Raw genomic sequence first — 45,426 nt, 5'->3', positions numbered from 1 at the left:
TCAACACTCTTCCCCCCACTTCTTCACGGTGGGGAAAGTCCGGACATGATCAACCAAACTGTCCATGGGTGTCCGGCCGAGTCCACTGGCATCCAGACCGGTTGATGTCAGGACTGATGTCAGTCTCCGGCTGATGTGACACAACGTAATAATCGCACGTGAGGCCCCCGGAAACCGGGGGCCTCTTGCATGCCCGAAGAGGGGTGACATGGAACTGCCCGACATCAGCAGACCCTGGCGGCGGCACCCCTGGAGGGCCTGCCGCTCTGAGCCCACGGACCTCTTCTTCCCGCCGATCCCCGGCGAGCCGGTCACGGTCACGACCGCCAGAGCCAAGGCAGTCTGTGAGGGCTGCCCCGTCCTGGAGCAGTGCCGCAGGGACACGCTTGGGGAGCCGTATGGCATCTGGGGAGGGCGGGATGAGGAGGAGCGTCGTACGGCCCGCAGGCGCCTCGCGGGCCGCGTCTCGAAGGCGGACGCGGCGGAGCGTCTGGCCTGGGGCCGACTGGCCTATGAGTCCTATCAGATAGACCCGTCCTGGACCCGCACCCAGCATCGGCTGGGTCTGGGAGCATCCACGGCCAAGAAGCTGGCCGGAGAGTACGAGCAGACCCTGCCGACCGAAGAGGCGGAAGCTCCCCCGCCCGGCGGACCGAAGCTGCTCAAGCCCAATTGGCCACGGCGACGTGGCCAAAAACACGCCTGGGCTTTTTACCTCGGCCACATGAATGACGTCTTTCTCCTCGCCCAGGACGTGAGCGGGGAATTCTTCCGCGTGCAGATAGACACGAAGCGCTCTGGTGCGCAGCCGTGGATACCGGTGAGTGACCTCAGGATCTACAGCCCCCAGGTGCTGCCCGTGCAGCCGAGAAAGGAGAAGCACCGCTATGGCCAGCGGCGGCCCGCCGTATGAGGTGACGCACCTCAGCTACTCATCCCAGTCCACCTGGCTCAAGTGCGGTAAGAGCTACGAGCTCGGGAGAATCCAGGGGGTCAAGGGCCCCCCAGCCTGGTGGAACATCGGCGGCAACGCCGTGCACGCCACGCTGGAGACGTGGGATACCTGTATCGCACTTGGCGGACCACGGGATCCCAAGGGGAACTTGCACACTATGGATACAGCCGGCACTTTTCACTCAAAGCTGAATATCCAGATTGATGATGCGATACGGATAGAGCCCGATCGGTCAAAGTGGCGCGTCAAGCGCATGTCCAAGGAAGACGAATCCTGGTGGAGGGCCAATGGCCCCATCATGTGCCAGTCCTACATTGACTGGCGTCTCCGCTCTCCGAGCTGGGAGATATGGACCACGCCAGATGGCGAGCCCGCCATTGAGCTGGACGTCTCCGGCTATCTGCCGGGCTGTGACATGGAGATCAAGGCGTATCTGGACCGGGTCTTCCGTGACACGATCAACGATGTCCTGTGGATCGTGGATTTCAAGTCCGGCTCCGGGATGGCTACGGATCTCCAACTTGGCACCTACAGTGCTCTCTTGGTCCAGAAGTACGGTCCGGCTGCGGAAGCGGACCACGGGGCCACATTCCGGACTCGGGACAACACAGGGAGGCGAAACGGCAAGCCCCCCGGCCTCTACGCCCACCCGCAGTCACTCGCCAAGTGGACTCCGGCGCACGCCGGCCGGATCTACGGCCAGATGCGGAGCGCCGTGGTCGGCGGACTGTTCATCCCGAACACGGCCGATGAGGGCTGGTGCAGCGGCGTCTGCGATGTCAGACACGCCTGCTATGCAATGGGTGGAGCCGAGGCCGAGAGGTATGACCCGGACCACCCGAGACACAAGGCCCTTTTCCGATGATCCCGAGACGTGAGATCAAGGTACTCCTCCCCATACTGGAGGATCCGGACAACACGGAGAAGGACGCGGAGACCCTGGCGGAGGAGTTGATCCACGCCCTGGACGAGGAGCGAGGCAAGAGCAATCGTCTGGCGGTTATAGCCAATTACCGCTGGCAGATGGACGACAAGCCTACGCTCGCGGTCTTCGGTCCTTTCTCTACCCGTGGTCTCTCCGCCGCCAGGGCGGTCGGAGAACGCATGGCGGGTGGCCTTCAGGGCGGCTCGGGCAAATGGATGGCAGTGTCCTGCTATGCCACAGCCAAGGACGCCTGGGAGGCTATCAAACCCCCCAGCGAGCGGGATATCCGGATGCAGGAAATAACTGACCGGATACATCGCTTCCTCGCCTGGCAATCTCAGGCACCGCGCAGCCTCTTTGATCAGTGGTATGACTCCGGTCCGTCCTGTGCGTGCGGACGGCGAGATGCCGTCTGGTGCCTGGTGCACAAGAAGGCGGTCCACGGGCGAGGTGACGGACGTGGATAAAGCCACGCGCCTCCTCATGGAGGGCCTGGGCGCCACGATCATCGACACATACCCTAACAAGCGAGGCCCCCGGAAAACCGGGGGCCATTCTGTTTCCCCAAGGAGAACACAGCAGATGACCACTCCGCAGCAGGAAGTGTCCGACGAGGAGATGTGGGGTGGCGACGAGGCCGCCCCACCGGCAACTCAGGGCCACGCCAATCCCGCCTTCCAGCAGGCGCTGGCCAATGCGGCGGGCGTGACCTATCCGGAGCCCACGGCCAACCCGCACAACCACAAGCTGACGTGGTCTCCCAAGCTCCCAGACGGCTCCATGCTGGCCCTCCGTGCGGAGACCCCAGCGGAACTGCTGGAGCTGACAGAGGCTGTCGCGGCTGTCGCCCAGAATCTTCAGATGGCCTGGGAGAGGGCGAAGGTTTCCGCGTACGGCGTCCAGCGGGACATGCAGAAGTTCCAGCAGAGCGGCTTTGGCCAGCCTCAGCAGGCTCCCCAGCAGCCGAACGCGGGCTACCAGGGCCAGCCCGCCTGGCAGACGGCGGGAGCCCCGCAGGGCGCCTACCAGCAGCCCCCGCAGGGACAGCAGGGCGCGGGCGCGCCCGGCGCGAAGGTCGCGCCGCAGGGTTGGATGAAGCTGAACGTGCCCTTCCAGCAGAAGGATTCCTTCCTGGCTCAGGCGGCGGCCATGGGCCTGACGAAGGGCAACCCTGGTTACGGCCAGTTCGCCTTCTATTCCTCGCCGGCCAAGGGCTGGTACTGCGCCCCGGAGGCGGCGCAGGCGCTGGGGCAGTACAACCCCATCCCTGTGTAACGGACGGGAGTCCGAGTGCAGACCCTGTGGCGCTCGGTCGGACGGGGAGGGGTGTCTGCGGACCCCCTCCCCGCTCCGTTCCCGAGCTGGAGAAGAGAGGGCATCCGCCTTCACCGGGCATCTCTCTCAATGCTTTTCGGTGTCAGCGGTTCCTTCAAGACCATGATCGCGCTCAACGCGATGGTCAACATGAGAGTTCCGACGCTGGCTTTCAGCACGGACTCAGACCAGAACACCGTCATGGGCCGCCTCGCAGCCCTGGCCTCCGGCCAGCCGTACGAGATCACCCGGCAGTGGCGCAAGGACGACCCGCAGCGCATGCGCCAGGCCCTGGCCAGCACCGACTTCGTCAAGTGGGACTTCCTTCCGGGTCCGGACCTGAATCACATCTGGAATTCCTGCTACGCCTACGCCGAAGCGGAGGGCGTGTATCCGGAGCAGATCACGGTGGACATTCTCTCGGACGTCTGGCACAGCCAGGGCGACGGCGAATGGGGAATGCAGAAGGCAGTTCTGCGGGAGCTGAAGTCCCTTGCGAGGGAGACCGGGGCCCACGTCCTGGTGGTCACACATGCCACGGCAGACAAGGCCAAGGCGCCTTGCCCAAGGAAGGGCGATATCCAGGGAAAGTTGGACCTCCTCCCGGAGGTCATCGTTTCCTGCGGTGTGGATTGGGCCGGGGATCTGCACGTGACCTGCGTGAAGAACAGGCATGGCCGGAGTGATCCGAATGCCGACCGGCATTTCCGGATGGGCATAGACCCGGCAAGAGCCTGGGTGGGTGACTACGTGCCGAAGCCTCCGGCTTACGCCGGCGGGTATTACGAACAGGAGGAAGAAGACTGATGACAATGCGGATTGTGGGCTCCTGGCAGGAGCCAAGTGATTACGGATACCAGGCGCAGCGGACACTGATTCTGGCAAGTCGCGGCGACATGGGATGGTTGCGGGAGATCCTGCGGGCAGCGGCCGGGGGGTTCGCTTTTTCTCAGGACGGGGACCTTCGTTCGGCGGCCGCGAGGCTGGTCGGGGAAATGGGGTTCGAGTCGGGAGAGGAGGAAGAGTGAAGCGTATATACGTGTACTACGACGCTGGCTCAGGTGGGCCAGCGTCCGCCAGCGTGAGCGTGACTGACCTTCGACTGCCGAAGGAGATTGACAGGATCAGCCAGGCCATCAGCGTTGGCGGGCTACTTACCATTTCGGACTCCAACGGCATCCGCGTGGGTGTCCCCGCCTCAAGGATTTTCTGGGTAGAGGTGAAGAGCAAGTGAGCAAGGAGACATGGGCGAAGATCGCCCCCTGGATCATCGTGAGCAGCGCCCTTTGGGTGGTCATCGGCATAGCCACATGGCTGGGGTGGAGATGAGGTACCACAGATCCGTAACCGAGTACGGCCAGACAGCCTGGAGTGTGGTCTCCGATCGCATCCTTCAGGAGTGCATGGGTGAAGCCGCTCGCCTTGGCTGGCCGGTGGTTGAGTACGACACTCCGGATTGGCACGAGATAGCAGTTCAGCACGGCCCCACCGTGTTCCATTTCATCCCCGTGGAGGGGCGATGACCGGACCTGAGCACTACCTGGAGGGTGAGAGGCTCTTGCGTATGGCCAGAGATGCGGCCCCGTCGGATGCGGGCGTTCTTGCGGGGATGGCTCAAGCGCACTTCACCGCTGCCCTTGCCGCCGCCACGGCGCTAACGCCGATCGCGGCAGTGCCCGACACGCGCCAACTGGAAATCTCCACTTATGAGAGATGGCAGGAGGTGGCCGGATGAGCCCCGAGGACAGACCCATCCCGTACGAGCTGACGGAGAAGGCTCTGACCCTGGACGAGAGGTTCAGCTTCTCCAGGGAGGAGTGGGATGCGGTGAAGGTGCTCCTTGGTTCTATCGACCCTTCCTCCGCTGGGCCCCTTCAGGTCACGTTCTGGAGCGCTGAAAGTGAAGGGCGGGACGAATGAGGTGCTTCCTCGGGCTCCACAAGTGGGGTGCCTGGCTGCCCTTCTCGGACGACTCCGTCAATCCCAGGTCAGAATTCCGCACCTGTCTGCGATGCAGACATGGCGAAGTGAGGCCCATGTGAGGGTCCTGGTTACCGGGAGCAGGGACTGGCCTGCTCCAGAAGTGGTCTATATGGCCCTCTGGGAGCTTTCCGCAGGGGCGAGCAGGCCTTTGACCGTGGTCCATGGCGCATGCCCTACAGGGGCCGATTCTGCGGCTTCCCACTGGGCTCGGTACCACTCCACCATGGCGATTGAAGAGAAGCATCCGGCGGACTGGGAGAAGCATGGCAAGAAGGCCGGGCCCATCCGTAATCAGGAGATGGTCAACCTCGGGGCGGATGTCTGCTTCGCCTTCATCAAGGACAACAGCCAGGGTGCGTCTCACTGCGCTCAGCTCGCCCTGGCTGCGGGAATCGACACTCAGATATAGGGGATGTGAATGTTCGCTGAAGATGATGACGAATTCCAGCACTGGCTGGATGTGGCGTCGGCCATCGAGGAGGACGTGGATCACGCCATGGACAGTCTCCACTTCGTGGAGAGAGTGGTGACCCTCGCCAGACAGGAGAACCTGTCCCGAGGGATTGTCCTTGCGAGAGTGGTCCGCAGATCCTGCTGCCCCAAGCAGCATGCGGTCTTGTTCGCCATGATGTGGCCGCTGGAGGCGTGATGGGGCCGAAATTCACGAGGGACAACGTGAAGGCTGGGGATGAGCTTCTACTCATCGACCGGAACTCCAGGGGGGAACCGAGGAAGGTGGCCGTCGCCGGCGTCGGCCGGAAGCTGATCCGTATCGAGATGTATGGCCAGACGCGCTCATTCCGGATGAGCGACGGCATCGTGAACAACAAATACGGGCATAGCTGTCTGGAGTGGCCCGCAGTTCACGCGGAGAACAAGCGCAGAAGTGTGTTGCTGGATCGCCTCCGGCAGTTCGGGCTCGAATTCCGCTTCGGGTTTGGCACGCCCTCCGTCTCCAGGCTGGAGGCGCTGGTGAAGGTCATGGAGGCCGAGGACCCGCCCGGCGGAGGCGTGATGGAGGGCGCCAAATGGAAGATCGCCTGCGCCCTTCGGGTTTCGCAGTTCACTGCGGACCAGGCCGATGCCCTAGCCGATGAGCTATACGGCTCCGTCGCCCACGAGCTGGCGGAAAAGATCAGGGCAGACATCATCCCCGAGCTAGATGAGTACGGCACGCGAGAGCAACAAGCCGAGATCGACGGGCGGCGAAGCGCCGCCGATCTCATCGACCCGGAGGTGACCGAATGAGTTACGAAGAGACCACTGACGAGGAATTCCTGCGAGTGCTGCAAGGGGTCGTGGCGGAGCAGCCGGACAGGGTGTATGAGAGGCCAGGTCTCATGGAGTCCTGCCTTTACCTCCACGGCGATGAACCTGGGTGCTTGATCGGACATGTCCTTCTGCGTCTTGGTGTACACGCGGACAAGGTCCGCGCGCGTGAAGGGGACGCCGCCGGCGATGTCATGAGAGATCTCCTCCCCCTGGTCTCCCCGGATCTCAGGAGCGACATGGACTGTGTCCAGCAATGGCAGGACGGGGGGACGCCCTGGGGCCAGGCACTGGAGTGGATCCTTGGGGGTGAGGGATGAGCGGCGGGAGCTACAACTACCTGTACTGCCATGTCGGCGGCCTGGAGGCCCAGTCGGGAGACATCGAGGCCATGGCCAAACGGCTGGAGGAGATGGACTTCCCTGGTCGGCACATAGCCGCCGAGCACACAAGGCTCATCCTCTCCCTGTTCGCCGCCGCCGAGGCGCTTGGGCAGCGCCTCTCGGATGTCTGGCACGCCGTGGAGTGGCGCGACTCCGGAGACGTGGGGGATGACGAAGTCCGCCACGCGCTGGAGAAGTACAGGGATGAGGCGCGATGAGCGAGAGTTTCCGCCATGCGGCCTTCTCTTCGCCCGTGTGGGGAATGAAAGAGGCGCTGCGACAGCGGCAGATGCGTTACAGAGAGCTTGTCGGGGATCGCCCGGCCAGTAGTCGCGTGCGCGTCTTTCGCGACCGCTCCGGGCGCTGGTGCTATTCCCATGTCTGCCCTTCTGCCCATCCGGGCTGGTTCGCATGGAACTTCGCAGCGAGTTGGCGAGAGACACTTTTCCTCGCCTGCGAACACGCCAAGGAGTGTCACTGATGAGCGAGGAACTCCCCACGGTCATCCACGTGACCCGTGGGGAGCTGATCCAGCAGCGTGCCGAGCTGATCGCCCGGACGGGCATGGACGAGGAAACTCTCCGCTCTCGTGCCGAAAGCTGGCAGCTTTACCCGGAGCACTTGATGATCTGGGACACAATCGAGGGTATCGACTACCTCTTGGGGGACGAGTGAGCAAAGAGAACGCCCGCCCGGAGCCGACCGCGATGGAGTTGGCCCCCCTGATATATGCGGACTGGGTGGAGGAGCAGTCACCCTGGCGCGATGAACAGCTCTTTTGGCTCCGCAGGAGATTCCTCGCCCAGCAGCTGTCCCACGGATGCCCCCCCGACGTGCCGGAAACCTTCCGTGGCCCCCGCTGGGGGCGGGCATGAGCACCAAGAGCAAGGCGAAGGGAACTGCCGCCGAAAGAGAGGTCGTCCGATACCTCCAGCAGTGGTGGCCGGCGGCGGAGCGCCGGGCCCTGTCCGGCAACAAGGACCGTGGCGATGTGGCCGGGATCCCCGGCCTTGTCGTGGAGGTCAAGGCGGCAGCGGCGCAGCAGATAGCTGCCTGGCAGCGTGAGACTGAGATTGAGAGGCAGAACGCGGGCGCGGACCGCTGCATCCTGGTGGTCAAGCGTCCGTACAAGTCCACTGCCCAGTGGGACGCCTACATTCCGGTCTCCCGCCTGGCGGGCGGGCTGGATTGGGAGATGCATGACGCGAAGGGCGGTGGTCCATCGTGGGTACGCATGGATCTGGCTCTGGCCGTGGCGATAGTCCGCGCTCTGCCCCTGTAATCCCTCTTGGTCCCGTACTTGAACACTATGGAGTAGAACTCCGGGGCTCACGCTGGGGTGAGCAGATGACCTGCTGCCCCATCCATGGAGAAAGGCGCCCTTCCATGCGTGTGAACGTGAAGAAGGGCGTCTTCTTCTGTCATAGCTGCGAAGCCAAAGGCTCCGCAATCCATCTCATCATGGCAATGGAGAGCTGCTCACGTGAAGACGCTCTCAGCAGAGCAGAGACAATTCTTGGAGACCTCGGTCTCCAGGTACCAGACCGCACTCGCGGCCGATACCAGCGCCCAGGAGTATCTGAAGGGGAGGGGGATAGGTCCGGCCGTGGCCGCCCAGTTCAGGCTGGGCGTCGTTACGTCCCCCCTGGCAGGGCATGAGGGGTACCAGGGGCGTTTGGCCATCCCATACCTCACGCCCTCCGGGCCGGTGAGTTTCAACTTCCGCTGCACGCGGCCCCACGACTGCAAGGAGGCGGGCTGCAAGAAGTACCTGAAGCCCGCCGGGGAAGAAGGCCATCTCTACAACGTGGCCGCCCTCAAGGCGGACAGTGATTTCGCTGTGGTCACCGAGGGCGAGATAGACGCCATTTCGTGGACTATGGCCGGAGTTCCCGCTGTCAGTCTCGCCGGGGTTAAGGCATGGAAAACCTACTACAAGTTCTGCCTTGACGACTTCCCGGTTATCTACGTCGCCGCCGACGCGGACAAGGCGGGTGACACGCTTGTTGCCTTTCTGGCCAAGGAGATCAACGCCAGACCGATCCACTACCCGGAAGGAATGGACGCGAATGACATCTGGAGAACTGGAGGGGCAGGAGCCCTCCGAGCCCTCATCCCCGGCTGAGGAGCTGCGCTCTGCGGCTGGGATCCTGACCGCCTCGGGCGGCGGGAGCCGCACTGGATTCCGGGGCGCACTGGCCGATCTACTGGAAGGCTATGCGGAGCTTATAGACGAAGAGGTCCAGGAGCACGAAATGGTCGTCGCGGGAGATCACTGGGAGTGCTCGGACGAGTGCCGTTCCTGCCTCATGGAGGGCCTTTTTCTCGCCCTCGCCCGAGCCGTCAACGGAACCACCGATGACTGATTTCGACGTTGCCGCCACGAAGGCGGCCCTGGCTTCGGCGGGTATTGAACTTCACCGGTTCACACGTGCTGATGGAAGTGTGGACTGGGGTTTCGACCGGGCCGGGCTGGAGCGGATGCAAGTCCTCCTCCGCCTGGCGGGCGAGAACGACCGGGCCGACATTATCGGCCGACTCCTGAACAACGGAACCCTGGAGGACTGATGGAGAACGAACCGACACAGACGCCCACCGAGATCACCGCCGAGCAGCTTGTCACGCTGGCCGTGAAGCTCCTCAGGGAGGAGTGGGACGACATGTCCTGGCTGGACTTTCAGAGATGGCTCCAGGCCCGCTTGGACAACGCTTGGAGCATGTGATGAGCATCCGATTCGAGAACCCGCCGACGGGACAGAGAAAGAAGCCGGGCGTCAGGAGCATCTACATGGATGCAGCTCGGGAGCTGCGTCAGAGAAGGGGCGAGTGGGCCATCATCACCACCGCTTCCACCCTGGCTGACGCCAGGGTCAGGGCGTCCTACCTGAAGCGGGAATCTCCCGCTTTTCTTCCAAGGGAGGAGTGGGAGCTGAAGGCGGCCACGAACCATGAGGGCGAGCACTGCGTGTACGCCCGCTACATCGGGGGCGAGGAGAAGTGAGTGCGAGAGACAGTCTGATCTTCCTGTCCGGACTCAACGACCAGTCAACCCGGGGAATCTCTTTCCTCAAGCAACTGGACGCCTATCGCGCCGAAGTGCTGCGGGAGGCGGCTGAGGCTGTGCTCGCCCTGCGCTACGACGATCAGGTCGAGAACGACACCGATATCGGCAGCATCCGTGAGGCGTGGGACCTCGGCACGATCCACGGGATGGAGCTGCTGCGCCGCACGGCCGACGCCGCCGAGGCGGGTGAGGGCCGGTGAGCTTCAAGTGGGGGGACCCGATGGAAGAAGCGTACGCCGAGCGCATTATGGCTCTTGAGGACCAGATCTCCAGCGTCTACCGGGAGAGGGCTCACCTGGTGGCGCTCCTGGCCGCTCTCAGCAAGGGAGCAGTCCTCGTCATGCCCGAGGAGGACTCCATAGACTGGTGGCCCATCCTCTATATGACTATCGGCGGCAAGCAGGCGAGCTGGCACATAGCCCCTGACGACCTTCCTCTCTTCGACGGCATCCCTAGGTACCCGGCAGGCCATGTGACCTGGGACGGCCACACGACCGAGGAGAAGTACCAAAACATCCATCGCGTTACGCGAATGCTTCTGGGGCTGTCTGATGACTGAGCACCTGTGTCCCGCGCCGGAGCGCCCATGACGTGCGCCTGCGACAAGCGGTCTTACGTCTCCAAAAGGGAGGCCAAGGCGATGCTCCGGCACATCAAGGCCAGCGGCCTGCCGAACCGGCGCGAGCAGCGCGTCTATCGCTGCCCCGCCGGAGGTGGCTGGCACCTGACCAGCTCGCCCACGCCCGGTGTAGTCATGGATATGGAATAGATGAGGGGACTCCAGTGAGGTGGAGGTTCTGGAGGAAGAAGAGACGGGCTCATGCGAGCCCGTCTCTTCGTTTGCTGCTGGTCGAACGCGACCGGCTGCGACGAGAGGTCGCGTATCTCAACAAGGAACTCAGGGAGGCCGTACGGGGATGTGAAGAGGCGTGGAATGAGGTGGAGTTCCAGAAGCTACAGGTCGCCCAACTCAGAAATTCCCAGTCCTATCACGTGCCTGCACCCGCATGGCGCGATGCCCCAATGACGAAGGCGGACGCCTCCGAACTATGGTTCCCGCCCAGGGGGAACGTCATACCACTGCATCGCTCGCCCATGGCCTTCGCTGGGAGGCGGGAGTGAGCTACGAAATCGTCCAGAGTGTGGAGATAGATGGCGGCTCTGTTGAGCCGGCCGGGAGAAGGGGAGCGATGTCTGACCTGACCATGAAGCCCGGGAGGAGTGAGGTCACGTTCCTCATCCAGGATGAGGACACGGAGACCAAGATCGTCCTCTCTGTGGAGGACGGCAAGGAAGCTCTGCTGCGGAAGCTGCACAGGGTCGGTATGCTGGCGGATCCTGGATCGGAGACGGCAGTCAAGGCCGCGACGCTTGGAGCCGTTGCCCCAGGAGACTTCCGTTCGCCTCCGCCCCAGACGGGCAACGGCTGGGCAGTCTTTGCCCAGCCGGAGCTGCCGGACCGCCTGGCTGGCGAGGTCGAGCTGATCGACCCTGAGGAGGTGGGCGATGAGTGACATAGACGCCAAGGTCAACGCCTGGCTCCTGAAGAAGTATCGGGCGGAAGCGCGATCGCGCGGATGGCAAGCGCACCTTGCGGCCTGTCCGACCACGGTCGTCAAGGTGGCGGACATGGGATGGGAGTGCGACTGCTACTCGGATTACACCCGGGATGACCGCTTCACCTTCACGGCTAAGCTTCGCTGCGAGCACGGCGAAGAGGCCGGGTGGTCGTATGGCTCCTGGAGCAACCTGCCGGACTTCATAGACGAACTGGGCAGCTACGCTGACTCGGACTGCCCCTACCGGGAGGATGACGAGTGAGCGCGAGGGATGACCTGCTTGACTGGCTGGAGTCCCATCCGGATTTTCTAGAGCATCACGCAACCATGGAAGAGGTGGCGGATGACATCTTGAACCGCCACGCCCACGAGCTGGCGGAGGAGATCAGAGATTACCACTTCTCCCCAGATGGTGAGGGTCCGTGTTGCGAAGACGCCCGAGGGGCATTCGACGCTGTCGATCTGATTGACCCGGAGGCGGGGTGACAGCCAGGGCATGCCACTACGCCCGGATGGGCCAGGAACTGCATGACACGGTCGGGTGTGACCCCCTTGGTCACCGGATAGTCCTGGCCCTCCTGAAGTGGTGGGACATCAGGACCGTAGGGGACCTGCGGACCGAACTGGAGATCGACCACCGCTTCATCCTGAGGACCAGGAACCTGGGGCTGGCCGCCGACAGGCGCGTGAAGGAGTCCCTGGGCCTGTCCGAAGAAGCGAAGCCCTGAGCCTCACTGCCTCAGGACATCACACAACAAAATCCCCCCGCCTTCCGGCGGGGGGATTTTCTGTGTTTCAGGCTCCGAGAAGCTGCCAGAGGCTGACCCCGCCGGACGTGCCGGCGGCCACGGTGAATCCGGCAACCATCAGGATTTTCTTCTCCAGGGCGGTGACCCTGGCCTTGAGGTCAGAGATCTCCCGCTCGGCATTGTCTGTGCGCTGAAGGGCCCCATCCAGCATCCCCTTGACGGTGGCGAAGCCGGTGTTGACCTCGCCCTTCAGTTCGGCCAGGGCAATCGCCACCCCGAATTCAGTCTCACCCATGACTTCTTGCCGCCCACCAGATGTTCTCGTCCTCAGCAAACCTGTTCATCTCTGCTCCTACAGGGCTAGCGCCACGGCGCTGACAGTCACGCCCTCGGCAATGGCGGTGACGTTGATCCGCATGGCGGACACGGGCATATCCACGATTCGATGAGCCCTGACGTTGGCCGTCAGGGACAGATTCGGGGGAACCGGAGTAACGGCGAAGAAGGTCTCGCCATCGATACTGAACTCCGGCTGAATGGTGGCCGTGCCGCCAGACCAGGTGATCTGGAGGACATAGCAGCGGCTCTCCGGCATGACAACCGGGGCCGTCTGCCCCACGGTGGTCACGTCAGTGGCCAGGGGAATGGCGGGCATTTCCTAGTCCCTCAATCCTGGTGGTCTCAGGCGCTCCAGAGCGCCTGCTGTGGCCCGGTCCAGAACTCCTGTGACCGGGAGGTTCAGAAGCCTTTGAATGCCCCGCAGGGACGCTTTCGTGGCGTCGTCCAGCTCTCCTGTCTCCGCCACTCCAAGGGCCCTCTGGGCCGTCTTCACGGCCTCTCTTTCAGCCTCTGTGACGGGTCTCAGGATGTGCTCCCGGGGCATCCAGTCGGTCATTACTCCTCCGGGTCATCCCAGATGATCCGAGTCGCCCCACCGTGGCCGTGCACGATCTCAGCATCTTCGATGCGATCCCAGTGGACCGTGCTGGGCCAGGGGCCCCGCCAGCGAACAGAGGCCGTCCCGTCCGGCCATCGCACGCCATCGGCCACTCTGCCCGTGCCGGACACTCCGGTGACATCTATCAGCCGCTGAAGGTGGAAGCGGCGAGGCTGGGTCATTTCTCCCCTAACTCGAAACCACGTCTGCGATGGTCCGCAGGCGGACGTACAGATAGCCGCCATAGGCGGCGTTGTTGTCCCCCGGAGGGGATGTCTGGCGGAACTCGTACTCGTCCACGAGTACGAGATAGCTGTAGCCCGAGGCGAGATCCTGATAGGTGACCCCATCGCCTCGCTGGGCCATGGTCTCAAACTGCTCTAGGCGAGCAAGGGTCCTGCCCTCGTACCCCACCTGCTGTCCGCTCCTGTCCTGCTCGAAGTCGAAGCAGCTCAGCGGAAGCTGGAAGATCCGCTGTCTCAGCTCTCCGGGGAGGGCCTTGAATTGCCAGCCGTTGACCTCCGGTCCGAGGGCGGCATTACTGCCGTCCCGGGTAAAGGTCAGCTTGAGCTGGAGCCATTCGGCGGCAGTGGCCGGCGACTGGAGAAGAACGTTCTCCGCCTCAGCTCCACCGGTCACGGTGATGACCGTGGTCTCACCCCCGCCGGGATCAATCACGGATGCCGTGAGGGACCCGGAGAGGGAGGCCGGTGTCCTCAAGGTCAAAAACTTGAACAATTTCCCTGTCAAGGTGTTGTACCTGACGCGGCCCGTGACGAACGTGCCGGTGGATTCCAGGCTGGTGGCGTGCTCCAGGTAGGAACCCTGCCCCCGGACCGTGAAGACCATCCTTGAGGAATTCCCCAACAGGGTCACGGAGTCTACAGTACCCGTGACGTGGGCCTGGAGGTCTGTGGCGTAGGCATAGCGTAGGGAGGGCGTGACGCCCTCATTGGCTATCGGTTGGCCCAGGTCTACCCGGTACAGCCCGGACCGGGAAGAAATGGCATTCGTCGCGGCGACGAAGAAGAACCGGTCATAACCCGCGACACTTCTCACTCCCGAAGAGTTCTCGAACAGCAGGGGCCCGTAGGCGATATCCCCGTTGTCATCGATTTCCCCGACCCTGAATCCCCGGCTCGTGCCAATACCGACATACGAGCCGAGGTACGTGGTCATGCTCAGTACGGTCTCGCCCAGCGGGAGCTGGGCCGTCTGGATGCCGCCGCTGGCGAGCGTCGGGACGGCTCCGTCCGTGTCCAAGATGAACTTGTAGATAGCGCTTTGGCTTCCGGCGTACCCGGCCACATAGATGGCGTTGGTGCCCTCGGCAACGGCGCTCCAGCGCCAGGAGCTATTCAGGTGAGTGAACTTGGCGGATGGCAGGGTGGGCCCAGTGCCTACCAGTTCGTAGACGCTGGCCCCTATGCCGGCAATGAGCCGTCCCTTCACCCATCCCATGGAGACATTGCTGGAGCCGGTGTTCCACAGAAGGGACCCGGCGCCCGTACCGGTGCCGGAGTAGACCCCAGTGGAGTCGGCAGCGAAGTACCTTGTGCCGTCGCTCGCGAGGGCCAGAATGGTCCCTGAGCCGCCCCACGTGATGGTGGTGGAGGCAGAGCCTGTGGAGGACTTGAGAGCCGTTCCTACGGCGCTCCAGTACCTGTCTGTGCCGTCATTCCAGCCCAGTACGTAGTGAGCGTTGGCGGACCCGTCAGCAATGTCCTGAGAGGTGGCCTTGAGCAGAGTCAGCTTGCCGTTGACCCACGGGTTGAGACCCGTGGAAGTGCCGTACTGGATGGCGTACTGGTTGGAGGCGTCCGGGTCCTGATAAAGGAGCCCGGCGCCTCCAATGAAAGTGGACTGGCTTCGCAGCCACCAGTCAGCGAGAGACTGCTCACCCGGGATCTCCTGCTGGTCAATCTGTTCTTTGCGGATCTGCGCCAGTTCACGCGTGAGCGGGCGATCCGGGGTGATTGCCAGGAGGAACGGCATCCCGCCGATCGCCACGTCATAGGCAATCCCCTCAGGGGTGTACGTCTCCGAAGCCCGCCCGGTTCGGGCGGATAGCGGGAGCGGCAGGTGACTGGGCAGGATGGACATCAGCCCACCCAGGCGGCAGAGCAGGTGACGTTGGAGCCTATGCCGATCGTGGAGCTGGCGGAGCTGGTCCGCAGGGTGATGACGCCATCGGTGCCAATGCGGGCCTCGCCGGACTCAGTCCCGGTAGACCAGGAGGCGCTGACATTGAAGGGTGGCCGCCAGGTGCTGGGCAGAGTTGCCATTGAGGTGTCGGTGATATTGCCGGTGGAGCTGGCGGCAATGCTGGAGCTGACCGTCATGATGACCGTCACGGCCGTGACGCCGCAGGTCCGCTTACCGGAGTAGTCATTCACGCTGAATCCCGACGATGCCGTGGGGGCGGTCATCGTCTCGATCTGGGCACTGAAAACGTCATCGGTTTTCAGGGTATTGGCCGCAGAGCGGTAGAGGTTGGTGTCTGCCGACCCGGCCCCGGTAGACCAGTTGAGAGAGCCGTCCGCGTTGATGAAAAGACGCCCGGCAGTGTCGCCCGTGACACGAATGCTGAGGGCCGTAATGGAGGAGGACGACTCATAGAGCCGTAGCGTTCCGGTCGCCGCCAGAACGGCGGCTGCCTCCCGCTGAAGGAAGGTGTCTGCCGAGCCTGCGCCGGATCCCCAGGCCAGCAGCCCGTCAGGCCCCACCTGTAGGCGGGGAATGGCGTCCCCGGTGACCCGTATGGCGGCCACCAATTCGCCGGTACCGGCCTGGAAAACCGGGATTGTGGCCACAGTCGCGCCCCCGGTAAACACGGCGGCGCCAGGGAATGTCGGGGTCCCGGCGAAGTCCGGGTTCCCGGAGAAAGCGGGGTTGCCTGAGAATGTACCGGCTGACACGGCCGGGGAGGTCAGGGTCTTGTTGGTCAGGGTCTGGGTGTCCGTAGTCCCGACCACGGAGCCGGTCAGTCCGTGGACGCCGCTGGAAGCGGCCTCATGGGTACGGAAATCGGTAGCGTCAACGGCGTTGTAGACGTGCCTGACAACGGCCCCGGTCGAATGTGACTGGGCCGAGGTCCCGCCAAATGCCCGCTCGACAGTGAGCGTGGTAGTCGCGGCACTGGTGACCTTCACCAGCTCCTCCGTCGCAGCCCCGTAATCCAGGGCCAGGATGTATGGGAAGGAGCCCGGCAGGCCGGCGACAGAGGTCACAACAAGGGTCGTGGCCCCTGCCGTGATTGACCCATTGAGGGTAGTAGCGAGGGCCGTGTTGCTGTAGAAATATGCGTTGGCCATCAGGACCCCTGATAACTGGCGAAGGTGGGCACCTCAGCGAACTGGCGTCGCTTCTCTCTGAGAAGCGCCTGCTCGTACAACCCCTGGTAATAGGCGGCCGTCCTGAGGGCGCTCTGCGGCTGCACAATGGTGCTGCGCTCTGCGGCTTCAACGGCTCTCTGCTGGAGGCGCCCCGCCTCATAGGCGGGCGCCAGACGGGCGCACGCCCCATAGAGAACCACATCCTCCACGGAGGCCGGATAGCCGGTAGTCGTCAGCTCCGCAGAACCACTGGAGAGGGCGGTCGGGGTCTTGGCGTACACGACCCGGTACTTCTGTCCGGGGACAATCTCGTCCAGGAGCTGAATGCTCTTGCCGCTGGCGAAGTCCGTGGTGTTCGCCTTGGGGTTGAACCTGTAGTTCTGGAGCGGTTGCCACACCTTGGTGGGGCCGACCGTCTCTCCGGTCACGTACCAGACGTCCATGGCCTCCGCCGGCATCTCGTACTCGAAGACCACGGAGACCCTGGTGATCTCCGTCGTTCCGAACGCCACGAGATCCGGGTAAAGGCCGGTGATGGCCTGATTGATGGCTTCCTTGACCCTGGCGCGGGGAAAGGCGGGAGCGCTGGTGATCAGCGCGTTGGCGCTGTGGCTGGCGGCCGTGGTGCCCTGGTAGCCACGGCCATTGACTCCACCCATGACGGTGACTGCACCAGTGGTGGAGTCGTAGGACCGCACGAGAACCAGCTCGTCGTCAATCTCCACCACCCCACGGCCGATGTTGCGGACATCGGCCGTGTCCACGGTGAACGTCGCTGCGGAGGCGGTCATGTCAGCGCTCAGAGCGCTGACGGTCTCCTGCGTCAGGGCGTAGCCCAGGAGCTGCTGCCGGACCTGGGCCGCCAGGGCGTTGAGAGTCGGCATCCCTACTCCAGTAGCTCGCCAACAGCGCTGGCGCTGCCGGAGTAGGTGGTCCCCAGGGAATTGACCAGGTTCAGCGTGACCGCGTTGCCCGCAGGCGCGGTCACGCTGACCGGACCAAGGGTAGAGACCGTGGCCGCCGTGTCCCGGAAGGACACCGCGACGGCCAGGATCGTGTCAGCGGCCGGAACCGCGTTCGTTCCTGCCGTCACCACTCGGGTGTCTCCATGCGCTGCCGTGGTGCGGTTGTTGGCCGCACAGACGCTGATGGTCCCCCGCCAGGTGCGCCCGGCGGGAATTGTCAGGAATGCCGTAGAGGTAGTGCTGTTCTGCACGACCACCCCGCCGCACAGATTGTTGCTCGGGTGGGTCTTTGCCGGGACCGCCCCGACTATCCCGTCAGGCATCGCCCACCTCCATGGGTGTGGCCTTGCTGAAATCGCGGCCGTATGCCATGCCGTGCTCGTCGCTGAGGCGACGGGCCTCCTCTATTCCCGCCATGCGTGTGGAATCGGGCTGTATGCCCTCTGCGCGGGCCGCCCGGTAGGCGGCAAGCTCCCTGTCCCACGCCTTCTGCGTGGTCCCGTCAAGCCCCCTGGAGGGGCTTGCCAAATAGGTAGTAGTAGCCTTGGCCTGAAGGCATTCCCCGTAGCTCCGGTGATTCTGGGTGCTGCACCCGCTTGTGCACCTGCTCATCAGTGGAACTCGCCCTCCTGGGCGCCCTCAGTGCGCGCGAGGGTGTTCGCATGCTCAGCAGTGCGGTTCAGGATCTGCTGCTCATCCTGGTTGATGAGGGTGCCGTTGCCGCCATTGCCGGTCGGCTCGCAGTGATTCGCGTCCATGATCAGACCGCCGTAAAATTCGCCTCGGTGACGCCCACGCCTGCCGCTATCAGAGCGGCCCTTACGGCGTCCGTTACTTCATACTCATGGCCACCCATGTAGACCATGGTGGCCGCAGCCATTTCATCCTGAGTAGGGAACCGGACGGCCGAGTAAACCCCGGCCGTCTCAAGGATCGTGATTCCCCTGGCCAGCTTGACCCGGAGGAAAAGCCGGTTCTCCCAGGACGCCGGACCCTCATCAACTGATGGGGTCCGGAACGTCCATGGCATCGTCAGCTCGCGTCAATGGTGCTGGTGGTTTCCACCCGGAGAAGGGCCTCTTCCCGGTAGCGGGCCCAGCCCGCGACGCCGTACCAGCCCAGGGGCCGGAATCGGGCCAGCTTGTCCACGATGGGCCCGGCCACGATGTGGAATTCCTCGGCCACGGCCTCCGCCAGCGCCTGCTGGCCGAAGTAGTAGCTCCGGAAACGGCGGACCGTGTTGTCCCCGGTACCGGCGTCCACCGCGTTGTAGCAACGCGGGGATTCCACGTAATAGGCACCCTCGTAGGTGCCCATCTCCCCGGCCCAGATGTTGCCCACGGCGCTGTACTCGTGCGGCTGGCGCCAGCCGCCCGCACCGGTCTCCGCCCGGAAGTCGTGAGCAACCTCAGGGTGCATCAGCCCGTGATACAGGCCGCCACGGCGCGGGACAGCGAGCGAGGTGCGGAGCTTCGCCACGGCCATGCGGGCGATGGCGGAATTGAAGCTGTCCGTCGCCGTCATGGTGGTGGCGACATTCGAAGAGGTCGCGTTGGTCACGTAGGAAAGGACGCCAGCCTTGCGCTGGATGAGGCGCGAACCGCCGCGAACCACCGTCTGAACAACGGTGTCGATGCTCGCTGCCGCGTTGTAGGAGATCATCGACGCGATAGCGGGATCGACATCGGAAAGCGAGAACAGCTTGAGCTTCCGGGTCCGAAGGACCGGGGTGCCGTACTCATTCAGCGTCAGCGTCTTCGTGGACGGATTGCCGACCGCGACCGAATCCGGGTCGGTCGTCTCAGTAAGAGTGCTCGTCGCCTCAGCGAGGTCCGACCACAGTTCCAGCGTGATGCTGGAACCGGGGGCGGTGAGCTGGGAGGGCCGCTTGTCCGCAAAAGCGCGGAAAAGAGGCTGAGAGCGGAGCTGAAACTCAAACAGCCTGTCATACGCGGTCTGAACCGCGTTGCTCAGGGCTGAAGTGTCGGTATATGCGTTGGCCATGACCTGTCCTGGCGAAGAGAGTCGGGGGAGGTCAGAACCAGTGCCGGGCTACCAGGAGAAGGGAGACCCATTCGCCTGCATGATCTGGGCGAATTCCTCGGGAGAGGCGTTCGCAAGCCGGTTCACCAGCTCTGCTTCCGCGCCCTGGGGCGGCGCCACACCTGTGGCGCCGGCCTCACTGATCAGCCTCATCTGGTCCTGCTGGTCAGCCGGGACCGTGCTGGGCGGGGGGCCCGCCGGGGCCTGGGGCAAACGCGCGAGCGCGTCACCGTTGGCCGTCAGCCAGTCATCCAGCTTCTCGGGCTCACCCGTGAAGAGCTTGGCTCCGCTCGGGCTGTAGCCCTTCGCCCTGAGCGTTTCGGCCACCTGGGACTGTCGCCGCTCTGCCTGAAGGCGCTCGTTCTCCGCCCGCAGTTCAGAGACTTCACCAGCGAGCTTGTCCATGCGGTCCCGGAACCACTTCGGTTCCTGTGACCCCTGACCCTGCTCCTGGCCGCCATCGGCGTAGTCATTGAAGCCGTATTCGCTCATTGCGTTGTTCTCCCGTCATCTCTTCGCGGCCTGCTCGCCCTCCGGGGGAAGGGTCTGCGCTCCGCTACCGGGCTCAGTCCAAGTGGGGCCGGTCGATCCACTCATCGGAAGAATACTTCCGCAATGCGGAATAGTGCAACTGCGCTTTAGGTCTGGCGATAGCCAGCCGAAAGGCCAGCCCTGGCTCCGCCAGCACGAGAAGCAAACAGGGCGCGCTCCTGCGAACGCAGGCGCCTGCCTGCGTTACTCGCTGAGCCTCCGGGCTCGAACACCTCTTCCTGGCCCATGCTCTGCGTCCACTCAACACCGAAACGGCGGGCAATGGCCCGCATGGGGTCCAGCGCCTCCGCAACCTGGGCAAAACCCTCCTCGGCGGCAGCACCGGAAATTCCCATCGAGACATACCGCTCGAAGGTGTCCCGGTCAGTCAAAAGACCGCGCCTCAAGGCCGCTGCGCCGATGCGCGCAGCCTCCGCCTGGCGCTGGAGAACCGGCGCAGCCCTGGCCTGGTCAAGGAAATAGGCGACAATGCCACCTTCGTCCACACCAAACATCTGCTTCAGCGCCTGGCGCTGGGCCGGATCGGCACTTTGTGCGAGGGCAGCCGCGTCATCCACGCGGCTCTTGATCTCCGTGGGGCTGACGTCCCCGGCTATCCACTTCTCGAAATCCGTGGGCGAATCATAAAAACCCTTGGGGAGTCCCGCGTCCGCCAGCACCTGGCGGTACGCGGACTCCGTTGCCAGGTACTCCGCAGGGCTCAGAACAGGGAGGCCCGCCTTCTGCCGGGCCTCATTCCCGGCGAACCGGGTCTTGTACTCCTTCGTGTCCTGAAGGAGGATCGCCACCGTATCGGCGCTGTAGCCGGCCTTGGTGTACTCGTAGATCTTCCCCGCGAGGGAACCCAGGCCATAGCTGTTGAACATGGCCGTGAGGGCGCTGAAGGCATCTCTGGAGGCCCCGGTGAGGAGCTTGTCATATTGCCCCTGAAGTTCGTATACGCGTCCCTGAGCGGCGTTCTGGCGGGCCTGTGTGGCCGCCAGCCCCTTCTGGGCTGCGGTCAGCCTCTTCTGGTATTCCTCGGCCTTCGCGCCCTTGGCGGTCTTCAGCTTGGCCGTGTAGTAGTTGACCTGGCTGTGCCACTTCCCGGCCCAGGCACTCTGCTCCGCCTGGATCTTCTTCTGCCGGGCAATCTCCTTGGGGTTGCTCGCCGGGGCGGCAAAGCCCAGCGAGCGCTGGAACTCCGGCGGGATGTACTGCGCGGGTGTCGTCACCGGAGCCTCCTAGTAGGCGAATCCGAAATCCTTCAGCACTTGATGGGCTATGCCCATGGCGCTGTCCTGGGCGTTCTGAGTCTTCCGCCACATCGGGTCAGCCCGAAGCTGCTGCTCGAATTTCCACAGTGGAGTTGCCTCGCCGGTCGGCAGGCCCTCCATGGCCTTTCGGACATACTTGTTGCTCAGGGTGTCCACGTCCGTGTCAGGCACTTCCAGTATCCGGGATACCGCTTCCACGTAAGGGGCGGCGAGATCCTGCACGGACATGCCGGCGCGGATCTGCGTGGCATAGGCCCGGTAGCGCGTGGCGGCCTGGTTCCGGATGTAGGTCTCGTGTTCCTGGATGGTGGATTTGCCTGCGGCGATCTTCCGTGTGGCGTTCTGGTACCAGGTCGTGGAGTAAGTCATCCCCATCTGGTAGGCCAGGTCATGCAGGTCATCCCATGTGGCCGCAGCCTCCCCTTGCGGGAGGCCGTCCTTGAATGACAGCTTGCTTCCCAGCCACGCCTGAAGGCGTGCATCACTCCACCCCTGGGCCAGCTTCGCATATACCGCGTCATTGAGCTGATCGGCCGTGAGGCTCGCGCCGACCTTTTCCGCCATGAGCTTGATGGCGGCAGCCGCGTTGTTGCGATCCTGCTTCCATGTGGCGGGGTCGGTGTACTTCAGGGTCAGGTATTCCCTGGCGGTGTTCGACTGCCCGCGCCACCACTTCGTGGCCTTCAGCGCCGCCTGGAAGCGGGTGGCTGACCAGGACTGGCTGACTGCCTTGTCAAAGAGCTTTTTCAGCTCTTTGCTGGAGTTGATCAGCCGGAGGCTGAGGCCGAACGATTCGGCTTGCTCGGGGATGCTCATGGGTGTCACCGTGGCCACATCGAAAGAGCCCGACGAAGAAGAGGAACCACCACCGGGCATGCCAGCGGCGATGTCAAGGACGGAGTCCACGTAAGACTTGATGGACGGCCCGCCCTGCTGGGCGGCCGTGGACATGTGCAGATCCGGATTTCCGGAGTACCAAGCCGAGGCGGCGCCACGGGCGCCGTACAGGTCCCAATACTCCTTGAGCTTCCCCCGAGCCACCGCTTCCTGAGCCTCAGGATTGGTGAGGAATTCCCCCGGGGTGAGACGGCGGCCGTAATACTGCTGAGTCCACGGCCCAATGTTCGTCTCCAGAACCTGGTACTTGCCGAGGGCCCGGCCGTAGCGAGTCGGAGGGCCCTTCGCCGTGTAATTGTTGCCGCTCTCCTGCTGGGCTATCGCGGCGAAGAATTGCTCGAAGGTAACGGCCATGGCTACGCCAGGAGGCCCATATCCGCCAGCACCTGGCGGCCGACGTTCATCGCACTGTTCTGGGCGGCCTGAGTCTGTCCCCAGCGCGGATCGTCCCGCAGGGACGCCTGGAAATCCGTGAGGCTCATCGGGGCCGGATTCCCGGCCGCGTCCAGCTTGTTGAGCGCCGACCTGATCTTCGGCGTGTAGAGATCCAGGTCTGTATCCGGAAGCTCCAGCTCCTGCGCCATCATCTGGATATAGGGACTGGCGATGTCCCTGACGGACTCGCCGGCCTCAATCTGCGCGGCGAATCCGGGATACGCCCCCGCCGCCTGCTGGCGTAGGTTGACCTGCACTTCCTCCATGCTGGCCACGCCGCGCACGATGTACGCCGCGTAGTTCTTCACCTGCTGCTCGGAGATCCGGATTCCGAGGTCATACGCCTGCCGGGTGATCTCCTTTGCGGCGGCACCTGCCATGCCGCCCAGGGTGTGGTTCTCCTGGAAGTCGATGTACTTCCCCAGGAAGTTCTGGATCTGCTCGTCACTCCATGCGAAGTGAATGGAGTCCCGGGCCAGCCTGTCCAGTTGGCTCTTGGTGAGGATGGCGCCCATCTTCACGGCCGCCTGCTGGAGCGCTATGCGCTGCGCCTCCATATTTGCCCGATAGGTGGCCGGGTCGGATGCCGCCAGCACCTGCGCCTCACGGGCGCTGCTGGAAGTCTCCTTCCACCAATTCGTATTCTTCACGGACGCCTGGAAGCGAGAGGCAGTCCACTGCCCCTCCACGGCCTGCCTCAGCAGTCGCTGAAGCTCCGGCTGGCTCTGGAAAAAGGCGAACGACATCCCGTATCGCTCGGCCAACTCGGGGCCCTCCAGGGCCTCTGTGAGGGCCGCAGAGGCGTTACCCGTTACCGGGCCACCCGGAGCCCCTGAAACGCCGGGAACGCGGCGTCCAGCCATGAATCTATCGGCGTAGTAAGAATCCCCGAGAGATGAAATCTTGACCACGTCACCGGTCCTCGGCGCGTGGATGAACTTCCCTCCACCGAGATAGATGCCCACGTGATCGGGACCGCCCTTGGAGCGGTCCGTGTCGAAAAAGACCAGGTCTCCAGCGTGAAGATTGTCAATGCCAACCGAGGCGCCAACGTTGATCTGTTCGTATGTGACTCTCGGCAGGTTGATGCCATGGGCGGCGAATGCCTGCTGAACCAAGCCGGAGCAGTCCACGCCGGAGGAGAGGCTGTTGCCTCCCCAGACGTACTGCACGCCCAGCGCCTGGCGGGCGGTGGCGATGATCTGCTCTGCGGAGATGGCCATGGCTACGCCCCGAGGCTCGGGGAGCCGAAGACCATCTGCTCAAGAGCATTCTCGTAGGTCGTCCCTGCCTGGACGACCGCGTACTCCTTGGTGTTCTTGACCTTCTGCTCCGCCAGGTACTGCTTGCCGGCCGAATCCAGGCCGCCGGAGGCGACGGAATTGGTTCCGATGATTTCCCCTGTGACCGGGTCATGTTCTGTGGTGGTGGTCTGGGTGACTGGCGCTGCGGTCTCAGCAGCCCGAAGCGCTTCCGCGAACGCGGATAGCTCACCCGTACCGGGGTCACGACCCATGAGCTGCTGGAAAGCGGACGTCGCCAACGCCTTTGCGGTGGCCGGGTCAGTCAGGTTGACGGCCGTGTCAGTTTGCGTCTTGAAGCGGGGACCAACATACCGGCGCTCGCCCGTGAGGCGGTTGATCTCAAAATCCGGATTACTCGGGTCCCGGGCCCAGCCACCCTCGGAGACGCCGCTCTGGCGGACATAGGAGGAGAGAATGTCCCACGGGGAAATCTTCCGCCGATCCGAGGATCCAACAGGGTTGTAGTAGCTCGCCTCCTCCACCAGCGTCCGCCACAGGCGAGCTGCCTCTATCTGCCCACCATCGGCGGGGATGAGACCAGACAATTTCGCCTGAGCGATAAAGTCCGCCCGGCGGCGGGCGGACCACTGGTTGAACTCGTAAACGGCCGTTTCGCCAGTAACGAACCGGTCGCCGGTTGACCACCCGGAGACACTGGGATCCAAACCCTGGGCCCGGAGCTGCCGGGCGTGGGCGTCCGTGGGGGCCACGGGGCCGCGCCCCAGGTATACAAGACCGGGGTAATTGGTCTCCGTCTGGCTCTGAGCCTGTCCGGCGCTGCCATAAAACTGCGCCAGGGCGTCCTGCTGTGCCTGCATATCAGGGCTCAGGACTCCAACGCTCCCGCCCCCGGAGCCCCCGGACGACTCACCGCGTATCGCCATCAGGGCAGCGCTCCTTCCTGCGCCATCCGCGCCGACTCTTCCTCGGTGTCCACGCCGAGGTCTCTGCTCAGGTACCGGCTGTAGAGGTCACCGAAACCCGTATCGGATTCCACGAGCTGGCCCGTGAACGCTGTCCAGCGACGACGAAGGTCGGCGTTAGCCCTGGCCCCCAGGGTCGTGAACTCGCGGGCTGACAGCTCCTGTTGGATGGCCCTGCGACCCTCCAGGTAAACCTGGAGGGTCCGGAGGTCAACCCTGTCCGGATCTCTCGCCAGCACCTCAGATGCCACGCGCTCAAGGGCGGGGATCAGGCGTTCATACTTCCTCGCATCAAAGGAGAACCAGTCCTCGGACCACTGCTCGTTGTAGTACGGATTCGCGCTGCCGTCCGGCAGCATTGGCTCTCCGAGCATGTGCACGAACGCCTGGCGCTGCGCCAGAAGATCTTCCGCGCCGGGGTCTTCCGGACTCACCAGCCCGCGCTGGACGAGCTGGGCCGTAAGGCCATTCATGGTCGCCGTGTACTGCGCCCAACCGCGACGACGGTTGTTCTCCTCCATCGCCTCGCGCGCGGTCAGCCTGCGTCGCTGCGCCTCCGGGTCGCCCGGCTCAATCGGGTGGTTGAGCTGATAGGCGTACGCCTCGGGACTGAAAGGCCCATTGCCCTCCGGGCCGATGATGAGGCTGCCCAGCTCGGGCAGCTCTCCCAGGAGGTCGGCATACTGCTGAGACAGCTCAACGGCCTGATTCGTGGCCTGCACGCCGGCCACATTCTTGCTCATGCTCTGGGCGAAAACAAAATAGTCGTCCCCGAAACGGGACAAGAATTCCATGTCTGCCGTCTCGGGGTCAGCGTCCCGGAGAATGCGATACTGCTGACGATAGAATTCGTACGCGTCCTTGCGCTGCGTGGCTGCTGGCTGGGTGAAGGCTGACGCGGCGGAGAACAGCCAGTAGTTCCGGGTCTGATCCGCTATCTGCTGCTCGGTGGGCATCGGGGCGCCCTGTGTCTCATGCAAGAAGATCGCCCTCTGCATGATCTGCATCTTGACCTGCTGGTAGCGGTAGTCGCTGGCGTCGAACGCAATGAGGAAGTTGCGCAGGGTGCCCGGGGCGGCACCCTGAAGGGCCCTGGAGGCCACCGTGCCGCCCGTTGGGGCACCGAAGGGGAGAATCCCCAGATGCTTCGCCAGCTCCGCCTGAGAGGGCTTGTCCTTGACAAACTCACCCACGGGGATGGCGACAATGGGGCCGGTCCCTGGGTTGTACCAGGGGTCTCCCTGGGTCACCAAGTTGATACTGTTCTGGCTCAGCATGAAATTCCCGCTGGTGCGCTCCGCACCCATGGCTATACCGACCGGGGAGTCCACCAGCCAATCCGGCAACCGGCCCACGATGAAGCGGTCATTCTTCCTGGCTCGCTTCCGCTCGCCCGTGGCCGGGTCAACATAGGTGCCATCCGCGAAAATCGGGTCACCATTGGCCGTCTGGAGTGACCCCATGTACGCCGGGGCGTTGTACCACTTGGCGGCATACCCCAGGACTTCGGGCTTCTCTGCAATGATCCGCGCCCAGCGCTGAAAACTCTCCGCCGTGGCGGAAAAGAAGGGCGAGATGAAACGCAGGGCCGCTGCCGCGTCGGAGCGATGCGAGATGTCAAAAACGAGCCGCTTCATGTCCCGCTCCGCCAGGCGGCGGGAAACCTCCGCTACGCGCTCCACCTCATCAACCGTGCGCGGCTTCGCGCCCTGTCTTGCGCGCTGACTCACCACCGTTTTCAGGTGGCCCTCATAGAGCTGGTTGAAGAGGGGATGCCGGGAGAGCGTCTTACTCGGCAAATTGACCGCAAAGTTGTACCACATCTGCATGATGCGGTTCATGCCGGAGAACTGAGTCACCCCAGCCTGGCCCACATTGGCCATATGGACCGTAGGCCGGTGCAGCGGGTTCTGGATGGCATCCTTCAGGAATTCGGGCGTCACACCCTCCGGGGTAAGGGCCTGGGCCCGGATCTCCGGAAGGGGGAGGTACTCGTCCACCTCCGTACGGGCGCGCAGGACGATTTCCTCCGGGGTGGTCATGGATTCCACACCGAGCCTGCGCCAATAGTCACGCCCCTCCGGGGCGCGCTTGAGCCACTGGACTATCTCCTGGTCAGAGCGGCCGGCAACGACCATGCGCTCCATGGCGTCACCTGCGATCTGCGCATTGATCGCGTGCGCCCACGCTTCAGCGTGCTTCACTTCATCATCCACAGCGCTGATGGGCCGGGCGCCATTGTCAAAGCTGCGCAGCAGGTTCGCATGGATGAGCTGGCGATTGGTGCTGAAAAGCTGGTCATAGGCCCGTGAGGGCGAGATCCGCTGGGCGTAGTATTCCGCCCGCTGAGACCCGGCGAGAGCCGCAGGATACTCCTGATCCCCAACGCGGACCTTCTGGCCGCCCTGGCGGGCAACTTTGAATTCATGCCGGGGGGCCCCAATGCCGCGCAGCATGTCTGCGCGGCGATCCTCCAGGGCAGTCACCCGAGCCTGGAGGCCGGACGTGTCGCCACCGGAGGCGCGGACACGGTCCAGCTCGGGACGGATGGCGGCCAGCTCCTCATCCACATACCTGAGGGCACGGCCCTCCAGGGCAACGGCCGCGCCCTCCAGGGCGCGGCGTGACCGGTGCACCGTGTTAGTCACGAGGTTCTTCACGCCGTAGCCGGTGCGCATGGCCATAGTCGCCGCACCGAGGGCGGCAAACTGACTGGCTATGTCATCCCCGATAGTCCTGGGGATGTAACCGAGCCTGAAGAGGGTGGCGAATTTCCAATACTGGTTCAGGGTATCGCCTGCGCGACTGACCCAATCCCGAGCGCCACCAGCACCTTCGCGCAAGGCGCGAAACATGCTGGCGTTCCGGCGGACAAGCTTGTCGAATTCCTCAAGATCGTCCAGCACATAATTGTTAACCAGGCGTGAGACGGTGTGAGGATGAACCGCGACGCCGCTGCCGTTCTCGAATGCATCCACTCGGATGGGGGGAGCGTCGGGGCGGTTGAGCATGGCCGTGCTGTACTGACGCATGTTGTCGGCCAGCCCCGTGCGCTGAGCGCGCGTGGCCTCCCATAGCTCCAGGCCCGCCTTCGGGTCCAGGCCGTACTTCTCCGCAATGCGTCCCATGGCAAGGCCGCCAAGCTGATCCAGGAAAAGGCGACGCTCACCCTCAGAGGTCGTTTTCAGGTAGTCGTTCAGGATCTTCTGGCGCTGGCCGCCAGTGAAGCCGGGAATGCGGGCAAGCTGTGCTCGCAGCTCCGTGACATTCTCCTGGCGGAACGCCGCCCCGTTGTCCAGCTCCAAGAAGCCATTCGGATGTGCATTCTTCATGGAACGCACGAGCGTGACCGGAACGGAGAACGCGTCTCCGATGCCCCACAGACGGGTTTTGACCATCCCCGAGTTGACCAGGATGTCCGTGCCCTCCGGGGCTGCCACGGGGGTGATCCTGCGCCGGAACTGGCGGCCGAACTGGGCGTCCGCCTTGGCGTCCTTGGCGGGACCGGTTGCGTATGCCCGCTGAGCCTCGGTGCGATTACGCGCTGCGGTAAACTGCCAGCGGCTCAGGTGAAGCTGGTCTATCTCGTCGGCGTGCTCAAGGATCTGGTTGTACCGGGACACCAGAGCCTCATCGGCACTGATGGCGCCATTCAGGCGCTCAATCTCCTGACGGATGACCCCCTGCGCCGCCTGGGGCAAGCGCGCGCCATAGGCGCTCAGGTTTGACCCCAGAACGGAGATCCGGCTGCGATAGCCGTCCATCCGCTGCGCAGCCAAAGCGTTTGACTGCGCCAGCCGCTCCGCTGCGGCCACATCACCCATTCCGACCCGAATGAAATCCCGGACCTCATCCGGGCTCTTCAGCACGGAATTGATGGCCCCCAGGCGGGGGCCCATGGCGCTCTTCAGTGCCAGGTCCGTGTTGTTGACCAGGGCCGGATTGTCCCGGTTCTCGTCCAGGAAGTTGATCAGCCGCTGCATGCGGCTGTCATTCACCAGCCGGTCAATGTCGTCCGGGCTCCAGCCGCCTTGAGGGCGGCGAGCAGTGGTGGCCGCCTGGCGCGCCTGACCGGCGACCTTCAGCGCACCCGTGACCGGATCGGCAAACCAGCGGAGAGCGAAATCGTCATAACCGCTGATGAGCCGGAAGCCCATGCTGCGCTCACGCAGGCCGGCAATGAATGCATTGCCCCCACGGGGATCGACCGGCATCCCCATTTCCTCAAGGAGTTGCTGCTGCTCCTCAGGGGAGTATTGATCCCAGTCCGGCGGCAGCATGGCCGCCGGGGGCGTGTAGCGGACAAGGGGGCTGTCTACCGCCTGCTGAGCGTTGCCGGTCTCGCCCAGGATGCCGAGTTGGTTCAGGAGCGGACCCGTGCCAGTGAAATTGCTGATGTTCCCGAGAATCTGTTCCGGCAGGGATGATTCTGCGTAAGGAAGCTGGAAAGCCTGACCAGGGCTGATGTACTGAGCGGCCGTCCATGTGCGACTCCACTCGTCGGCGGAGAGGAGCTGACCGGGGCGCTGGCCCATGAGGATGGCGGTGCTCAGCGGCTGAGAGACGTAGTTACTGTAGACGTACTCATAGGCGGCCGTGAAGGACTCCACACCCCGCTGCGTGACATCGCCCGCGAAATTACCAAGAGCCCGGTTCCGGGACTCATCCACATCGCCATCGGGATCGAATTCGACGTGAAGGGGGTTGATGTAGCGATCGACCGCGTTCAGACCACGAGTGGTGGCCTCAATACCAGAGGCGATGGCATTACCTGTATCCTCAATGAGGTCCGTGAACCAATTCCCCACGACTCACCCCATCTCGCTGGACGGATACAAGTCGATCTGCTCGGGGGTGCGAATCATGGACCTGGCGAGGCCGTAGCCCGCCAGGTCGGCCGGGGGGCCATAGAGGGCCATGTCCACAGCCAGGGCCGGGGCATCCGGGAAAGCCTCGAAGTAGGCACCCATGTCAGCCAGCCAGGTATCCATTAGGCAGTACCCCCGGCCCGGCCCTTGATGTAACGCACCAAATTGCGGGCGGCTTTGGAGCCGCCGCGATTGGCCATGTGCTCTAGAGCCGGGAGATACCCTATGAGAGTCCGCATGTCCTCGTCGGGCTGCTGACTCAGCCCCAGGGCCTCAGTGCCGGGCCCGGCACCCAGGGCGGCGCCGGCAGTGACCGGCACATCCGGACTGCCAGTAGGCTCACCGAATCCGGTGAGCCCTGACAGGTCGATCGGGACACCAGCGGCAGCGGCTTCGCCGCCCTCGGTCGCCCCGAGGGGCGCGCCCTGCTGGAGCTGGCGCAGCTCCTGACCCTCGCCATAACCGCCGCCGGTCGGCACGCGGACCGGCTGGCCGCCCTGCGGCCCGTCAGTGCGCTGCGACAGCGGGCCGGGCCCGGAGACGGGTGCTCCCCGCTCGGGCTGCCGGTACCCGCCGCGTCCGCCGGACGGTGTGGTCATCGTGCTCCTTGATCACTTTACGGGCGCCCGTAAAGTGATGGCTCAGTGAACAGGGTTGGCGTTGGCGCCGGTCGGCGTGGCCTTCGGCGCGAAAGTGGTGTTCGCCCAGCCGGGGCCAGTGTCAGCCTCACCCGCCGAGCGGGGGTTGTCCTGATTGCTGGACTCCAGCGGCATCTGGGTGTGGATGCCAGCCATGTCGCCCTGAAGGTGAAGCTGGGGCTTCTCGGTGCCCTCGTGGAACGGGTCACCAGCGAATCCGGGGTTGTCCATCACTTGCTCCTCTTGGTCTTATGCATATAGCAATACTTGGCCGGACGCGGGCCCCCGCTTTCCGCCCGGGGTGCCGTGCAGCCCTCCTTGGCGCACTGAAGCGCCTTCTCCAGCGCCGCGAGCGCGGCCTCTTCGAGAGGAGGGGCGTCAGGGCGAACGCGAAGCACAAACTGCGCTTGTTTCGCCGCGCAGCCGATGTAGTGCGTCTCAACGCCGTTCTGCGGACATCGGCCGCACTCCTGGCAAGTCACGCCGGGACCTTTCTGGATACAGTGGCCCGCATGTCGGGCCGTCCGCTGGATGTCAGCCCGGCGAGCATGGTCATCACGTCAGGGGCGCCGCCGGGCCCGAGCTGCGCCTGACCGGGGGCCACGTCCGGAGAGAGCCCTGTGCCGGGGTCCAGGGCTCCAGGCCCTCCGCCCAGGAGGGCGGCCATCGGGTCCGCCGGGGCGGCCTGCGGCTGTTCCTTCGGGGCAAATGCCCTCAGGACCGCCTCCTCGAAGGGGAGCTTGTCCCGGAGCTTGATCAGCTCCGCCATCTTCGCCAGCGTCTCCGTGGGGTCCATGCCCTGCTGGGCCAGGACGCCGATGCTTGCCGCCATGGCGTACACGCCCTGTTTCAGGGCGTCCACAACGCCTTCCCGGTCAATCTGCTTCTGTAGCTCCTGGACATCCATGTCCATGGGGAGCTGCTGCTGGACGAAGTCCCGGGGGACAAGCTGGTCTCCCCGAAGCTGAAGCAGAAAGATGAGCGCCTGGTTCGGGTTCATACCGGAGGCGAAACCGTAAGACACCGACACACGATATGAACCCTTGATGTCCTGCGAGGGCGTATACCGCTCCTCGAAGGGCGTCCCGTTGATGACGCCGGAGATTTCCTTCTGGGCCTCCGGCCAGAACCTCTCGTCCATCTCGAACGCCAGCTCAATGGCGTCAGAAATGGCTTGGCCAATCGTGAGCTGACCGGTACGGATCTGGATGTCATAGCCTCCGGCCAGGGCTTCCACGCCCTTTCCGGTGATGATGGAGGCGTCTATGTCACCGGAGGCCGCACGGGGCGTCCTGGTGGCGCGCATGACCTCCTCTGCCAGCAGGGAATCCTGCTGCCATGCGGCCGTGGGGATATCCCCGCCGACGCGGCGGATCTTGTCCGGAGAATCAGTGCGGATTACGGCATCGTCACCGAAGCTGATCTTCTGGACATCCGTGGGGAGCGCCAGCGGCGCCCGCACGGCCTGATTGGTCGCCTGGAGCCCCAGCATCGCCACGCGGTTGCGAGCCAGGAACGGGTAGACGGCGTCATCGAATTGCCCGCGATCCTGGTCGTCATACGACGGCTTGAGCGCGATGGCGACCGCGACCTTCCCGAAGGGATTGTCCATGTACGCCAGGACGAGGTTGTTGCGCTCCGGCATGTACAGGACGACGCAATGCGCGTCCATGTACTTGATGACCTCAAGCTCCGTATCGCCGGACTGGCCGGAATTCCAGGTGGCATCCCGCTTGCCCAGGATGGCGCTCTCGTGCATCGGGAACTTCGCCGCCAGCCGGCGGGCCGTCTCGCGCCATGTGCGCGTGTAGGACCGAATCTCGCCGTTCAGGCCCCACTCGGGGTAAGACCCCATCGGGTTGTCGATCCGGAGAACCGGCCTGCCGGACTTGAAGTCAGGCTCAACGACAATCGGCATGGAGCCGTACATCAGGTACCAGTCGCAGCCGCGCGGCATCTGCCGCTCAAGGCGGCTGTCGATGATGTAGCTGTACGCAATCTTTGTGCGCTTCGCGCTGCGCCGCTTGGCGGCCTCGGAGGTGCCAGAGCCGGTGGAGCAGTTGATGCTCGGCAGCGGCGCCAGGTTCTCCGCGAGCTGCCGAGCGGAAATATCGATCATGTTGGCCGTGATCGGCTTCGGCCAGGCGTCCGGCATTGTGCCGGGCGCAATGTTGTCGATTCGCTGAGCGCGGGCGTCATAAACCGTCTGGTGGCGCGCGTCGCGATCAGCATAGTCTCGCCTCAGCGCGTCAACGCGCTGGACTATGCCCTTCATCCGCTCCGGCTCAATCACCGCGCCTCCAGAACCTCAAGCTCACTTGAAGTATGCCCTATTCCGCCAGGCGCGACGCAAGCTTGTCCGCCACGGCTTCAGCCAGAGCCTCCAGATTCACGCCACCGACCTGAAGGGCGGCAATCTGCGCCTCCATGGCCTTTATGCGGGAGCGGACCTCGCGCAAGATGTTGCCCGTGTCAGTGATCACGAACTTCGGGGCCCACTCGGGATTCTGCTCGGTGCCCCACGGCACCTCGATCAGGCCGTCCTTCTCCCAGACGCGCTCTGCGATCTTCTCGATTTCCGCAGCAGTCAGCGGCATTTCCTCATCCTCTCCCGGGTTCCAGCCAGCGGGGTGCTTGAGTCGTTCCGCGACGCGCGCACGCACGTCGCTCATGGTGATTCCGGGGCCGCGTGGGTCGATCTTCCCGGGTTGCCACTCCAGGTGGCCGATTACCGAAGTGGGCCCCACGCGGCCCCAGTCATGGGCCCGACACAGGGCGGCGGAGGCGCGTACGACGGCCTCCACCTGCTCCTTGGGCCAGGGGTCCTTACCGTCACCGAGATTCACGCACTCGAAGCCGTAGAAGTGGGTGTTCCCATCGGTGTCCGCCTCGTTGTCGGCGGGAAGTGGAGCTTCCGCCTTAACGGCGGACAGGACGTCGCCATCCCCCTTGCCGGCGTGATTGGCGCGGCCGTGGCCGACCAGATAGACGGTGCCGTCCTTGGCGATCACGCCGTGGCACAGCGGCCCCGGAAGGTCCGAACGGCCGTAATAGCAAAGCTCCACGCTGTTCACGGTGCCCGAGGTCACCGTGTGGTGAATCATGACCCCGTTCACCGGACCCCAGGACCCCACATGATTCCGGTTGTTCGTCCGCCAGGACCGGTGCTCCACGACCTTCACCCCCTCCGCCCTGAGGGCGGCGACGAGTCGGTCAGCCGTCAGTGGCGTGGCCATCAGTTCAATCTCCCGTCCCACGTGCTCACCAGACCTTGCTGGAGGGCGTAGTCAATATCCAGGACAACCTGACTCTCCCGCTCGCGGGCGGAGAGAAACTCCTTGTCCGACTGGTGATGGTCGGGGAACTGGAGCTGAACCAGCTCCCGGGCGCGGATCTCCGCGAACCACAGAGCCATGACGACATCCGTGAGGCCCTTGGTCTCCGGGAACCACGCGCAAAGCTGCTCGATAAGAGCCCGGACACCCTCGGATTGCTGCGGATTCGGCAGTCTCAGGAGCTGCCGCCCGACCTCCCAGCCCTCAAAGAGGGTCGCCATGCTGGCAACGCCGAAGTCGGAATCCCATTTCCGGCCGTCCGTGTGATGCGGCTTGATGAGGCAGCCGCGCTTCGCCAGCTCCAGACGAATCTCACGATCCTGAACGATGGAGAGCTGGTACGCGTTGCGCTCCACCTTCCACTCCTGGATTCCGTATCGCTCGGTGAGGCGATACATTTCGCTCCGCATTTGATGCGGCGGAAGTGCTCGTTTGTTCACCACATCAAGAAGCCAGCGCTCACGAGACAGGCGATCGACCCCGAGCACGACCATGGCCGTGAATCCGGCCGCCGCCGGGTCAAGCCCGGCGATAACCGCCAGGCCCTCCATGCCGTGCTTCCGGTGGCCGGGGGCGCCGGCCACCATGCGCCCAGCAAAGCGCCGCTTATCCACTGAGCCCTGCACGGCCGCCATCTTGAACGTGGCGTCATCAGCCACCTGTTCCTGCTGGTAGACCATGCTCCAGTTGCGAGGGCTCATCTTCCGGCGCTTCTTCGCCAGAGCCCTGCCATCCCACATGGGCCATAGGCCGTCTTCGTCCTGGCGGACGAGCTTGCGGGCCGCAATGGTCACTGGAGGCCGGTTGGTGCGCGGCCACAGGGTCACCCAGTCCTCGGGGTCGTCCGCCAGTTCCAGCACGGCTGGCTGAGTCAGATACGTCCACGGGCTCTCGCCCTCGGCGTAGTAAGTCGGCCTCAGGATCTCGGAATACAGATCCACGGTCGCCATGCGGGTTCCGATGAGCAGCATCCGCCCGCCCGCGTCCGCGACACGGGAACCCACCTGGTTCTGAATCCAGTCAATCTGGGATTCGAACGCCTGGTGGTTGGTGTGATCCACACAGTCATCCATGATGGCCAGGTCACAACGGCTGCCATAGATCTGGCCACCGATACCCACGGCCTGGACCGTGGGGTCTTTTTCGCCGGAGTCCCGGCCGGCGACATAGATCTTGTCGGCCGTCCAGGCGGCGGAGCCCTCGGCAAAGCCCCCAGGGGGCCCGAACGCCTGCTGAAGCTCCGTGTACGCCTCGGACTGCGAAAGGCGGTCCTTGATGGCCAGGAGGAACTTCTTGGCCATGTCCTGAGTCTTGGAGATCAGCAGAATGCGGATGTTCGGGTCCTGCACGATCCGCCACACCACGTAGTTCACGGTGAGCGTGGTGGACTTGGCATGCTCCGGAGGCGTGTTGACCAGGATCTGATCCTCATCACCCCGGATGTACCGCTGCGCGGGATGCAGGTCGCGCGGCTCCCTGCCCTCCAGGAGGTCATACCACTGGAGGTGGTGCCAGAAGAGACGGGTGTTGAGATACCGCTCGCAGAACTCGGGGAAGCCCGGGACCTCGGCACGCTCCTGGCCGGAGCGTTCAGCATTCTGCTGTAGCGCCCTGTCGATCAGGTCCCGGAAGTCAGGGTCTGACTTCCGGTAGTAGTCATAGGTGCTCCTGGCTTTGCCGGCCTGCCTGCACCCCTCCTCGATCGTGAAGCCCATCCGGACCGTCGAGAGAATCGTCGCCTTGGCCTCCGTCGCGGACGCCTTGGAGACCCGCCGGTCCCGGGGGGCGAGTTTGCCATCTGCCATCACTCGCAGCTTGGCCATGCCGTCACACCCGCCCTCCGGGGCCCTTGGGGGCCCTCTGGGGGCCGCTCGCACTTTCCAGGATACCTTGTACTCGAACACGCATTCGAGGCCGCGAGGCGGCCGCACAGGGCTTTTCAACAAACTGTTGAGAAGTAGGCCGCAGAGGGCCGAACATGTGTGCGGTAAGATGGTCACTGCCGGGTTGAGCACGCTCCCCGGTCTCCCGCACTGAATGCGGAAGCAGGCCGTCAGAGGGCACCGCACAATCGCGCCCGGATTCGGCCGGGCGCATTCCACGAGGGCCAGGCGTCCGGAGGTCGGAGCGCCGTGGCGGACACACACCAGACCTGAGCCCACATGCCGCGCTGACCAGGAGTAATGCCCTGAGTCCTCCCCGCCACAGGGCTCCATGTCCCCGCGCGGAAGCGCGGGACACAGGGCGCCTGCCGGCGCCCCGGATATGGCGGCCACAAGGCCGCCCAGTGGTGATTAGGGGCCGCCGCAAGCGGCCCCCCAATAAGACTCCTCCGGAGCCCGGATAGGCGGCCCATAAGGGCCGCCATAAACCTGGGGAGTTTGCGAGCGAATTGGATGGACTTACCAGTCCATCCTCGCGAGCACAAGTTTAACAATCCCGGGTCAAAGACCCGGAAAACCGGACAGAACGAGACAAGATCGCCCAAGATCTTGGCTCGCGAGGATGTCAGAGAGTCGACAGACACTCTGACCTGCATGGATGCAGGATCAGACTGCTGCCTCCTCTCACCTGGATGGCCTCTGGCCATCATGGGAGCTGGCCTGACGGCCAGCTCATGTGTGCGCATACGCGCACGCACACGCGTGCACACGCACGCGCGAAGCGGCTCCTTCGTCGCCGCTCCCTCAGCCGCACAAGCGGCTGAGGAATGGACAGACACCACCTGGCCCGGCTGATGTCGGGCTCCTGTGCGTCCGGCGCCAGCCGGACGCCCTGGCACGCACGTGTGCGTGCGTGAGAGAGCCTGCCCCGTGCCGGATGGCCGCCCCGCCAGGGCGGCAGCCACACCCCTATGTGGCCGCCTGAGGCGGCCGTGGTCAGGGCAAGTCCCTCGGTCCCGCAGGAGCCCCGGCAGGGGCTCACAGAGCCGCATGAGGCCGCATGTCCCGAAGTGCCGCGACAGGGGCACCATGTGCCCCGGCCGGCCCTGATGTCACACAGGGTGTTTGACCGATCGGTAAGCAAGGCTTACCTCATCACATACTCTTCACATCTCTGACCTGGACCTCCACTTCTTGTTAGAGGTCGCGTCAGCACTTGCGTGCACGGAGCGTGACACACAAAGTGATCCGGAAACGGATCGCGAAAGGATCTTGCGATCCCGTACAACCTTTCGACCATTTGCCCTCCGAGCTGCGCGTTCGATTCGAACAGAGTGACTTTACCTTTTCTTGACTTGACCCGGATCCGGATCGCGCCGTAAGTTATGACCACTCCACCACGGAGCACCGCGAAAGCGGAGGAAGTGGGAGGAGTCGAGGACTTCACGTCAACTGAACAAACGGCAGACCGGGCAAGAGCATCGAACGCTGATCGCGCATGGATGCTTCACAACCCGCCTCACGGCGGACAGGGCCAGAACAACCCGGCGTAGACACCCTCCGGACCCATAGACCTGGAACGGGCTACGTAGCCAAGGACGCACGCTCCGCGAGGCGGAGCGTGGGAGCGTCCGCGAGATGCGCAGGGGTCAGGTGCATCGGCGCCCTTAGGCGCCTGGCATCCCGATGGGATGTCACTCGTCACGCAGGCAGGGAGCGATCGGTGCCCGTAATACCAGGTAGCCAGCCCTGGTTGGGACATGCCCCCTGCCTGCATGATGAGTCATCGCGTGATCAAGGGATAGAGATCATGGGGAGTGGAACCAAGTGTGCTGTCATCGGATGCGATGTGGCAGCCACGCACACCCTGAGGTGGTGTGGTACCCATCCGGCCGACAACTGGGAGGAGGAGCCTGTCTGCAAGGAAGACGGGGATGTCTTCCTGCGGATGCCCGCGCTGCGGTCGTACCTCAGGCCCCTGAGTGGCAACTGATCCTGCCGGGCCTGAGAGCCAGCGGCCCTACGGGGCCGCTAGGCTCGACTGGTCTTACAGGGAGAGGAAGACTGATCATGAACATGAAGCTGGGCAAGGTCGGCGTTGGAGGAATCGGCCCATACCCGGCCGACATTCATGTTGGGCCGGGGGTTATTCCCCGGTTCTCCGGTGAAGTCATGCGGCAGATCGCCGCTGACGTCGATTACCCGGACTGCAACCGGGTGGAGTTCCTGGGCGACGGCACGGCCGTGATCTACGAAGAGGAACAATACGGAGGTCACGAAGTCGGGCGGATCACGCCCGACAAGCAGGGGCGATACACGTGGACCGCCGACATCGGCGTGATGTGGGCATGGGAAGACTGGACGGACCCCGCCTGACGCACTCCCGTAGAGAGAAAAGATCATGAGCAAAGGTGAAATGGCTTATGCCGAGCTGATGGAATGGTGTGCACGGAAACGCGTAGAGCTTTCGTGGGACTTCTCCAGTCAGTCGCCCGAGGAGCAGGCGCGCCGAACGGCGCAGGAGGCTCTTTTGGGGGAGCTGGAAGAGCGCTTTTTCGCAGCACTGCCGTAGCGACTTGGCCGCCGGACCCCACCCGGTGGTCTTATCGCTGCTACAGAGCAGCGAGGGGACCCTGTGCGGGCCATCGCGCAGCGGAGGCCGACCTAGACCGTGCCTCTGCATCACGTGCCGATGGCGACCCCTGGGGAGGCGAGGCGGAAGGGCGCAGCCTCCCCGCATGGACAGCATAGAGGCCCAGGGATGCCCCCCTGGGCCTCTTGGTGACCTACCGGGAGAGAAGGTCATGAACGAGAGTAGCAAGGTCAGGTGCAGCACCATCGGGTGCACGGAGCTGGCCACACACGTGCTGCTGTGGCACGACCGTGGCACGGGTGAGGCTGTCGTGGAACCGGTCTGCGAGCCGGATGGGGCGTCGTACACCACTCGCCTGACCCTCCGGGCGACGCTCCCCCCCTTGGGGGGTGAGTGATCATGGGGGATCCGGTCATTGCCGGAGTCGGTGATCACGTCCGGGTCCGTCTGCCTTACTCCGAGGTGTGCATGCACATGCGGGTAGCGGGTCAGGCGATGACTGTCGTGATTCTTGAGCACGGTGCCCAGATCCTCAAGGAGGATGGCTCTTCGTTCTCTTTCCCGATCTCCCATGGAGAGGCGGGTATTTACCCGCTTGATGGTGGCTCGTTCCGCGTCTATCAGGTGGCGGGTGAGTGATCATGCGATGCTCAGCCGTGGCCTGTACGTCCACCGCCACTCATGAGCTGGTGTGGCGTGTCTACGACACCGGAGAAGAGGTCGTAGAGCCTGTGTGTGAGGCTGACGCCTTCCTCGACGCCCCGAGCCCGGCCTTCAGGCCGGAAGTACGTCCCCTGACGGGTGAGTGATCATGGCAACCGTAACCATCAAGCGTCTAGGCAATCAGCCCGGGGTGACGGAGAGCAGATACCGGCTGACGCACTCGCGTCTCCCCGGCCAGAATTGGGTGCGTGACTATCGCGGCATGATTGCTGATCTGATGGTGGCGTGTGATTTCGACGCCCCTACTGCGCGAGGTGCGGTCATGGACGCCTTCATCTTGGGGGAAGTCTCGATCGAGACGGAGGGGTGATTATGGAAGCCGAGTGTTGCCCCAACGGGCAGTCCGGTGCCGAGTGCACTGAGTTGGACCCTTGTGAGCCCTGCTGGCAGGACCAGCAGGACGAGGGCGATGAGATCGAGCGGAGCATGGGGCTCCGCTGACCCTGCCGGATCATCGGGCGCCCGTACCCCACGCGGGCGCCCTCTTGGTTCTACAGGGAGAGGACGGAACCATGGCCAGCAAGCTGACCCGTGCGGAGCTGAAGGAACAGGCACGAGAGGTGCTCCTCCATGGCATCGCAAACCAGCTCGGGTATTACAATCCTGACGACGACGCCCGGGAAATCCCGGAGGGGCAGCGTGACGAGTTTCAGGCTGTCATGAAGCGCGAGGCGGATCGCGTCGCGCGGCTTTTTGGCTACGAGAAGGCTTGGGTTAACTGATGAACCGGATCGAGTTGCGCACGATCATTCACAACGCGCTGAATACAAAGGTCGGCACGGAGTACGGGGACATCCTGAGCGTAGAGCGACTGGACCCCTTCAGGCAGGAGTGGGGGTTGCGCGTCACCGCCCCTGACCCGATGGGAGAGCCCCGGGTGTTCCGCGTGATCATCACGGAGGGGTAACCCCCTGCCGGATCAGCACGGACCCACGGTGTCAGCACCAGCCCGCTACCGTGGGTCCCTCCGGTCTTACAGGAGACCGGCCCCCCTCGCGGGGGGCACCACCACATGACCTTGGGAGAGGGATCATGCAACACGACATCGCGCCCATGGAGTACATGACGGACGAGATCACCCCGGGTGAAGTCCTGATCTTTCGGTGGTCCGGGGGGACCAGGATCGAGATCGGCCGCCCGGAGGGCGAGGAATACGTCTGGGATCAGTGCATCGGCGTCTACGACCACGCGACGGGAGAGAAGACGATTCCGGCCACTTACGAGGCGTTCCGAGCCAAGGTGGATGAGTGGATCGCCGACAATCGCTGACCGCCGGGTGAGCAGGTAATTAATGGAGATCCAAGGGAGAGGGATCATGAACGAGATTGAGATTCCGGACGTGGAGCCGGGAGAGGGCACCGGCCCCTTTTCTGGGGTTGACCCTGATGCTCCCAACGCGTCGCGAGACCAATACGAGTGCATGCGGTGTGGTGCCGTGAGCGGCTGGGCTGATGCGTGGGCGCCCGGAAAGCAGGGCATCGTTGCGATGGGCGCATGGAGAATGGGTCATCGTGAAGCGACCGGGCATCAGCGTTATTATCGTTGGACTATCCAGCGACGCATTATCCCCTGATCGCAGGGACGCCCCTCCGGGGGCGTCCCGCCCTCCCGTGGCGTCAGACGCCCGTACATGTGTCCGCCAGTGGCCCATCCCCCCAGGGTCCTGGTTCAGTCGCAGTCACCCACCTCTCCCCAGTAGGGGTGACTCCTGCGCATGTACGGGCATCTGTCCTCATGGGAGAGGAGGGATGGAATGCCCTTTGACTGGTATGACCGCGAGGGAAACGCGATCGACATGGAGCAGGTTGAGACCCTGCTCAGCATGTCCAGCTACAAGCGCATAGCGCTGACGGAGGTCACTTCCGAGAGTGATGCGGACATCAGGTTCCGCGTGTCTACGGTGTGGCTTGGGCTGAATCACAATTGGAACGCCGGCCCGCCGCTGATTTTCGAAACCATGGTGTTCAGCGGCGAGGAGCCCGCCCCGGAGGCATGGGCTGACAGACTCTGTCAGCGATACAGCAATGAGCTTGACGCCAAGCTTGGGCATGAGGAGGCCGTCATCGTGGTGGCGGCCACAGTGCCGGATGAGATCATCACGACGCAGTGAACCGCCAGCCCCCCCCGCCCGGCGGCGGATCCATCCCACCGGGGCGGGGGTCAACCCCTCAGGGAGAGGAAGGGAACGTGCCGGAGGAGATCGCAAGTCACATCCCAGGCAGAGCAGTGGGCTGCTATGACCTCCTGGACGAGCTGACGGAGGCGTACGGCCTGCCCAGACAGCAGGTACATGAGGGGATCCACGCCTTGCTTGATCAGCTCGTGGAGTTGGATGGAGAGGAGGCGGTCGTCCTTGACCGCCGGCGTGACCGGGACCCGTACTGGCGGCTGACGATCTCGGACGACGCACTTGACGCCATCCGGGAGCACTACAAGGCCGTCCACGCTTCCGCATGACGTCGACCAGGTGGTAGTATCACCGCGTCCCCGCAGCGCGGGGGTGTTCCGCGTTCGTTCTCCCTGCCAGTGAGCAGGCGGATGCTGTCCCCGCTTCTGCGGGGCCGACCGCTCTCCCCCCACCTCTTATAGGGGGAGAGCGGCATTACCCTCGCTTCTCCACCGTGGCACGCTCTCTTGTGTCTCGCGTTTCGATCGGCCCCGCCGTGGCGGGGCCTTCGCCATACTCAGCCCCGGATGGGTGAAAGTTCCTCGAACTGGCTGCGTACGCAGCGCAGTTTTGGGAGCATGCCCGGATGGACGAGACGGACAGCCGGTTCTACGGGCTCGGAGAGCCCGTAGACCTCAGTTACCAGGCTCGGGAGAGGCCGGGCATGGGGTGGTATGTAGTGGACGGACACGGGCACATGGTGCACTACAACGGCCGGGCCGCCAGGGACCTGGATGAGGAGACTGCCAGGTCGATGGCGGCGTACCTGAACGGCCGGACGGACTAGTAGCGCCAGCGGTGGCCACAGGACGGCTCCATGCAGGCCCACTCACCAGGGTTGCCCCTGGAGGTGACGTTTGTGCTTCCGCACTGAGGGCAGGTCATGCTCATTGCACACCCTCCGACACGGAGGGTTATCCATACCATAGACCCTTTGGGAGAGGGGAGTCATGACGAGCTTGACAGGATGGGCTACGGCCCTGAGGGACACCGATCAGCGAGGCGTCTGGCGAGCGAAAGACCTGGATGGCGCGGAGAACGCCATCCAGGTTCTTACGCAGCTCGACCGGGCTGCCGATTTCATAAGGGTAGTCGACCTGCGGGTCGTGCCCGCACTGCTACAGGTCCCCCACTACTCCCTCGGGGTGATCAAGGGCATCAATCCGCGCCTCTCGGAGAGGGAGGCGAAGCTGAGGATGCTCCTGAAGTCCGCCAGGACCGGCGAGTTTCATCAGCGCCTCCAGCGCATGCCTGCCCCGAGGCAGGGTGAACACCCGCACCTGCGGGCCGTGATCGGTGAGGCGGCCCTGAGATATCCGTGGGATCCGGGCAGCCACGAGCAGCAGCTCCGGCACCTGCTCCGCATGGCGGAGCATCCGAACATTCGCATCTACGTGCTCCCGATGGGAGTGCAGGCACCCATGGTCAGTGATCACTTCGTCCTCTACTCGACCCGCCCCGAGGCGGGGAGGCGAGAGAGTCACGCGGTTTTCACGGAACATGCGGCCGGCGGAACTATTGCCACTCGCGCCGACATCACCCTTAAGCTGATCCAAGCCTTCGCGGATCTGGCGGCGCACGGAGCCAGGTCTCCGGAGGAGAGCAGGGACATGATCAGGGGAGAGGTACGGGCATGGATCGGACGTTGGCAGCCCAGCACGCAGGGGCGACGTACGTAAAGAGCAGCTACAGCGAGCGCGAGTGCGTAGAGGTCGCCGTGGGCGCCTCTACGGGTATCCGGGACAGCAAGGATCCTGAGCGCGCGTTCGAGGTCACCGGGGCCGCCTGGGCGGCCTTCCTGGGGACCCTGAAGAGGTGAAGGGTTTCCTGGTCTTCGCTCTCTGGATGTTCCTGGCCTTCAGCCTGGTAGGCGTGGCCGGGGGACTCGCTGAGGGCAAGCCGAAGGTCTTCATCCCCACAGCCATCGGCGCAGCCCTTGCGGGGCTGGCTGTATGGCGTCTGAGGCGCCCAGCAGAAGCTGGGCGTACTCGGGCACCCTCGCCCCCCACGGGGGGCTCAGAGCGGCCCTGGAGGGCCCGCTAGGCATAACCGAACACAAGCTGAGGGCCCCTGTCGGCAAGCAGGGGCCCTCTCGCGTCTCCTCCGCTGTGGAGGCCGTGGACCTGGCCTGACACCACCAGGGGCGCGTAACGGTGTCACAAGGGCGGGCAAGCGGCACTGGCGAGCCGCAGCGGGACGGTACCCCCGCGCCTTTGAGGTCTGGAGGTTCGAATCCTCCTCTGCCCACGGGGCAGTGCACTGCCCAAGTGGGGCGTTCCGCCAGGAATGGTGCGGAGCTTAAACGACCGTCTAGAGCGGCGCCCACGCCTCCCTCGTAGTCCAGTGGCCCAAGACGTCGCGTTCGATGGGGATCGAGCCCCCAGGAGGCCCTGGTCTCCGAACCCGCAAGGGAGTGGCTCCGGCGCGGTAACCCCGGTTCGAATCCGGGCGAGGGAACGGGGGTGATGAACCCCACAAGATCGATCAGCCCTACTGGGTAGTACATGGCCCCGGTGCACGCAGGATCTATACACCTGCCACACTCTGGCCAACTGCCGGCTTGATCGATCACCCCAGGAAGGTCCTGCATGCCAGCACGAAAGAGAGGGGAGATGACCCCCCAGCAAGCAGCGGTTCTGGCGCGACTTGAGGCCAGATACAGGGCTCACCTGGAGGCCCTGGATGCCCTTCTGAGGGAGGCGGCGGACGCGGCGGGCCAGGTCAGCAGGCAGCAGATTGCGGACTGGCTGACTGAGGCCGTGCCGGATGCGCCCGTCAGCAAGACCAAGGTGGAGCGATGGCAGACCAAACTCCAGGCGCCCGGCGGACCGGGAGAAGTACGCCCGGTGGGCTGAAGAGACAGGACAAGCGGGCCCCAGGGCCGCCCTCGGCGGCCCTGGGGCTGTTCGATGCCCGTGGTCCAGCCACGGATGCGGAGAGCGGGGAAATTATGCAGTATGCAGATGACGAGCCGCTGACCGTCCCGGAGGTGATGTCGTACCTGAGGCTCTCGCGATCTCAGGTGTACGAACTGATCCGGACGGAACAGCTCAGGTCCGTCAAGTTGGGCGCATCCAGGCGTGTCCTGGCCGGGGAAGTGCACGCCTACCTGACCAGGGTGGCGGAGGCTGTCTGATGGCCAGGAGGCGCCCCAATGGGGCGGGCATGGATCCCGTCAAGCGCGGGGACGGCCGCTACGCGGCGAGAGTTTACACCATTCAGTCAGATGGGACCCGGAAGCCCAAGTGGGTTTACTCCCGGGACCTTGCGGAGTGCATCCGCAAGCGTGATGAGCTCCTGGCGAAGACCAGGGACCAGATCCCGGTACCGACGAAGTCGGCTCTCCTCAACGAATGGCTGGATTACTGGCTCGAAGAGATCGTGCGCAAGGATTACGCGTACACCACGTACGCGCGGTACGAGTCGGATTGTCGGCTGCACATCCGTCCGGCTCTCGGGGGGCAACGCCTTCAGGCGCTGACAGTCCCGATGGTCAGGTCCCTTAAGAGCGCCCTGAGGCGGAAGAGCGACAGCGTCGCCAAGAATTCGCTCGTAGCCCTTCGTTCCGCCCTGAAGGCGGCGATGAAGGAAGAACTCCTGACGCGCAATGTCGCAGACCTTGTGGACCTGCCCGACATAGAGCCCACAGAACGTATCCCCTGGAGAGAAAAGGAGATCATCGCCTTTTTCCAAGGCGTCCGTGACCATCACCTCTACCCGGCTTTCGTTCTCGCCCTTGTGCTGGGGTTGAGGCGCGGAGAGGTACGCGCCCTGCGCTGGAAGCGGATTGACTGGGATCGCCAGGCTATCCGGGTGGATCACCAGGCCCAGAGAGTCACGGTCCCCGGCATGGAGGCCGTGGAGGAGGAACGCAGGGCCAAAGGCAAGGGCCGGCGGAAGAATCAAGGCTATATAGCCATGCCTGATGCGCTGATCCCTATTCTCCTGGCGCACCAGGAGAGGCAGCAGGCGGCCTTCCTGGCCGCTGGCCGGGTCTGGACGGAGGAAGAATGCGTCTTTCAGGGCCGGGCGGGCATGCTCGGCCGGGACACCCTCTACAAGTCTTTCGTCCGGACTTCTCGTCGTCTGGGCCTGCGCGTAGTGCGCTTGCATGACGCACGACACGCGGCAAGCACCTGCCTGGCGGACACTGGGGCCAAGCCGCACGTGGCCCAGGGCATCCTGGGCCACGCTCACGCTGACACTACACTCACGGTTTACACACACGCTGAGCTGGAGGCTCAGCGGGAGGCCCTGAACCGAGCCGCAAATCTGATGCTCCAATGAGACTGCTGTCAGTGATGGGTGTCAGGGTGATGAACAGGGCTCCTGACCAGGAGCTTCATGGCGCAGGGCGAAGAGTCAACACTC

At 64.1% G+C, this 45,426-nt stretch carries 61 protein-coding genes, 2 tRNA genes and 1 pseudogene; 43 read left to right on the top strand and 21 right to left on the bottom strand.

Features of this window, described 5'->3' with window-relative positions:
* Positions 1 to 208: 208 nt before the first annotated feature.
* From ACSNOC_RS09885 to ACSNOC_RS09765, 25 genes and pseudogenes are all read left to right on the top strand, one after another.
* A complete protein-coding gene (locus ACSNOC_RS09885) occupies positions 209 to 913 on the top strand; it encodes a WhiB family transcriptional regulator (RefSeq protein WP_436746933.1) in 705 nt (234 codons plus the stop codon).
* Positions 888 to 1,820: a PD-(D/E)XK nuclease family protein gene (locus tag ACSNOC_RS09880; protein WP_436746932.1), complete on the top strand. Its 933-nt coding sequence runs from the start codon at positions 888 to 890 to the stop codon at positions 1,818 to 1,820. Before ACSNOC_RS09885 ends, ACSNOC_RS09880 begins: the two co-directional genes overlap by 26 nt.
* Positions 1,817 to 2,347 (top strand): hypothetical protein, encoded by a 531-nt coding sequence (locus ACSNOC_RS09875; protein WP_436746931.1) that lies wholly within the window; start codon positions 1,817 to 1,819, stop codon positions 2,345 to 2,347. The genes ACSNOC_RS09880 and ACSNOC_RS09875 overlap by 4 nt, the downstream gene beginning before the upstream one ends.
* A 115-nt stretch (positions 2,348 to 2,462) precedes the next feature.
* Positions 2,463 to 3,155 (top strand): hypothetical protein, encoded by a 693-nt coding sequence (locus ACSNOC_RS09870; RefSeq protein WP_436746930.1) that lies wholly within the window; start codon positions 2,463 to 2,465, stop codon positions 3,153 to 3,155.
* A 15-nt stretch (positions 3,156 to 3,170) separates the two neighbouring features.
* The gene (locus tag ACSNOC_RS09865; RefSeq protein WP_436746929.1) at positions 3,171 to 4,001 is read left to right on the top strand and encodes an AAA family ATPase; all 831 of its coding nucleotides are present in this window, start codon (positions 3,171 to 3,173) and stop codon (positions 3,999 to 4,001) included.
* A gap of 924 nt (positions 4,002 to 4,925) precedes the next feature.
* Complete coding sequence (locus ACSNOC_RS09860; protein ID WP_436746928.1) at positions 4,926 to 5,114, top strand: hypothetical protein; 189 nt, start codon at positions 4,926 to 4,928, stop codon at positions 5,112 to 5,114.
* A 91-nt stretch (positions 5,115 to 5,205) separates the two neighbouring features.
* Positions 5,206 to 5,586, top strand: coding sequence for an SLOG family protein (locus tag ACSNOC_RS09855; RefSeq protein WP_436746927.1), 381 nt, complete (start codon positions 5,206 to 5,208; stop codon positions 5,584 to 5,586).
* Positions 5,587 to 5,595: 9 nt separating this feature from the next.
* Positions 5,596 to 5,826: a hypothetical protein gene (locus ACSNOC_RS09850; RefSeq protein WP_436746926.1), complete on the top strand. Its 231-nt coding sequence runs from the start codon at positions 5,596 to 5,598 to the stop codon at positions 5,824 to 5,826.
* The gene (locus tag ACSNOC_RS09845) at positions 5,826 to 6,425 is read left to right on the top strand and encodes a beta barrel domain-containing protein (RefSeq protein ID WP_436746925.1); all 600 of its coding nucleotides are present in this window, start codon (positions 5,826 to 5,828) and stop codon (positions 6,423 to 6,425) included. Before ACSNOC_RS09850 ends, ACSNOC_RS09845 begins: the two co-directional genes overlap by 1 nt.
* Positions 6,422 to 6,766, top strand: coding sequence for a hypothetical protein (locus tag ACSNOC_RS09840; RefSeq protein ID WP_436746924.1), 345 nt, complete (start codon positions 6,422 to 6,424; stop codon positions 6,764 to 6,766). Before ACSNOC_RS09845 ends, ACSNOC_RS09840 begins: the two co-directional genes overlap by 4 nt.
* The gene (locus ACSNOC_RS09835; protein WP_436746923.1) at positions 6,763 to 7,047 is read left to right on the top strand and encodes a hypothetical protein; all 285 of its coding nucleotides are present in this window, start codon (positions 6,763 to 6,765) and stop codon (positions 7,045 to 7,047) included. Before ACSNOC_RS09840 ends, ACSNOC_RS09835 begins: the two co-directional genes overlap by 4 nt.
* Positions 7,044 to 7,310: a hypothetical protein gene (locus ACSNOC_RS09830; RefSeq protein ID WP_436746922.1), complete on the top strand. Its 267-nt coding sequence runs from the start codon at positions 7,044 to 7,046 to the stop codon at positions 7,308 to 7,310. The genes ACSNOC_RS09835 and ACSNOC_RS09830 overlap by 4 nt, the downstream gene beginning before the upstream one ends.
* Positions 7,310 to 7,504: a hypothetical protein gene (locus ACSNOC_RS09825; RefSeq protein ID WP_436746921.1), complete on the top strand. Its 195-nt coding sequence runs from the start codon at positions 7,310 to 7,312 to the stop codon at positions 7,502 to 7,504. The genes ACSNOC_RS09830 and ACSNOC_RS09825 overlap by 1 nt, the downstream gene beginning before the upstream one ends.
* Positions 7,505 to 7,700: 196 nt before the next feature.
* Positions 7,701 to 8,111, top strand: a complete 411-nt coding sequence (locus ACSNOC_RS09820; protein WP_436746920.1) for a hypothetical protein — start codon at positions 7,701 to 7,703, stop codon at positions 8,109 to 8,111.
* A 65-nt stretch (positions 8,112 to 8,176) separates the two neighbouring features.
* Positions 8,177 to 8,275 (top strand): annotated as a pseudogene (locus tag ACSNOC_RS09815) (CHC2 zinc finger domain-containing protein); the annotation flags it as partial.
* A gap of 37 nt (positions 8,276 to 8,312) precedes the next feature.
* A complete protein-coding gene (locus ACSNOC_RS09810; RefSeq protein ID WP_436746919.1) occupies positions 8,313 to 8,954 on the top strand; it encodes a toprim domain-containing protein in 642 nt (213 codons plus the stop codon).
* Between the two features lie 233 nt (positions 8,955 to 9,187).
* Positions 9,188 to 9,397 carry a hypothetical protein gene (locus ACSNOC_RS09805; protein WP_436746918.1) on the top strand — a complete coding sequence of 70 codons (210 nt, stop codon included), beginning with the start codon at positions 9,188 to 9,190 and terminating at the stop codon, positions 9,395 to 9,397.
* Positions 9,397 to 9,552 (top strand): hypothetical protein, encoded by a 156-nt coding sequence (locus ACSNOC_RS09800; protein ID WP_436746917.1) that lies wholly within the window; start codon positions 9,397 to 9,399, stop codon positions 9,550 to 9,552. Before ACSNOC_RS09805 ends, ACSNOC_RS09800 begins: the two co-directional genes overlap by 1 nt.
* Complete coding sequence (locus ACSNOC_RS09795; protein WP_436746916.1) at positions 9,552 to 9,830, top strand: hypothetical protein; 279 nt, start codon at positions 9,552 to 9,554, stop codon at positions 9,828 to 9,830. The genes ACSNOC_RS09800 and ACSNOC_RS09795 overlap by 1 nt, the downstream gene beginning before the upstream one ends.
* The gene (locus tag ACSNOC_RS09790) at positions 9,827 to 10,093 is read left to right on the top strand and encodes a hypothetical protein (protein WP_436746915.1); all 267 of its coding nucleotides are present in this window, start codon (positions 9,827 to 9,829) and stop codon (positions 10,091 to 10,093) included. The genes ACSNOC_RS09795 and ACSNOC_RS09790 overlap by 4 nt, the downstream gene beginning before the upstream one ends.
* Positions 10,090 to 10,452: a hypothetical protein gene (locus ACSNOC_RS09785; RefSeq protein ID WP_436746914.1), complete on the top strand. Its 363-nt coding sequence runs from the start codon at positions 10,090 to 10,092 to the stop codon at positions 10,450 to 10,452. Before ACSNOC_RS09790 ends, ACSNOC_RS09785 begins: the two co-directional genes overlap by 4 nt.
* A gap of 559 nt (positions 10,453 to 11,011) precedes the next feature.
* Positions 11,012 to 11,407 (top strand): hypothetical protein, encoded by a 396-nt coding sequence (locus ACSNOC_RS09780; RefSeq protein WP_436746913.1) that lies wholly within the window; start codon positions 11,012 to 11,014, stop codon positions 11,405 to 11,407.
* On the top strand, positions 11,400 to 11,714 hold the full coding sequence (locus ACSNOC_RS09775; RefSeq protein WP_436746912.1) for a hypothetical protein: 315 nt from the start codon (positions 11,400 to 11,402) through the stop codon (positions 11,712 to 11,714). Before ACSNOC_RS09780 ends, ACSNOC_RS09775 begins: the two co-directional genes overlap by 8 nt.
* Positions 11,711 to 11,938 carry a hypothetical protein gene (locus ACSNOC_RS09770; protein WP_436746911.1) on the top strand — a complete coding sequence of 76 codons (228 nt, stop codon included), beginning with the start codon at positions 11,711 to 11,713 and terminating at the stop codon, positions 11,936 to 11,938. Before ACSNOC_RS09775 ends, ACSNOC_RS09770 begins: the two co-directional genes overlap by 4 nt.
* Positions 11,935 to 12,180: a hypothetical protein gene (locus ACSNOC_RS09765; protein WP_436746910.1), complete on the top strand. Its 246-nt coding sequence runs from the start codon at positions 11,935 to 11,937 to the stop codon at positions 12,178 to 12,180. The genes ACSNOC_RS09770 and ACSNOC_RS09765 overlap by 4 nt, the downstream gene beginning before the upstream one ends.
* A 67-nt stretch (positions 12,181 to 12,247) precedes the next feature.
* On the opposite strand, the gene ACSNOC_RS09760 is transcribed toward ACSNOC_RS09765, so the two are convergent.
* From ACSNOC_RS09760 to ACSNOC_RS09660, 21 genes are all read right to left on the bottom strand, one after another.
* Positions 12,248 to 12,496 carry a hypothetical protein gene (locus tag ACSNOC_RS09760; protein WP_436746909.1) on the bottom strand — a complete coding sequence of 83 codons (249 nt, stop codon included), beginning with the start codon at positions 12,494 to 12,496 and terminating at the stop codon, positions 12,248 to 12,250.
* Between the two features lie 57 nt (positions 12,497 to 12,553).
* Positions 12,554 to 12,856 (bottom strand): hypothetical protein, encoded by a 303-nt coding sequence (locus tag ACSNOC_RS09755; RefSeq protein ID WP_436746908.1) that lies wholly within the window; start codon positions 12,854 to 12,856, stop codon positions 12,554 to 12,556.
* A gap of 3 nt (positions 12,857 to 12,859) precedes the next feature.
* Positions 12,860 to 13,096, bottom strand: a complete 237-nt coding sequence (locus ACSNOC_RS09750; protein WP_436746907.1) for a peptidoglycan-binding domain-containing protein — start codon at positions 13,094 to 13,096, stop codon at positions 12,860 to 12,862.
* Between the two features lie 231 nt (positions 13,097 to 13,327).
* Positions 13,328 to 15,241: a hypothetical protein gene (locus ACSNOC_RS09745; RefSeq protein WP_436746906.1), complete on the bottom strand. Its 1,914-nt coding sequence runs from the start codon at positions 15,239 to 15,241 to the stop codon at positions 13,328 to 13,330.
* A complete protein-coding gene (locus ACSNOC_RS09740) occupies positions 15,241 to 16,452 on the bottom strand; it encodes a hypothetical protein (protein ID WP_436746905.1) in 1,212 nt (403 codons plus the stop codon). The genes ACSNOC_RS09745 and ACSNOC_RS09740 overlap by 1 nt, the downstream gene beginning before the upstream one ends.
* Positions 16,452 to 17,357 carry a phage adaptor protein gene (locus ACSNOC_RS09735; RefSeq protein WP_436746904.1) on the bottom strand — a complete coding sequence of 302 codons (906 nt, stop codon included), beginning with the start codon at positions 17,355 to 17,357 and terminating at the stop codon, positions 16,452 to 16,454. Before ACSNOC_RS09735 ends, ACSNOC_RS09740 begins: the two co-directional genes overlap by 1 nt.
* Positions 17,358 to 17,359: 2 nt before the next feature.
* The gene (locus ACSNOC_RS09730) at positions 17,360 to 17,761 is read right to left on the bottom strand and encodes a hypothetical protein (protein ID WP_436746903.1); all 402 of its coding nucleotides are present in this window, start codon (positions 17,759 to 17,761) and stop codon (positions 17,360 to 17,362) included.
* 288 nt (positions 17,762 to 18,049) lie between these two features.
* Complete coding sequence (locus tag ACSNOC_RS09725; RefSeq protein WP_436746902.1) at positions 18,050 to 18,196, bottom strand: hypothetical protein; 147 nt, start codon at positions 18,194 to 18,196, stop codon at positions 18,050 to 18,052.
* A 274-nt stretch (positions 18,197 to 18,470) separates the two neighbouring features.
* Positions 18,471 to 19,442: a N4-gp56 family major capsid protein gene (locus ACSNOC_RS09720; protein ID WP_436746901.1), complete on the bottom strand. Its 972-nt coding sequence runs from the start codon at positions 19,440 to 19,442 to the stop codon at positions 18,471 to 18,473.
* 48 nt (positions 19,443 to 19,490) lie between these two features.
* Positions 19,491 to 19,973 (bottom strand): hypothetical protein, encoded by a 483-nt coding sequence (locus ACSNOC_RS09715; RefSeq protein WP_436746900.1) that lies wholly within the window; start codon positions 19,971 to 19,973, stop codon positions 19,491 to 19,493.
* A 146-nt stretch (positions 19,974 to 20,119) separates the two neighbouring features.
* Positions 20,120 to 21,247 (bottom strand): hypothetical protein, encoded by a 1,128-nt coding sequence (locus ACSNOC_RS09710; RefSeq protein WP_436746899.1) that lies wholly within the window; start codon positions 21,245 to 21,247, stop codon positions 20,120 to 20,122.
* A gap of 9 nt (positions 21,248 to 21,256) precedes the next feature.
* On the bottom strand, positions 21,257 to 22,540 hold the full coding sequence (locus ACSNOC_RS09705) for a hypothetical protein (RefSeq protein WP_436746898.1): 1,284 nt from the start codon (positions 22,538 to 22,540) through the stop codon (positions 21,257 to 21,259).
* 2 nt (positions 22,541 to 22,542) lie between these two features.
* A complete protein-coding gene (locus ACSNOC_RS09700; RefSeq protein WP_436746897.1) occupies positions 22,543 to 23,844 on the bottom strand; it encodes a C40 family peptidase in 1,302 nt (433 codons plus the stop codon).
* 2 nt (positions 23,845 to 23,846) lie between these two features.
* A complete protein-coding gene (locus ACSNOC_RS09695) occupies positions 23,847 to 24,743 on the bottom strand; it encodes a hypothetical protein (protein WP_436746896.1) in 897 nt (298 codons plus the stop codon).
* A 65-nt stretch (positions 24,744 to 24,808) separates the two neighbouring features.
* On the bottom strand, positions 24,809 to 29,656 hold the full coding sequence (locus ACSNOC_RS09690; protein ID WP_436746895.1) for a hypothetical protein: 4,848 nt from the start codon (positions 29,654 to 29,656) through the stop codon (positions 24,809 to 24,811).
* A 3-nt stretch (positions 29,657 to 29,659) separates the two neighbouring features.
* Positions 29,660 to 29,839 carry a hypothetical protein gene (locus ACSNOC_RS09685; protein WP_436746894.1) on the bottom strand — a complete coding sequence of 60 codons (180 nt, stop codon included), beginning with the start codon at positions 29,837 to 29,839 and terminating at the stop codon, positions 29,660 to 29,662.
* Complete coding sequence (locus tag ACSNOC_RS09680) at positions 29,839 to 30,315, bottom strand: hypothetical protein (RefSeq protein WP_436746893.1); 477 nt, start codon at positions 30,313 to 30,315, stop codon at positions 29,839 to 29,841. The genes ACSNOC_RS09685 and ACSNOC_RS09680 overlap by 1 nt, the downstream gene beginning before the upstream one ends.
* A 42-nt stretch (positions 30,316 to 30,357) precedes the next feature.
* On the bottom strand, positions 30,358 to 30,585 hold the full coding sequence (locus ACSNOC_RS09675; protein ID WP_436746892.1) for a hypothetical protein: 228 nt from the start codon (positions 30,583 to 30,585) through the stop codon (positions 30,358 to 30,360).
* Between the two features lie 247 nt (positions 30,586 to 30,832).
* Positions 30,833 to 32,647, bottom strand: a complete 1,815-nt coding sequence (locus ACSNOC_RS09670) for a hypothetical protein (RefSeq protein ID WP_436746891.1) — start codon at positions 32,645 to 32,647, stop codon at positions 30,833 to 30,835.
* Between the two features lie 37 nt (positions 32,648 to 32,684).
* The gene (locus ACSNOC_RS09665) at positions 32,685 to 33,590 is read right to left on the bottom strand and encodes an N-acetylmuramoyl-L-alanine amidase (protein ID WP_436746890.1); all 906 of its coding nucleotides are present in this window, start codon (positions 33,588 to 33,590) and stop codon (positions 32,685 to 32,687) included.
* Positions 33,590 to 35,512 (bottom strand): hypothetical protein, encoded by a 1,923-nt coding sequence (locus ACSNOC_RS09660; protein ID WP_436746889.1) that lies wholly within the window; start codon positions 35,510 to 35,512, stop codon positions 33,590 to 33,592. Before ACSNOC_RS09660 ends, ACSNOC_RS09665 begins: the two co-directional genes overlap by 1 nt.
* Positions 35,513 to 37,642: 2,130 nt before the next feature.
* Between ACSNOC_RS09660 and ACSNOC_RS09655 the strand changes: the two genes are divergently transcribed.
* The 18 genes from ACSNOC_RS09655 (at position 37,643) to ACSNOC_RS09570 (ending at position 45,342) form a co-directional block, all read left to right on the top strand.
* Positions 37,643 to 37,948, top strand: coding sequence for a hypothetical protein (locus ACSNOC_RS09655; RefSeq protein ID WP_436746888.1), 306 nt, complete (start codon positions 37,643 to 37,645; stop codon positions 37,946 to 37,948).
* 25 nt (positions 37,949 to 37,973) lie between these two features.
* Complete coding sequence (locus ACSNOC_RS09650; RefSeq protein WP_436746887.1) at positions 37,974 to 38,144, top strand: hypothetical protein; 171 nt, start codon at positions 37,974 to 37,976, stop codon at positions 38,142 to 38,144.
* 420 nt (positions 38,145 to 38,564) lie between these two features.
* Positions 38,565 to 38,804, top strand: a complete 240-nt coding sequence (locus tag ACSNOC_RS09645; RefSeq protein WP_436746886.1) for a hypothetical protein — start codon at positions 38,565 to 38,567, stop codon at positions 38,802 to 38,804.
* Positions 38,805 to 38,976: 172 nt separating this feature from the next.
* Positions 38,977 to 39,198, top strand: a complete 222-nt coding sequence (locus tag ACSNOC_RS09640) for a hypothetical protein (protein ID WP_436746885.1) — start codon at positions 38,977 to 38,979, stop codon at positions 39,196 to 39,198.
* Between the two features lie 202 nt (positions 39,199 to 39,400).
* Entirely contained in the window at positions 39,401 to 39,610 is a 210-nt protein-coding gene (locus tag ACSNOC_RS09635) for a hypothetical protein (RefSeq protein WP_436746884.1), read from the top strand.
* Positions 39,610 to 39,795: a hypothetical protein gene (locus tag ACSNOC_RS09630; RefSeq protein WP_436746883.1), complete on the top strand. Its 186-nt coding sequence runs from the start codon at positions 39,610 to 39,612 to the stop codon at positions 39,793 to 39,795. The genes ACSNOC_RS09635 and ACSNOC_RS09630 overlap by 1 nt, the downstream gene beginning before the upstream one ends.
* 125 nt (positions 39,796 to 39,920) lie before the next feature.
* Positions 39,921 to 40,157, top strand: coding sequence for a hypothetical protein (locus tag ACSNOC_RS09625; RefSeq protein ID WP_436746882.1), 237 nt, complete (start codon positions 39,921 to 39,923; stop codon positions 40,155 to 40,157).
* 46 nt (positions 40,158 to 40,203) lie between these two features.
* On the top strand, positions 40,204 to 40,461 hold the full coding sequence (locus ACSNOC_RS09620) for a hypothetical protein (RefSeq protein ID WP_436746881.1): 258 nt from the start codon (positions 40,204 to 40,206) through the stop codon (positions 40,459 to 40,461).
* 180 nt (positions 40,462 to 40,641) lie between these two features.
* Entirely contained in the window at positions 40,642 to 40,998 is a 357-nt protein-coding gene (locus ACSNOC_RS09615) for a hypothetical protein (protein WP_436746880.1), read from the top strand.
* Between the two features lie 77 nt (positions 40,999 to 41,075).
* Positions 41,076 to 41,345 carry a hypothetical protein gene (locus ACSNOC_RS09610; protein WP_436746879.1) on the top strand — a complete coding sequence of 90 codons (270 nt, stop codon included), beginning with the start codon at positions 41,076 to 41,078 and terminating at the stop codon, positions 41,343 to 41,345.
* A gap of 374 nt (positions 41,346 to 41,719) precedes the next feature.
* Complete coding sequence (locus ACSNOC_RS09605) at positions 41,720 to 41,842, top strand: hypothetical protein (RefSeq protein ID WP_436746878.1); 123 nt, start codon at positions 41,720 to 41,722, stop codon at positions 41,840 to 41,842.
* 163 nt (positions 41,843 to 42,005) lie between these two features.
* Positions 42,006 to 42,734 carry a Scr1 family TA system antitoxin-like transcriptional regulator gene (locus ACSNOC_RS09600; RefSeq protein WP_436746877.1) on the top strand — a complete coding sequence of 243 codons (729 nt, stop codon included), beginning with the start codon at positions 42,006 to 42,008 and terminating at the stop codon, positions 42,732 to 42,734.
* The gene (locus ACSNOC_RS09595) at positions 42,689 to 42,874 is read left to right on the top strand and encodes a DUF397 domain-containing protein (RefSeq protein WP_436746876.1); all 186 of its coding nucleotides are present in this window, start codon (positions 42,689 to 42,691) and stop codon (positions 42,872 to 42,874) included. The genes ACSNOC_RS09600 and ACSNOC_RS09595 overlap by 46 nt, the downstream gene beginning before the upstream one ends.
* A gap of 343 nt (positions 42,875 to 43,217) precedes the next feature.
* A tRNA-Thr gene (locus tag ACSNOC_RS09590) sits at positions 43,218 to 43,302 on the top strand.
* Positions 43,303 to 43,384: 82 nt separating this feature from the next.
* Positions 43,385 to 43,512 (top strand) — tRNA-OTHER (locus ACSNOC_RS09585).
* 155 nt (positions 43,513 to 43,667) lie between these two features.
* Positions 43,668 to 43,910 carry a hypothetical protein gene (locus ACSNOC_RS09580; RefSeq protein ID WP_436746934.1) on the top strand — a complete coding sequence of 81 codons (243 nt, stop codon included), beginning with the start codon at positions 43,668 to 43,670 and terminating at the stop codon, positions 43,908 to 43,910.
* The gene (locus ACSNOC_RS09575) at positions 43,853 to 44,191 is read left to right on the top strand and encodes a helix-turn-helix domain-containing protein (protein ID WP_436746875.1); all 339 of its coding nucleotides are present in this window, start codon (positions 43,853 to 43,855) and stop codon (positions 44,189 to 44,191) included. The genes ACSNOC_RS09580 and ACSNOC_RS09575 overlap by 58 nt, the downstream gene beginning before the upstream one ends.
* 29 nt (positions 44,192 to 44,220) lie before the next feature.
* Positions 44,221 to 45,342, top strand: coding sequence for a tyrosine-type recombinase/integrase (locus ACSNOC_RS09570; protein ID WP_436746874.1), 1,122 nt, complete (start codon positions 44,221 to 44,223; stop codon positions 45,340 to 45,342).
* Positions 45,343 to 45,426: the final 84 nt, after the last annotated feature.

This window comes from Streptomyces sp. URMC 129 (genome assembly GCF_051386415.1).
Lineage (GTDB): Bacteria > Actinomycetota > Actinomycetes > Streptomycetales > Streptomycetaceae > Streptomyces.
The sequence above is the reverse complement of the archived record's forward strand: the minus strand, read 5'-3'. Positions and strand labels throughout refer to the sequence as shown.

Excerpts from the sequence above, each read along its gene's own strand:
- ACSNOC_RS09650 (WP_436746887.1), top strand. The coding sequence starts at position 37,974 with ATGAGCAAAGGTGAAATGGCTTATGCCGAGCTGATGGAATGGTGTGCA.
- ACSNOC_RS09685 (WP_436746894.1), bottom strand. The coding sequence starts at position 29,839 with ATGGATACCTGGCTGGCTGACATGGGTGCCTACTTCGAGGCTTTCCCG.
- ACSNOC_RS09805 (WP_436746918.1), top strand. The coding sequence starts at position 9,188 with ATGACTGATTTCGACGTTGCCGCCACGAAGGCGGCCCTGGCTTCGGCG.
- ACSNOC_RS09580 (WP_436746934.1), top strand. The coding sequence starts at position 43,668 with ATGACCCCCCAGCAAGCAGCGGTTCTGGCGCGACTTGAGGCCAGATAC.
- ACSNOC_RS09605 (WP_436746878.1), top strand. The coding sequence starts at position 41,720 with ATGGGGTGGTATGTAGTGGACGGACACGGGCACATGGTGCACTACAAC.
- ACSNOC_RS09665 (WP_436746890.1), bottom strand. The coding sequence starts at position 33,590 with ATGGCCACGCCACTGACGGCTGACCGACTCGTCGCCGCCCTCAGGGCG.
- ACSNOC_RS09695 (WP_436746896.1), bottom strand. The coding sequence starts at position 24,743 with ATGCAGGCACAGCAGGACGCCCTGGCGCAGTTTTATGGCAGCGCCGGA.
- ACSNOC_RS09870 (WP_436746930.1), top strand. The coding sequence starts at position 2,463 with ATGACCACTCCGCAGCAGGAAGTGTCCGACGAGGAGATGTGGGGTGGC.
- ACSNOC_RS09730 (WP_436746903.1), bottom strand. The coding sequence starts at position 17,761 with ATGCCTGACGGGATAGTCGGGGCGGTCCCGGCAAAGACCCACCCGAGC.
- ACSNOC_RS09875 (WP_436746931.1), top strand. The coding sequence starts at position 1,817 with ATGATCCCGAGACGTGAGATCAAGGTACTCCTCCCCATACTGGAGGAT.
- ACSNOC_RS09855 (WP_436746927.1), top strand. The coding sequence starts at position 5,206 with ATGCAGACATGGCGAAGTGAGGCCCATGTGAGGGTCCTGGTTACCGGG.
- ACSNOC_RS09700 (WP_436746897.1), bottom strand. The coding sequence starts at position 23,844 with ATGGCCATCTCCGCAGAGCAGATCATCGCCACCGCCCGCCAGGCGCTG.
- ACSNOC_RS09880 (WP_436746932.1), top strand. The coding sequence starts at position 888 with ATGGCCAGCGGCGGCCCGCCGTATGAGGTGACGCACCTCAGCTACTCA.
- ACSNOC_RS09775 (WP_436746912.1), top strand. The coding sequence starts at position 11,400 with ATGAGTGACATAGACGCCAAGGTCAACGCCTGGCTCCTGAAGAAGTAT.
- ACSNOC_RS09840 (WP_436746924.1), top strand. The coding sequence starts at position 6,422 with ATGAGTTACGAAGAGACCACTGACGAGGAATTCCTGCGAGTGCTGCAA.
- ACSNOC_RS09680 (WP_436746893.1), bottom strand. The coding sequence starts at position 30,315 with ATGACCACACCGTCCGGCGGACGCGGCGGGTACCGGCAGCCCGAGCGG.
- ACSNOC_RS09885 (WP_436746933.1), top strand. The coding sequence starts at position 209 with ATGGAACTGCCCGACATCAGCAGACCCTGGCGGCGGCACCCCTGGAGG.
- ACSNOC_RS09835 (WP_436746923.1), top strand. The coding sequence starts at position 6,763 with ATGAGCGGCGGGAGCTACAACTACCTGTACTGCCATGTCGGCGGCCTG.
- ACSNOC_RS09755 (WP_436746908.1), bottom strand. The coding sequence starts at position 12,856 with ATGCCCGCCATTCCCCTGGCCACTGACGTGACCACCGTGGGGCAGACG.
- ACSNOC_RS09800 (WP_436746917.1), top strand. The coding sequence starts at position 9,397 with ATGGAGAACGAACCGACACAGACGCCCACCGAGATCACCGCCGAGCAG.
- ACSNOC_RS09635 (WP_436746884.1), top strand. The coding sequence starts at position 39,401 with ATGGCCAGCAAGCTGACCCGTGCGGAGCTGAAGGAACAGGCACGAGAG.
- ACSNOC_RS09640 (WP_436746885.1), top strand. The coding sequence starts at position 38,977 with ATGGCAACCGTAACCATCAAGCGTCTAGGCAATCAGCCCGGGGTGACG.
- ACSNOC_RS09725 (WP_436746902.1), bottom strand. The coding sequence starts at position 18,196 with ATGGACGCGAATCACTGCGAGCCGACCGGCAATGGCGGCAACGGCACC.
- ACSNOC_RS09850 (WP_436746926.1), top strand. The coding sequence starts at position 5,596 with ATGTTCGCTGAAGATGATGACGAATTCCAGCACTGGCTGGATGTGGCG.
- ACSNOC_RS09675 (WP_436746892.1), bottom strand. The coding sequence starts at position 30,585 with ATGGACAACCCCGGATTCGCTGGTGACCCGTTCCACGAGGGCACCGAG.
- ACSNOC_RS09860 (WP_436746928.1), top strand. The coding sequence starts at position 4,926 with ATGAGCCCCGAGGACAGACCCATCCCGTACGAGCTGACGGAGAAGGCT.
- ACSNOC_RS09705 (WP_436746898.1), bottom strand. The coding sequence starts at position 22,540 with ATGGCCGTTACCTTCGAGCAATTCTTCGCCGCGATAGCCCAGCAGGAG.
- ACSNOC_RS09645 (WP_436746886.1), top strand. The coding sequence starts at position 38,565 with ATGGGGGATCCGGTCATTGCCGGAGTCGGTGATCACGTCCGGGTCCGT.
- ACSNOC_RS09735 (WP_436746904.1), bottom strand. The coding sequence starts at position 17,357 with ATGCCGACTCTCAACGCCCTGGCGGCCCAGGTCCGGCAGCAGCTCCTG.
- ACSNOC_RS09740 (WP_436746905.1), bottom strand. The coding sequence starts at position 16,452 with ATGGCCAACGCATATTTCTACAGCAACACGGCCCTCGCTACTACCCTC.
- ACSNOC_RS09715 (WP_436746900.1), bottom strand. The coding sequence starts at position 19,973 with ATGAGCGAATACGGCTTCAATGACTACGCCGATGGCGGCCAGGAGCAG.
- ACSNOC_RS09760 (WP_436746909.1), bottom strand. The coding sequence starts at position 12,496 with ATGGGTGAGACTGAATTCGGGGTGGCGATTGCCCTGGCCGAACTGAAG.
- ACSNOC_RS09660 (WP_436746889.1), bottom strand. The coding sequence starts at position 35,512 with ATGGCCAAGCTGCGAGTGATGGCAGATGGCAAACTCGCCCCCCGGGAC.
- ACSNOC_RS09630 (WP_436746883.1), top strand. The coding sequence starts at position 39,610 with ATGAACCGGATCGAGTTGCGCACGATCATTCACAACGCGCTGAATACA.
- ACSNOC_RS09745 (WP_436746906.1), bottom strand. The coding sequence starts at position 15,241 with ATGTCCATCCTGCCCAGTCACCTGCCGCTCCCGCTATCCGCCCGAACC.
- ACSNOC_RS09615 (WP_436746880.1), top strand. The coding sequence starts at position 40,642 with ATGCCCTTTGACTGGTATGACCGCGAGGGAAACGCGATCGACATGGAG.
- ACSNOC_RS09600 (WP_436746877.1), top strand. The coding sequence starts at position 42,006 with ATGACGAGCTTGACAGGATGGGCTACGGCCCTGAGGGACACCGATCAG.
- ACSNOC_RS09845 (WP_436746925.1), top strand. The coding sequence starts at position 5,826 with ATGGGGCCGAAATTCACGAGGGACAACGTGAAGGCTGGGGATGAGCTT.
- ACSNOC_RS09830 (WP_436746922.1), top strand. The coding sequence starts at position 7,044 with ATGAGCGAGAGTTTCCGCCATGCGGCCTTCTCTTCGCCCGTGTGGGGA.
- ACSNOC_RS09625 (WP_436746882.1), top strand. The coding sequence starts at position 39,921 with ATGCAACACGACATCGCGCCCATGGAGTACATGACGGACGAGATCACC.
- ACSNOC_RS09570 (WP_436746874.1), top strand. The coding sequence starts at position 44,221 with ATGGATCCCGTCAAGCGCGGGGACGGCCGCTACGCGGCGAGAGTTTAC.
- ACSNOC_RS09655 (WP_436746888.1), top strand. The coding sequence starts at position 37,643 with ATGAACATGAAGCTGGGCAAGGTCGGCGTTGGAGGAATCGGCCCATAC.
- ACSNOC_RS09620 (WP_436746881.1), top strand. The coding sequence starts at position 40,204 with ATGAACGAGATTGAGATTCCGGACGTGGAGCCGGGAGAGGGCACCGGC.
- ACSNOC_RS09720 (WP_436746901.1), bottom strand. The coding sequence starts at position 19,442 with ATGGCCAACGCATATACCGACACTTCAGCCCTGAGCAACGCGGTTCAG.
- ACSNOC_RS09575 (WP_436746875.1), top strand. The coding sequence starts at position 43,853 with ATGGCAGACCAAACTCCAGGCGCCCGGCGGACCGGGAGAAGTACGCCC.
- ACSNOC_RS09795 (WP_436746916.1), top strand. The coding sequence starts at position 9,552 with ATGAGCATCCGATTCGAGAACCCGCCGACGGGACAGAGAAAGAAGCCG.
- ACSNOC_RS09825 (WP_436746921.1), top strand. The coding sequence starts at position 7,310 with ATGAGCGAGGAACTCCCCACGGTCATCCACGTGACCCGTGGGGAGCTG.
- ACSNOC_RS09750 (WP_436746907.1), bottom strand. The coding sequence starts at position 13,096 with ATGACCGACTGGATGCCCCGGGAGCACATCCTGAGACCCGTCACAGAG.
- ACSNOC_RS09820 (WP_436746920.1), top strand. The coding sequence starts at position 7,701 with ATGAGCACCAAGAGCAAGGCGAAGGGAACTGCCGCCGAAAGAGAGGTC.
- ACSNOC_RS09595 (WP_436746876.1), top strand. The coding sequence starts at position 42,689 with ATGGATCGGACGTTGGCAGCCCAGCACGCAGGGGCGACGTACGTAAAG.